This window comes from Burkholderia ambifaria AMMD, assembly GCF_000203915.1.
GTDB classification, from domain to species: domain Bacteria; phylum Pseudomonadota; class Gammaproteobacteria; order Burkholderiales; family Burkholderiaceae; genus Burkholderia; species Burkholderia ambifaria.
In genome coordinates, this window is sequence record NC_008391.1 from 1,430,942 (window position 1) to 1,488,612 (window position 57,671).

A 57,671-nucleotide genomic window follows, 5' to 3' on the forward strand; every position below is an offset into this window, starting at 1 on the left:
TGGCTGCTCGACGCATGCGCGTGCGCGTGACGGGCTGCCTCACCGCCCGTCACCCATCCCCCCACCGCCCCACCCGGCCGCGCTGGCGTGCCGATACCAGCCACACGGCGGGTTGGTTCTATCCGCGCCCAAATCGTCCTGATTTACTTGAGTCTCCCGCTACCCGCTAGCGTGGCGCCCGGTGCGCCGCCGCACGGGTTTGCGCCCCAAGACATCCGAGGAACCTCATGACCGCCGACTCACGCCCCGATCAATTCGTCCTGACGCTGTCGTGCCCGAGCGCGGCCGGCCAGGTCGCCGCCGTCGTCGGCTTTCTCGAGCGCCATCGCTGCTATGTCGATGCGTTGAACGTGTTCGACGACGATCTCAGCAACCACTTCTTCGTGCGCTGCGTGTTTCATCCGACGGATGAGACGCTGCAGATCGACGCGCTGCGCCAGGAGTTCGGGCCGATCGCGGCCGAGCTCGGCGGCCGCGACGGCGACACGCAGTGGGCGATCCACGACGTGAACGCACGCCCGAAGGTGCTGATCATGGTGTCGAAGCTCGAGCACTGCCTCGCGGACCTGCTGTTCCGCTGGCGGATGGGCGAGCTGAAGATGGACATCGTCGGCATCGTGTCGAACCATCCCGACTTCGAGCCGCTCGCCGCGCAGCACGGCCTGCCGTTCCGTCACTTTCCGATCACGCCCGACACCAAGGCGCAGCAGGAAGCGCAGTGGCTCGACTTCCTCGAGTCGAGCGGCGCCGAACTGGTGATCCTCGCGCGCTACATGCAGGTGCTGTCGCAGGAAACGAGCGCGAAGCTCGCGAACCGCGCGATCAACATTCACCACTCGTTCCTGCCCGGCTTCAAGGGCGCGAAACCGTATCACCAGGCGCATGCGCGCGGCGTGAAGCTGATCGGCGCGACCGCGCACTTCGTGACCGACGATCTCGACGAAGGCCCGATCATCGAGCAGGTGGTCGAACGTGTCGATCACGCGCTGCGCCCCGAGCAGTTGCTGGCGGTCGGTCGCGACGTCGAATCCATCACGCTCGCGCGCGCGGTGAAGGCGTTCATCGAACGCCGCGTGTTCCTGAACGGCGATCGGACGGTGGTGTTTCCGTAAGCGCGTCGCGGGCCTGGCGCCGTGTTCGTCGGGCGGCGAGCAAATAAAAAACGACCGGCACCTGCCGGTCGTTTTTTTTATCGCATGGCGTTGGACGCTTCGCGCGACGGCCCCGGTACGGTAGCCGAGTTCGTCGCGCGGGCGCGTGCCCGTCAGCCGCTTACTTCACCCACGCAATGTAATACGACAGCCAGATCGTGAGCCCCGCGCCGATCAGCGCCGCATACGGCATCAGGTTCAGCCACATCGCGCGCTTCGGCACTTCGAGTTCCATGTCCTGCTGCATTTGCGCGGGGAAGCGACCGCGATCCTGCCAGTAGTGGCGGAACAGGAACACCGGCACGATCAGCAGCATCGCGATCAGCCCGTTGCGCAGCGTGCCTTCGCCCTGCAGGTTCGCGCCCGCGCCGACATAGACGAGGTTCGCGTAGCCGCAAATCGAACCGGCGACGAGCAGCCAGGTCGGGCAGCGGAACGGCCGATCCCAGTTGCCGCGATCCATCCGGTGGATCCAGCCCGACTGAAGGTTCAGGAATACGAACAGCATGTAGCAGACGTTCGAGATCGACAGCACCGTCATGTAGTCCGACATCATCAGCAACACGAGGTTGAAGCCGAGATCGGTCCACATCGCGCGCGTGGGCGAGCCGTGCTCGTTCACGTGCGACAGGTACTTCGGCAGCCAGCCGTCGACCGATGCCTGGTACAGCGTGCGCGACGAGCCCATCATCGACGTCATCACGATCAGCAGGATCGACAGCATCAGCATCACGACGACCGCATTCGCGACCCATGCGCCACCGCCGACGATCCTCGCCATCGCGGCCGCGACACCGGTGCCGTCGCCGATCGCCGGATCGAGCATCGCCTGCGTGCCGAGCGCGCCTTGGAACGCCATCGGCACGAGCGTCATCACGACGAGACACAGCGCGCCCGACCAGAAGATCGCCTTCGCGGTGTCGCGACGCGGATCGCGGAATTCGCGCGTGTAGCAGACGGCCGTCTCGAAGCCGTACGACGCCCAGCCGGCCATGAACATCGCGCCGAGCGCCATCGTCACGCCCTGCCCGTTCCACGAGCCGAACGTCGCGGTCGTGAGGTTGCCGTGCGCGTCGTGACCGAGCGGCAGCAGCGGGAGCAGGTTCGACATCGGCACGTCGCCGGTGACGAACGGCACGATGCCGACGATCAGCAGCGGCGTGAGCGATGCAATGCCGAGAATGCGCTGCGTGCGCGCAGCCTTCGACGCGCCGCTGTGCTGAAGCTTGAACGTGATGAGAAGCAGAATCGTCGCGATGATGAACGTCGCGTTGATTCGCAGGGAAAGACCCGGCTTGATGAAACCGAGATCGGCGATCCTGAGCTGCCAGTGCAGCACCGCCGCATCGGCGGGAAAGAGACTCGTGAGCGCATAGCTCGCCGCGAGGCCGCAGCCGAGCGCGAGCATCGGCGACCACGCGAGCCAGTTGCACCACACGGAAACCGGGGCAATCAGCTTGCTGTAACGGACCCAGCCGATCGCGCCATACACGGACGCGCCGCCCGATTTATGGGGAAATAGCCCGGATATTTCCGCATAAGTCGCGCTTTGAATCAGCCCCATCGTGATCGCGGCGATCCAGATCGCCCACGCGGGCTGGCCGATCGTCGCGCATACGCCGCCGATCGTGAACAGGACGCCTGCCGGCACGCCGCTCGTTACCCAGAATGCGTCTTTCCAAGTCAGGCCACGATGCAGCGTGTGGCCCGTCGAATCATGTGAGATGGTTGTCTCAACGTCACTGGTGCGATTAGCACGCAGTCCTGCCTGACTCATCCATTGCCTCCTGAGATGACTCCGCACAAGGGCCGTAGTGTAACAACTTACGCCTTTTCTTGCAGAATCAGAAAAAGAAGTCCGGGATATGGCCGCATTGAATCACGATTATTTCGGATTCCTGCGTGCCATTCCCGGCGTATTTTTTATAGCGATGCGCGCGATGAAGCGTCGCGTGTTACTGGGCGCCTTCGGTCCACGAATTCACGCGGTCCGCATGGGCTGCGATCCACGCATCGGCGGCCGCTTCCGGCTTCGAACCGTTCTGGATCGCGAGCATCACGCTGTCGATCTCGCCCGGTTTCCACTGGAATTTCTTCAGGAACGCGACGACCGGCTTGGCCTTCGTTTCGAGCTGCGGGTTCACGACGCTGTCGACATGCTCCGCGCCGCCGAACACCTTCTTCGGATCCTCGAGGAAGCGCAGCTTCCACTTCGCGAACATCCAGTGCGGCGCCCAGCCGGTCACGATCACCGGCTTGTTCGCACTGACGGAGCGCGACAGCTCGGCCGTCATCGCGCTGCCCGAACTCGGCATCAGCGTGTAGCTCAGCCCGTAGTTCTTGATCGCTTCGTCGGTCTTGCGCATCACGCCCGCACCGGCATCGATGCCGACGATGCGGCCGCCGAAGCTGCTCTTCTCGGCGTTCAGATCCTCGATGCTCTTCGCCTTCACGTAATCCGGGACAATCAGGCCGATCTTCGCGTCGGGAAAGTTCGCGCCGACGTCGACGACCTTGCTCTTGTATTCGCTCCAGTACGAGCCGTGCGTGACCGGCAGCCAGGCCGACAGCGTCGCGTCGAGATCGCCGCGCGCCACGCCCTGCCACATGATCCCGGCAGCGACCGGCACGAGCTTCACTTCGTAGCCGAGCTTCTTCTCGATCACGCGTGCCGCGACGTTCGACGTCGCGACGCTGTCGTCCCAGCCTTCGACGTAGCCGATTTTCAGCGTCGGCTTCGTATCCGCAAGTGCTGACGCGCTCAGCGCCACCATGGCCGACACCGCGCCCGTCCACAACAGTTTTCCGAACAGCTTCATGGTCGATCTCCTTGATATGCGCTCACCGCGCGTTGCCTCTCTAGGTTCTTCAACCACAAATCCGCGGTATCGTTCTTTTCCGACGGATGCTTGTCCGGACGCGACGCGCCCGGACAGCCAATGGCTTGTTTGCTTATTTGTCGATCACGAGATCCGACAGCGGCTTGCTGCAGCACAGCAGCACCATCCCCTGGTCGATCTCGCGCTGGCGGATGCCGCCGTTGTGCTTCATCTCCACCTGCCCCGACACGAGCTTCACCTTGCAGGTGCCGCACATGCCCTGCGTGCACGACGCCGGAAGCCGCACGCCCGACTGGCGTGCCGCGTCGAGCACGTGCTGCCCGGAGCCGCAGGAAATTTCGCGGTTGCTCTTCGCGAAGCTGACCGTGTACTGCTTCGTCGCGACGTCGCCGCCGTCGGCCGCCGGCACGAGTTCGGCGAGCACCTCGTCGCTCGCGGTCTGCGCGAGCGTTTCGAACGAGAAGCTTTCCTCGTGATACTGCTTGCGGTCGAAGCCGGCTTCGTCGAGCAGGTCGCGCACGGCCTTCATGTACGGCGCGGGGCCGCACGTGAAGATCTCGCGCTCCATGAAGTCCGGAGCGATCAGCTTCAGCAGCGGCAACGTCAGGAAGCCCGTGACGCCCGGCCAGTTGGTGCGTGCGCCCACGCGCTCGACGACGAACGACGTGCGGAAGTTCGTATGATTCGACGCGATCAGATCGAGCTCGCGCGCGAAGATGATGTCGTCCGGCGTGCGTGCGCTGTGCACGAACAGGATGTCGCGATCCTCGGCGAGATCATGGTGCGCGCGGCTCATCGACATCAGCGGCGTGACGCCCGAGCCGGCCGACAGGAACAGGTACTTGCGCGCCGGATGCCGTGCGCACGTGAATTCGCCGGCCGGGCCGAGCACGCGAACCGACGCGCCCGGGCGCAGGTTGTCGTGGAGCCAGTTCGACACCTTGCCGCCCGGCACGCGCTTGACCGTGATCGAGATCGTGTGCGGACGCGCCGGCGACGACGAGATCGTATAGCAGCGGTTGATCGTCTCGCCTTCGATGTCGAGCTCGAGCGTGATGAACTGCCCCGGCTCGAACGAAAACGCACGGCCTTGCGGCGAACGGAAGAAGAAGCTCTTCACGTCATGGGTTTCCTGCCGAACCTGGCAGCACACCAGCGTTTCCTCGACGTCGCTCGTCCAGCGCTCCGGCAGCGCGGTCCAGAATGCCGGGTGCGTCACCCGGCTTTCCGCCGGCTCGAAATTGGCTGCATCTCGCATCATGCCAACCTCCGCCGGGCCGCCCCAAGGAGGTTGACCGCCCCCTCGGGGGGCAGCGAGCAAAGTGAGCGTTGGGGTTGTTTCATCATTGACTCCGCTTGCTGTCCGCTGACTACTACGCGCCGGTTTTTTCGGCGAGCCGGCCGATGTACCAGGCCGAGAATTTTTCGACGAGACCTTCCGTGAACGGCGAATACGGGCCCGGCTCGTACGCGCTGCTGGTCGCGCCACGCTGCGAGAATTCGACGAGCGCGCGATCCTGATCGTTGGTCGCGTTCCACACGGCCGTCAGGTTCTTCACGTCGTAGTCGATGCCTTCCTTCGCGTCCTTGTGCACGAGCCACTTGGTGCGCACGAGCGTCTTGCCGGCCGACAGCGGAATCACCGAGAACGTCACGATGTGATCGCTCATGAAGTGGTGCCACGAGTTCGGCTGCGTCCAGAACGACAGGCCGCCGAGGTCGGCCTGGTCGAACTTGCCGAGCAGCTTCTTCGACGCGACCTTCGCGTCGAGCGTCTGCGATTCGCCGTGGCGGTCGAGCGGCAGGCGCTGCGTGCGGAAGCCCGTCACGTCGCTCAGCTTTTCGATTTCGGCGGACGGCAGGCCCATCTCGGCCCACTCCTTGCCGCGGCGCACGCAGGTTTCGGCGAATGCGTCCATGCCTTCGGCGTTCGCGTCGGAGCGCTGGTAGCCGAAGCCGTATTCGTACAGCGAGATCGTCAGCTCCGGATGGTTCGCGACGCAGTGATAGCATTCGCGGTTGTTTTCCATCGTGAGCTTCCAGTTGCCTTCCTCGATGATGTCGACCTGAGCGGCGATCTTCGTGTTCGGCAGATCGTGCGGCAGCAGGTACGGCTCCATCTCGGCGCGCAACTGCGCGAAATCGACCGGCGGCTCCTCGGCGAGGCAGACGAAGATCAGCCCCGCGAGGTTCTGCACGTGCACCGACTTCAGGCTGTGCTTGCAGCGGTCGAACTTCTCGCCCATGTGCTCGGCGAACATCAGCTGGCCGGTCAGGTTGTAGGTCCAGCTGTGGTACGGGCACACGATGTTGCCGACCGAGCCTTTGTCCTCGTTGCACAGGCGCGCGCCGCGATGACGGCACACGTTGTGGAACGCGCGAATTTCCATGTCGTCGTCGCGCACGATCAGGATCGAGTCGCTGCCCAGTTCCACGGTCACGTAGTCGCCCGGCTCGGGGATGTCCGGTTCGACCGCTACCTGGATCCAGTGCTGGCGGAAAATCGCCTCCATGTCGAGGGCGAAGATTTCCTCGCTCGTATAGAACGGCGCCTCGAGGCTGTGGCCTTCCTTGCGTCGCGCGATCAGTGCACGAATGTCTGCCGATACTTTCATCGTTTGCTCCGGATTCCTTGCATCCCTGGGGTTCTTGCCGACAGGCACCAAATTCAGTAGTCGATGAGCTGATGCTCGCGCAAATACGCGAGTATCACTTGTGCTTTTTCGACTGAACTCCCTTCATTTACGACGTTGCCGCCGCGGCTTTCGGTCGTCGTCGCGGACAGCATCCGCGCATGCCCGGAGCGCTTCTCGGCGGCGACCAGTTTTACGGGTTTACGCTCGATCGCGCCGACCTTCCACGCGGCCGCATCGGCGTCCGCGCCGGTCGCCGTGAGCAGCGGGCGGATCGCGCCGGCCCGCAGCCGCGCATACGCGTAACGCGGCTCCACGTTGGCGAGCGGATGCACCGCGACGACGGCCGGCAGCGCCGCGTCCACGCGCCGCCGCAGCCCTTTCGGCAAGAATTGCCGGACCGCCGCGCGGCCGCCGTCGACCGTCACGTCGACGGCCGAGCCGACGAGCGGATAGCCGAGCGTCGCGGCGACGCGATACGGCAGCATGCCGGTGTCGTACGCGCCCTCCGCACGGGTGCCGGTCAGCACGAGGTCGTACCCTTCGACGCGGGCGGCCAGCGCATGCGCGGCATCGTCGCCGTCGCGGCAGGCGAGCACCTCGACCTGCCGCGCGCCGAGCGCGAGGTATTCGGCAAGCGCTTCATTGGCGGGGTCCCCCGCATGGATCACGTCGAGCTGGGCCCGATGTTTCTCGGCGAGCTGGCGGCCGACCTCGAGCGCGGCCGCGTCGTTGCGGCTGTAGCGCGCGGTGCCGCTGACCGGGTGCCGGCCCACGGACACGAGCACCGCGATGCGTTGCAACTGGCGAGGGGCGTTCATGCTGCGACTCCTTCGGATTCACGGGCGCCGACCGCGGTCGGCGATTGTCCGCGCGACGCACGCGCGGCCTGCACCTCGTCGATCAGCGCGGCGATCGTCGCCTGCGCGTCGCCCACCACCGTCAGGTTCGCGCGCTTGGCGATCGGCGCACTGCCGTCGAGGTTGACCGCGATCACGTGACGGCAGTCCTTGATCCCTTGCAAGTGCTGCACCGCGCCCGAGATGCCGAACGCGATGTACACGCTGGCCTCGACCGTCTTGCCGGTCGCGCCCACCTGCTTGTCGCGCGTGAAGTGGCCGTTGTCGACCGCGACGCGGCTCGCGCCGATCGCCGCGCCGAATGCGCCGGCGAGCCGCTCGAACGCGCCGATGTCGGATACGCCGTTACCGGCCGACACGATGAAGTCGGCTTCCTCCAGCGCGACCTGCGCGGCGTCGATTTCCTCGAGGCCGAGATCGCGATACGGCTGCGCCGCGTCGCCGGCCGGGCGGATGAAGTCCGCGGCCAGCCGATCGCCGGCGCCGACGAACGGCAGCTTCGCCTCGACCGCGTTCTGCGCGAGCAGGATCACGTCGGGCAAGCCGCGCGTCGCGAACGCACGGCCGGCCTGCGCATACGCGCCGACATGCTTCGCGTCGATCTCGACCACGTGGGTCGCGACGCTCGCGCCGGCGGCGGCCGCGTAACGCCGGCCGAGATCGCCGTCGCCGGTCGCGTTGTCGGGCACGAACACGTGCTTCGGCGCGAGCGCCGCGGCACAGGCCTGCAATGCTTGCAGTTCGCTTTCGGGCGCGAATGCGCGGCGGTCGAAGTCGGGCAGCTCGATCAGCTTGTCGACGCCGAGTTCCGCGGCGTCATCCTTCAGTTCGCCGAACGCCAGCAGCGCGACTTCCGTCTGCGCGTCGGCCAGCACCGCGGCGGCGGCGATCGCCTGGCGCGAATGGTCGTCGAGCGCGCCGCGCTCGGTGTGCGCCACCACCAGCATCACGTGCTTCGGGTCCTGCACCGCGCGGCGCGGCTTCGCGGCCGCGGCGCCATGACCGTGAGCGGACCACTGCGCGGCGCTCGCGTCGGCGCTGCCTTCCTGGCCGAGCGTGATGCGCTTCAAGCCCGCGGCCGTGATGATGAACGGCCGGCGCGGATCGATTCGTTTGATCGTGTTCATCGATTCACTCCAGCGAGGCGGCAACGAGTTCGGCCACGTCGAGCACGTCGGGGCGCGGGCCCACGACGCCCTCGAGCATCGCGGTGCAGTTCGGGCACCCGACCGCGACCACGTCCGCGCCGATGGCGCGCGCGTCGGCGATGCGGATGTCCGGAATACGCTGCTTGCCGGGGATGTCGGTCAGCGGCGCACCGCCGCCACCGCCGCAGCAGCGCCCGCGCATGCCGTTGCGCTCCATCTCGACGACCTGGATGCCGATCGTCTTCAGCAGCTTGCGCGGCGATTCCGTCTCGCCGTTGTAGCGGCCGAGGTAGCACGGGTCGTGATACGTGGTGCGCTTCTCGCGCAGCGCCTCGACGGCCTTCGGCGCGATCTTGCCGCTCTCGGCCAGCTCTGCGAGGTAGGTCGTGTGATGCTTGACCGTCACGCGCAGCCCGAGCGCGCGGTATTCGTTGCGCAGGCTGTGCATCACGTGCGGGTCGGCCGTCACGATCTGCTTGTACGACAGCGTGCCGAGCGTGCCGATCAGGCGCTTCGCCATCCGCTGGAACGTCGCTTCGTCGCCGAGGCGCCGTGCGACGTCGCCGGTATCGGTCTCGGTCCCGCCGAGCACCGCGTAGTCGACGCCTGCCTTGTTCAGCACCTTCACGAACGCGCGCAGCGTGCGCTGGTAACGCATGTCGAACGCGCCTTCACCCGCGACGAACAGCACGTCGACCGGCTTGCCGGGTTGCGCGACGGGTGCGCTCAGATCGACCGACCAGTCGTAGCGCGCGGCTGCGTCGTAACCGCCCATCGTGCCGGTCTCGCGCAGGTTCGCGAGCACTTCCTGGCCCTTGCCCGGCACCGTACCGTGCACCAGCGTGCGGTTGCGGCGCATGTCGACGATCGCGTCGACGTGCTCGATCAGCATCGGGCATTCCTGCACGCATGCGCGGCAGGTCGTGCACGACCACAGCGTCTGTTCCTCGATCAGGCCGGACACGATCGGGCCGTTCGGCTCGCCGCGATGCTGGCCGACCGCGAGGCCCGGCGTCGGGCTGCCCGCGTAGGCCGCATCGGTGCCGCCCGCCATCCCGACGACGAGATCCTGGATCAGCTTCTTCGGGTTCAGCGGCTGGCCCGCGGCGAACGCGGGGCACGCGGCCTCGCACTTGCCGCACTGCACGCACGCGTCGAAGCTCAGCAGCTGGTTCCAGCGGAATTCGACCGGCTTCGCGACGCCGTATTCCTCGTGCTCGATGTCCGGCAGCTTCAGCGCGGTCGGCGGCGTGGCCGTGCCGTTGCCCGTGAACGAGTCGCGGGTAGCCGCGAAACGCTCCTGGCGCGGGTGGAACGCGAGGTGCAGCAGGCCGGCGATCGCATGCTTCATCGGGCCGCCCTTCGCGGCGCCGATGGTCATCGTGAATGCGCCGGCGCCGATCAGCAGCGCGCAGAGCACCGCGAACGCTCCCGACATCGCGCCGGTCGGCACGACCATGAACAGCACCAGGCCGAGCGCGAACGAGCCGAGCAGCCAGGGCAGCGCGTTCCACGGGCCGCGCGACAGGCGGGCCGGCACGTTCTTCGCCGCGCGGCGGCGCCAGACGAACACCACGCCGACGAGCATCGCGAGCGCCGCGAGGAAGATCAGCTTGTCGAGCCACGGCGAGTAGATCGCGAGGCCGTAGTTGACGAACACCAGCGCGAGCGCACCGATCGCGCCGCCGGCGGTGGCGACGTGGGTCTTCGCGATGTACGGGTCGCGGGCGACCACGTGGTGCAGGTCGACGAAGTAGCGCTTCGGAATCGCGAACAGGTTCGCGACGCCGAACGAGCCGGGCGCCGTGGCCCGGCCGAGACGCCAGTAGGACGAGCGCTTCGCGACCGCGAACGCGAGCCCCGCCACCGACAGCCACAACAGTGCGGTAATGAGGAAGGACGGATTCATTTTCAGAAATCCTTCACGAGACGCAGCGAGTCATAGATCGCGCCGTGGACGTTGTGCATCGAGATGCAGTCGCCGACACGGAACAGCAGGAAGCGGCCGTTGCCGAGTTCTTCCGACAGGCACGGCTGCGGCTCGGCCGCGAACAGCGTGTGCGGATCGATCTGGCCGCGGTTCACCGACTCCGGCTTGAGCTTCCAGTACAGCTCGTCGTTCGGCGACGAACCGTTCTCGATCACCACCTGATCGACCGCGCGCTCTTCCAGTTCCTCGGTGTACTCGTTGCGCAGCACGGCGATCGTCTTGCCGTCCTCCTCGTACACGCGATCGAGCATGGTGTTCGGCGTCGGGATCACGCCGAGCGCATACAGGCGGCGATAGAAGATCGGGAACGTCGTGCCGCCGCAATCGTCAGCCACCTTCACGTCGGGCGTCACGACCTCGACCTTCGAGCCGCGGCTCGCCATGAAGTCGGCGACGCCCGCGCCCGCATGGGTGCTCACGCCGTCGAACAGCAGCACGTTCTGCTTCGGCTCGACCTTGCCGGTCAGGATGTCCCACGAGCTGACGGCCAGGCCTTCGGCCACGCCCCAGCCCGGCACCTGCCACGTGAAGCTCGAACCGCCCGTGGCGAGCACGACGATGTCCGGCTTCTCGGCCATGATCATCTTCTCGTCGGCGGCGACGCCGAGGCGGCGATCGACGCCCAGGCGCTTGGTTTCCATGTCGAACCAGCGGATGATCCCCGACATCTGTTCGCGCTGCGGCGCCTTCGCGGCGATCATCACCTGGCCGCCCACTTCGGTGTTCTTCTCGAACAGCACCACGTCGTGGCCGCGCAGCTTCGCGACGCGTGCGGCCTCGAGCCCCGCGGGGCCCGCGCCGACCACCACCACCTTGCGCTTCGGGCCGCGCGACTTCTCGATGATGTGCGGCATCGTCGCTTCGCGCGACGTCGCGGCGTTCTGGATGCACAGCACGTCGAGGCCGTTGTACTGGCGGTCGATGCAGTAGTTCGCGCCGACGCACTGCTTGATTTCATCTTCGCGGCCATCGCGGATCTTGATCACCATGTGCGGATCGGCGATCTGCGCGCGCGTCATGCCGACCAGGTCGATCATGCCGTTCGCGAGCAGGCGTTCGGCCTGGCCCGCGTCGCGGATGCTCTGCGCGTGCATCACGGGGATCTTCACCACCGACTTGATGCCGGCGGCGAGGTGCACGAACGGCTCCGGCGGCAGCGCCATCGGCGGCATGCAGTTGGCGATCGTGTTGTGCGTATCGCCGCCCGAGCCGACCACGCTCAGGTAGTCGATCAGGCCCGTCTCCGACATCGCCTGCGCGATTTCCTTCAGCGCTTCGTGATCGAGGCCGTCCTCGTGGAATTCGTCGCCGCACATCCGCAGGCCGACGCAGAAGTCCTTGCCCACCGCTTCGCGCACGGCCGTCAGCACTTCGATGCCGAAGCGCAGGCGGTTCTCGAGGCTGCCGCCCCATTCATCGGTGCGATGGTTCGAACGCTGGCTCCAGAACTGGTCGATCAGGTGCTGGTGCGCGGCGGAAATTTCGATGCCGTCCATGCCGGCCGCCTTCACGCGCTTGGCCGCCGCCGCGAAGTCGCCGATGATGCGGCGGATTTCCTCGATCTCGATGATCTTCGCGTTGCCGCGGTGCACCGGCTCGCGCACGCCCGACGGCGACATCAGGTGCGGCCAGTGCTCGCCGTGGAACGACGAGCGGCGGCCCATGTGCGTCGCCTGGATCATGATCTTCGCGCCATGCTTGTGCATGGTGTCGGCCAGGCGCGTGAGCGGGTCGATGATCTTGTCGTTCGACAGGTTCACCGACTTCCACCAGCCCTGCGGGCTGTCGATCGACACGGGGCTCGAGCCGCCGCAGATCGCGAGGCCGACGCCACCCTTCGCCTTCTCTTCGTAGTAGCGGATGTAGCGGTCGCCCGGCAGGCCGCCCGGCTCGGCATACACCTCCGCGTGGGCGGTGCTGACGATCCGGTTGCGCAGCGTCAACTGGTTCAGCTGCATGGGTTTGAACAGGTGGGGATAACGCATCGCAGGCGACCTCTGGCGTTCGAATGTCTCGTGTTGCGGGTGTTGTTGTGTTGCTGTGTCGGATCGTCAGCGCGTCAGTGCGCGAGCGGCGACACTTCGAAGACGCAGTGGTCGTGATGCTCGGCCGCACACTGCACTTCCTTCGACTGCGCACGCGGCGCGCCCTTGCCTTCCGGCGTCGTGTCGTTGACCCAGTCCATTGCGCCAGCGAACCAGCCCGCGAACATGTAGCAGAGCTTGCCTTCCTTGCCCGGCTGCTGGAGCACGAACGACGAGTGGCGCAGCTCGATCTTCGCGCGCGCGCTGGCCGGGTCGGCCTCGATGATCGAGAACAGGCCCCAGCCGCGTTGCGACAGGCGCTTCAGGTAGTGCTCGAACACAGCCATGCCGGTCAGCCCGTGCAGCTTCGCTTCCTTGTCGCACCAGTGGTATGCGGACTTGTAGCCGGCCTTGTAGAGGATCTCGGCATACGCGTCGACGCCGAGCGCTTCCTCGACGGCGACGTGATTGTTCGTGAAGAAGTGGCGCGGCACGTACAGCATCGGCAGCGCGTCGGTGGTCCAGACGCCGGTATCGGGATCGACGTTGATCGGCAGTTGCGGTTGCATCGTGGTGACTCCGTGAGGAAAATTGGCCGCGCGGCTCAGGCGCGACATCGTCCGCGTGCCCGCGCGAATTGCACGGGCACGTCCCGATTTTTCTTGTGTTGAATCGCGGGAGGCGGTTCGGGCGGGCAGGCGCTTACGCGCCCCACACGTCCTTGAACACGCGTACCCAGTTCTCGCCCATGATCTTGCGGATGCGCGACTCCTTCCAGCCGTGGCGTTCCATCGCCGCGGTCAGGTTCGGGAATTCGCCGATCGTGCGGATGCCGTCCGGGTTGATCACCTTGCCGAAGTTCGTCAGCTGGCGATAGCGGCCCTTGTCATGCGTCAGCATGTCGAAGAATTCCTTCGCGAAATCCTGCGTGAAGTCCGTGCCGATGCCGACCGCGTCTTCGCCGATCAGGTTCACGACGTAGTCGATCGCCTCGATGTAGTCGTCGATGTTCGCCTCGATCCCCCGCTTCAGGAACGGTGCGAACATCGTCACGCCGACGAAGCCGCCGGCGTCGGCGATTTCCTTCAGTTGCGCGTCGCTCTTGTTGCGCGGATGTTCCTTCAGGCCCGACGGCAGGCAGTGCGAATAGCACACCGGCTTCTTCGAGAACGCGATCGCTTCCGACGACGTGTTGCCGCCCACATGCGACAGGTCGACCATGATGCCGACGCGGTTCATCTCGGTGATCACTTCGCGGCCGAAGTCCGACAGGCCGCCGTCACGCTCGTAGCAGCCGGTGCCGACCAGGTTCTGCGTGTTGTAGCAAAGCTGCACGACGCGCACGCCCATGTCGGCGAACGCCTCGATGTAGCCAAGGTTGTCCTCGAACGCGTGCGCGTTCTGGAAGCCGAGAATGATCCCGGTCTTGCCTTCCTTCTTCGCGCGGAAGATGTCGTCCGTGGTACGCACGAGCGTCAGCAGCTCGCTGTTCTCGCGGATCTTCTGCTTCATCACGCCGATGTTGTCGACGGTCTTGGTGAAGTTCTCCCACACCGATACCGTGCAGTTCGCGGCCGTGATGCCGCCACGGCGCATGTCTTCGAACACCGGCTTCTCGAACTTCGAGATGTTCAGTCCGTCGATGATGATGCTGTCCTGATGCAGCGTGCTCATATCTGCCTCTCGCTCCAGTCTTGCTTTTGTGGGGGTCGTCGATCAGTAAATCGGGAAGCGCTCGCAAAGCGCGAAAATCTCGCGGCGCACGCGCTGTTCGGTCGCGGCGTCGCCTTCCGGGTTCGCGCGCAGCGCGTCGAACACTTCGAGAATCAGGCGGCCGACCTCGCGGAACTCCGCGACGCCGAAGCCGCGCGTCGTGCCGGCCGGCGTGCCGAGGCGGATGCCCGACGTGACGGTCGGCTTCTCGGTGTCGAACGGAATGCCGTTCTTGTTGCAGGTGATGCCCGCGCGCTCCAGCGCCTGCTCGACCGGCGCGCCCTTCAGGCCCTTCGGGCGCAGGTCGACCAGCAGCAGGTGGTTGTCGGTGCCGCCGGTGACGAGATCCACGCCGCCCGCCTTCAGCACTTCGCCGAGCGCCTGCGCGTTCGCGAGCACGTTATCGATGTAGGTCTTGAAGTCCGCGTGCAGCACTTCGCCGAACGCGACGGCCTTGCCGGCGATCACGTGCATCAGCGGGCCGCCCTGCAGGCCGGGGAACACGGCCGAGTTGATCTTCTTCGCGATGTCTTCGTCGTTGGTCAGCACGAAGCCGCCGCGCGGGCCGCGCAGCGTCTTGTGCGTGGTCGACGTGACGACGTGCGCGTGCTCGACCGGGTTCGCATGGCGGCCGGCGGCGATCACGCCCGCGATGTGCGCCATGTCGACCATCAGCTTCGCGCCGACGCTGTCGGCGATCGCGCGAAAGCGAGCGAAGTCCAGTGCGCGCGGATACGCCGAGAAGCCTGCGATGATCAGGTTCGGCTTGTGCTGGTGCGCGAGTTCTTCAACCTGGTCGTAGTCGATCCGCAGCGTGTCGCGGTTCACGCCGTACTGCACCGCGTTGAACCACTTGCCCGACAGCGCCGGCTTCGCGCCGTGCGTCAGGTGACCGCCGGCGTCCAGCGACATGCCGAGCACCGTGTCGCCCGGCTTCGCCAGCGCGAGCATCACCGAGCCGTTCGCCTGCGCGCCCGAGTGCGGCTGCACGTTCGCGTAGCCGGCGTTGAAGATCTGCTTCACGCGCTCGATCGCCAGCGCCTCGACTTCGTCCGCGAATTCGCAGCCGCCGTAGTAACGCTTGCCCGGATAGCCTTCCGCATACTTGTTGGTCAGCACCGAACCCTGCGCCTCCAGCACCGCACGCGACACGATGTTTTCCGACGCGATGAGCTCGACCTGCGACTGCTGGCGCTCGAGCTCCTTCAGGATGGCGCTGCGCACCGGCGCGTCGCGCTCGGCAAGGGGCTGCGAGAAGAAAGGCTGGGTGTTCGACATAGTGCGTCCGTGACGAAGAATAAAGGGCGTGAAACCGAAGCTCGAGGCCCGCCAAACCTGGGTTTCCAGCGCATCCAGTGCAAGGCTGCCGACGGCTCTATTCTTGTCGTTCGGATTTTCGGCGGATTGATGAATTTAGACGCGTTCTTGGCCTTTTCCGCCATGCGCGTCCGTTTTGTACAAGTGACCGGTCGTGCTTTTCCGCAAGGGCGATCACGCCGCCGTTTGCCGTTCGCTTTGCACAAGCACTTCGGCGGTGCCTGCGCTGTGCATCCGGGGTGCAGCGCGGCCCGCTTACGGTGCAGTGCAGCATGGACGTCAAGCCCATACAACGTATGGAGCTAGGGTTTAGCCGTATGGCACGCTTGTTGCGCTCGCTCACACAATACGGCAGCCCGATCCGTGCCCTTCGGGCGAAAAGCTATTAGAGATTCTAGGAACGCCCCCATGTCCCCCGACCGCACAGCGTCGCTGTCCCACTTCGCGTTCATGCCTTTGCCGAATTTCACGATGATCGCGTTCACCAATGCGATCGAGGTGCTTCGGATGGCGAACTACCTGAGCGGGCAACCGCTCTACCGCTGGTCGGTGATCAGCCCGGAAGGCGGACCGGTCACGGCGAGCAACGGACTCACGGTCGACACGGGGCCGGCCGAGTGCGTGGGGCAGCCGGACATCGTCTTCGTGTGCGGCGGCGTGGACGTGCAGCGCGCGACGACGTCCGCCCATCTGTCGACGCTGCGCCGCTTCGCGCGCATGGGGCTGCCGCTCGGCAGCCTGTGCACGGGCACCTATGCACTTGCGAAGTCGGGGCTGCTCGCGGGGTACGCGTGCGCGATCCATTGGGAAAACATGTCGGCGCTGAAGGAAGAGTTTCCGGACACGCGCTTCCTGAAGGAATTGTTCGTGGTCGACCGCGACCGCATCACGTGCACGGGCGGCGTCGCGCCGCTCGACATGATGCTGAACCTGATCGCCGCGCGCGTGGGCACCGCGCGCGTCACGCAGATCGCCGAACAGTTCATCGTCGAACACGTGCGTGACACGAGCGCGCAGCAGCGGATGCCGCTCGTCGCGCGGCTCGGCTCGGCGAACAAGTCGCTGTTCGAAGTGATCTCGCTGATGGAGAACAACATCGAGGAGCCGCTGTCGCGCGAGGAGCTCGCGCGGCTTGCGAACATGTCGCAGCGTCAGCTGCAGCGGCTGTTCCGCGAGCACCTCGGGATGACGCCCACCCACTATTACCTGACGCTGCGGCTGCGCCGCGCGCGCGAGCTGCTGCTGCAGACCGACATGTCGATCATGCACATCACGATGGCGTGCGGCTTCCAGTCGGCGTGCCACTTCAGCAAGAGCTATCGCGACGCGTTCGGCGTCGCGCCGACGCGTGAACGCCGCAAGCAGGTCGCGCCGCTCGCGGGGGTGACGGGCGGGGGGGCGGCGTTTCCGGCGCATCTGGTTCATATGTGAAGTGGGCGTGGCGCGAATAAAAAAAGCGGCCTTCAAGGCCGCTTTTCATTTGCACTTACGATCCCCACACCTGCATTTCATCGAGCGAATAACCCCACTGCGTTGCCCGCTTCGTACCGAGCATCCGCACGTAGCGTCCCTGCGCGTTGAGGTTCGGCAGCGTAACGTGACCGTACGACACGCCGTTGTTCGTCGAATAGACCGTCGTCCAGTTCGCGTTGTCGTTCGACGTCTGGATCTGGTAGACGAGCGCACCCGCATCCCAGTAGAGATCGACGCTGCTGACCTTCTTCACCGCACCGAGATCGACGGAGATCCATTCCGTACCGACGCCCGCGCCTTCCGGCGAATCCCAGCGCGTGCTCGTCGTGTTGCCGTCGAATGCCTTGTCCGGCGTCAGCGACGCGTTGTAGCTCGCCGATGCAGCGGCCGGACGTCCTTGCGACAGCAGCGTCGGTTGCGCGGCCGCCGGGCCGCCGTAGTAGCTCGCGCCGAGCTTCGCCTTCGTCGTATCCGCGTTCACGCCGAATTGCGACAGGCTCCAGCGCTGGCCGGTCGTCACGTCACCCACGTAGAGCTGGTAGCCGCCCGCCGTCGTCGACGAGAAGAACACGTAGTTCGTGCCGCTCACCGGTGCCGGGTCCGAGTTGTTGCTCATGCAGTCGTTGATCGGCAGCGCGCTCGGCGTCGACGCCGGATCGGCGGTCTTCGCGTAGATCTGGTCCGCGCCGCCGCTGTCCTTCCAGCGTGCGTAGAACACCATGCCATCGCGGCGCACGATCGGGTAGTAGGTCTGCAGCCCGGCCGGATGATCGAATACCGCCGTGGCGCCGGTCGCGATCGTGCGCTTCATCAGCCCCATGTTCGAGCCGGTGCCCGTCGCGTAGTACACGGCGCTCGCGTCCGGCGCGAGGAACGGCATCGAGTATTCGCTGCCGGCCGGCGCGTTCGTCAGGCTCACGACCGACGTGAACACTGGGCCCGCGCTCGTGTACGACAGCGTGCCCTGCTTCACGTCGCCGTTCTGCTTGAACACGAGCGTCTTGCCGTCGGCTGCGAACTTCGGATCCTCGTTGCGGGTCGCGCCGCTGCTGTTCGTCAGGTTGACGGGCGGCGTGCCGGCGCCGAGCTGCAGCATGAACACGTTCCACGCGCCATTGCTGATCCCCATGAACGCGAGCCACTTGCCGTCGGGGCTGAACACGCCGTTCATCGGATCGGTGATGCCCCAGCCGCTCTTGCTCAATTGCGTGAGCGTGCGGGCGGAAAAGTCGTACAAAAACAGTTGGCTCGTGCCGTCGCCGTACTTAACGTAGCTGTGATAGACGAGCTTGCCGGTCAGTGCACCGGGAAACGACGCATTGGACTGAGCCGGCGGATTGTTGACGCAGGCGGCCGCGGCGGCGCCGCTGAACAGGTCGAGGGCGATGCCGGCCACGAGGCCCGCGACGAGGAACTTCGATTTCACGCTGAATACTTCCGGGATAAGGGTGAGGACGCCGTAGACAAGGTCCCGCTCGCGGTGCGCGGGGGTCGCGGATTCGCCCTGCGGGCAGTGAACTCCGTATCGACCAGGCTTCGGGAACAAAGATTGCGCAGAATGCCTGCTCACAGATCTGAAGAAAAGGATCAGAGTCGGTCGAAAACGTGCGGATCAGCAATATGCGGATCGACGAGTGGGGCGGGATTGAACGCGGCGGATGACGTGCTACTCTTTTTTTCATCGACGGCCGCGGTCGGCCGGAGGGCGGGCATGAAGCGATATGCGGCGCTCGCGCAGACGATTGCGGACTCGATCAGGCGTGGCGACCTCGCGGCCGGCGCGCGGATCCCGACCGTGCGCTCGGCGTGCCGCGCCTATCGTGTGAGTCCTTCCACCGTGTTTCGCGCGTACTACACGCTCGAAAGCGAGGGCCTCATCGTCGCGCGCGCGCGTTCCGGGTATTTCGTCGCGGATCTCGACGACAAGCGAGTACGTACCAGCCAGGACACGCCACGCAAGCCGGGCGCGTCGCCGACTGGCGACGACACCCTGTTCCGCTTGATGGACTCGCTCAAGCGCGACGACATCGTGCCGCTAGGTTCGGCATTCGCCAGCTATTCACTGTTTCCGATGAGCAGCCTGTGGCGCTATGCGGCCACGGCGGCCCGCAACATGGACCGCGCGCAACTGCTGGCGGGACTGCCGCCGGGCCACGAAGCGCTGCGCCGCCAGATCGCCATGCGCTACCTGAACGCGGGCGCCGCATTGCCGATGGAAGAGATCGTCATCACGACCGGCGCGGCCGAAGCGCTGACGCTGAGCCTGCAGGCACTCACGCGCCCCGGCGACATCGTCGCGATCGAACGCCCGGCCTTCCCCGCGGTGTTGCAGGCCGTGCAGCGGCTGCATCTGAAGACCGTCGAGATCCCGGTCGACCCGCGCGCCGGCCTCGATCTCGACGCACTCGCCGATGCGCTGGACACGCATCCGGTGCGCGCGTGCTGGTTCATGACCTCGCTTCACAACCCGACCGGCGCGACGCTGTCCGACGAGCGCAAGCGCGCGCTGATCGACCTGCTCGCGTCGCACGAGGTGCCGCTGATCGAGGACGACGTGTTCGGCGAACTGCATTTCGGGCCGTTGCCCACGCGCCCCGCGAAACTGTACGACGATAGCGGGCTGGTGCTGCATTGTGGGTCGTTCTCGAAGTGCCTCGCTCCCGGTTTCCGGGTCGGCTGGGTCGCGGCCGGACGCTACGTGGAACAGATCAGCCACGTGAAGAACGAAAGCGCGCCGGCCGCCGACGTGCCCGCGCAGATGGCCGTATCGAGCTACCTGCGCGACGGCGCGTACGACCGCTTCCTGCGCCGGCTCCGGCGCAACCTGGCCGCGCACCAGGCGCAGATGCTGGCCGCCGTTCGCGCGTACTTTCCGCCCGACACGGAGGTGTACGCACCGCGCGGCGGGTATTTCCTGTGGATCGAATTGCCGCCGCACGTGGACGCGATGCAGTTGTTCGACGACGCGATGGACAACGGCGTCAGCCTCGCGCCCGGGCCGATCTTTTCCGTGACGGGCGCATTTCACCGTTATGTCCGGCTGAACTATGGCCGCCCCTGGACCCCTGCCGTCGAAGACGCGATGCGGACCATCGGGACGCTCGCCGGGCGGCAACGACAGACGAGGTAGCAACACCATGCAAGTCCTGCTCAACCGGAATGTGCGGACCCGCGACACGCTGCGCGGCGCACTGAACCTGCGTGCCGAGCCGCACGGTGCCGTCAGCCAGCGCTGCCGCGAATGCGGCTTCCTGGCGTTTCGCGCCAGCGAGCAGTGCCCCGTCTGCGGTGTGGGAGACTGGCCGTTCACGCCGCTGCGCGACCGGCGCGGCGACGCACATGCCGAGCAGGCCGCGCCCCCGCACGACACGCAGCGGCCTGTGCCGGCGTGGTCGTCGCGCGTCGCGGCCGCGGTGCGCAGCGCTGCGATCCGGCGGCCGCGCCCGTCCAGCGCGCCGCTGCTGAGCATCCTGACCGTCGTGCTGATGGTCGGCGGCTATGTGACGTTCGACCGGACATGCCGGGCGGACCCCGCCTGCCGCGGCCCGGCTACGCCCGGTGCGACGACGATCGATGCAGGCGTGCACGGCGCCGATGCGCCGACGTTGCCGGTCGTGCCCGTGCCCGTCTATGCGTTTCATCAGTCAGACGATAAGCCGGTCGCCGCACACGAGACGCCGGTCGCGGCCGACGACACGCGGATCGCGGCCGAGCAGCCGCGCGTGGCCCCGCGCGTGGCCGATACGAGCCGGCGCGCAACCTCACGCTCCACCGCACGCGCGACCACGACACTCGCGCGACATGCGCCACCGGTTCGCGAGCCACAACACGCGCGCAATGGCGTCCGCGTCGCCGACTGGAAAGGCGTCCCGGCCCGGCGCACGCATGCGATCCATCGCGTGAGTGTGCATACACGCCACGGGCGCCGCGCCGCGCCGACCGAAATCCAATTGGCCGGGGTCTATCGCGGACACTAAGCGCGCCGCACGCCCACAGCGACAACGGGCGGCACCGTCTCCGGTGCCGCCCGCTTCATGCGCTTCCTGGTTCGTGCGTCAGGCCGCCAGCAAACCGTGCGGATCGATCACGAATTTGCGCGGCGCGCCGCCGTCGAACTTCTTGTAGCCTTCCGGCGCCTGGTCGAGCGAGATCACCTCGACGTTGACGATCTTCGCGATCGGCAGACGGTCGAACAGGATTGCCTGCATCAGGTTGCGGTTGTACTTCAGCACCGGCGTCTGGCCCGTGAAGAACGAGTGCGACTTCGCCCAGCCGAGGCCGAAGCGGATGCTCAGGCTGCCATGCTGCGCGGCCTTGTCCTTCGCACCCGGATCGTCCGTCACGTACAGGCCCGGGATACCGATCGCGCCGGCCGGTCGCGTGATTTCCATCAGCGAGTTCAGCACCGTCGCGGGCGCTTCCTCGGAATGGCCCGACGAACCGTGGCCGTGCGCCTCGAAGCCGACGCAGTCGACCGCGCAGTCGATTTCCGGCACGCCGAGAATCTGCTCGATCTGCTCGCCGAGCGACGCGTCCTTCGACAGGTCGACCGTCTCGAAGCCCATCGCCCGCGCATGCGCGAGGCGTTCCTCGTTCATGTCGCCGACGATGGTCACCGCCGCGCCCAGCAGGCGCGCCGACGCGGCCGCCGCCATCCCGACCGGGCCCGCGCCCGCGATATAGACCGTCGAGCCCGGCTTCACGCCCGCGCTCACCGCGCCGTGATAACCGGTCGGCAGAATGTCGGACAGGCAGGTCAGGTCGCGAATCTTCGCCATTGCCTGATCGCGGTCGGGGAATTTCAGCAGGTTGAAGTCCGCGTACGGCACGAGCACGTACTCGGCCTGGCCGCCGATCCAGCCGCCCATGTCGACGTAGCCGTATGCGCCGCCGGCACGCGACGGGTTCACGTTCAGGCATACGCCCGTATGCGTGTCCTTGCACATCGCGCAGCGGCCGCACGCGACGTTGAACGGCACCGACACGAGATCGCCGAGCTTCAGCGTCTCGACGTCGCGGCCCACCTCGACCACTTCGCCGGTGATCTCGTGACCGAGCACGAGGCCGACCGGGGCGGTCGTGCGGCCGCGCACCATGTGCTGGTCGGAACCGCAGATGTTCGTGCTCACCACTTTCAGGATCACACCGTGGCCGATCGCTCGGCCGGTCGGATCGACCATTTTCGGATAATCGATCTTCTGTACTTCGACCTTGCCCGGGCCAAGATAGACGACACCTCGATTGCTGCTCATCGTATTGTCTCCATGTCTCGTTGGATGGCGCTGCGGCACGCCGGCGGGTGCGGCGCTTACGCAACGTGCTGTTCGAGAGTAGTCCCGGAGGCGGGGGCGCCGATGTCTCAAACCCGACATGCGTTTGATCGGTGCCGACATCGATGGCGCAAACGCGAAAGTCGGGCCGGAAAGCGGCCGGAAGGCAGTAACAAGGAAGACGCGGAGCGCGCGGGCCGCAGGGGCCGGCCGGTTCGAGCGATCGCGGCGGGCCGCCCCGCCGGCCGGGCGCGCGTTATCCGCCCTGGTTCTCGCGGATGATCGCGGTGGCAGCCGCTTGCGCGTCGCTCGCGACGCCGTCGTGCACGCGCGTGCTGACGGCCGGCGTCGGCGGCTCGCTGTCGAGCGCGTGGCCGTCGCGGTTGCGCGTATCGACGGTCGCGCGCATCGACAACCCGACCCTGAGCGGATGCGCGGCCAGGTCGCGGGGATCGATCGCGATCACGACCGGCACCCGCTGCACGACCTTGATCCAGTTGCCGGCCGCGTTCTGCGACGGCAGCATCGAGAACGCGCTGCCGGTGCCCGCCGAGAAGCCCTGCACGCGGCCGCGATAGACGACCCGCGAGCCGTACAGGTCCGACACCACGTCGACCGGCTGGCCGATGCGCATGTGGCGAATCTGCCCTTCCTTGAAGTTCGCTTCGATCCACAGCCGGTTCAGCTGCACGATCGACATCAGCGGCACGCCGGGCCCGACCTGCTGGCCAACCTGCACCGAACGCTGGCCGACCGTGCCGTCGACCGGCGCGACGATCGTCGTGCGCTTCAGGTTCCGGTACGCGAGCCGGAACTGCGCGGCCGCCTGCACGACGGCCGGGCTTTCGTCGACCGGCAGCTTGCTGCCGAGCGCCCGCGCCGCTTCGAGCTGCGCCTGCGCGGCCGCGAGGTTTGCCTGGGCGCCGGCGACCGCCGCGTGGGCGCGCGCCAGTTCCTCCGGCGCGACGATCTCGACCGATGCGCCCGAACGCGCGGCGAGCGCGCGCTGCGCGAGCGACAGGTCGGCCTGGCGCGCGTTCACGGCTTCCACGTACATCGTGTTCGAGATCTTCGCGTTCGCGACCTGCCGCACGGCCTGCACGAGCTGCGCCTTCGCCTGCGCGAAGGCGACGGACGCTTCGGTGTCGTCGAGCCGCACGAGCGGCTGCCCGGCGCGCACGGGCTGCGTATCGGCGACCAGCACGTCGGTCACCGCGCCCGGGATCTGCGCGGCGACCTGCACGATGCTGCCCGCAACGTATGCGTCGTCGGTGTCCTCGACATAGCGGTCGTGCAGCAGCCAGAACGCGATCCACACGAGCGCGGCCAGCAGCACGACCGCGAAGAACAGCGTGAAGCGCTTGCGGCGGGTCGCCCGGCGCGCGTCGAGTGCCGGGTCGTTCAGTGCGGCCGGCTGCGCGGCGGTATGAAGGTTGTCGTGGTGCATCAGTCGCTTTGCGTAACGATCAGGCGGTCATGCTGGAACTGGGGGATCGCGCTCACGCGCGGGTCGGACGAGACGATGCGTGCCGCGCTGCGCGTGCCGGTGCTCACGATCGCGCTATCGGCTGCCGCACTGCGTGGTGTCACGAGCGCCGCCGACGGGTCGATAGGCGCGGCGCCGTTGGCGGACGTGGCCGCGCGACGCGCTTCCGTGCCGGCGTTCGTCGCGTTGCGAGCGGCCGCGTTCGTCATCGCGCCGCGCTTCGACCGCGCGCCTTGCGCGGTACGTGTCGCGACCGGTGACGTCGACGTCGATGCCGACGCCATCGCCGCGCTCGCATCGAACCCGCCGCCGAGCGCGCCGACCAGCCCGACGCGCAGCGTCCGCTGCCGCCCGAGCAACGCGATCAGCTGCGCGCGCTCGTCGATCAGCGTGAGGTCCGCGACATCGACGTCCTTCTGCATCAGCACGCCGCGCCGATGGCGGTCGGCCGCGATCTGCACGATCTTCTGCGCGGCGGCGACGGCGTCCTGCTGCTGCGCGACGAGCGTCTGCGCGGTCTGCAGCGACGTGACGATCTGTGCGACCTGCCCGAGCGCGTCGTCGACGGTCTTGTTGTACAGGCCGATCGCGACGTCGGCCTGCGCGACGTCCGCACCGAGCTTCGCCTTCAACCGGCCGCGATCGAACACCGGCAGCGAGATCGCTGGGCCGACGGAGCCGGCGATCGCGTCACGCGAGAACAGCGACGCGGGCGTCAGCGCGAACACGCCGCCGAGCGCGACGAGATTCACGTCCGGATAGAACTGCGCGCGCGTCGAATCGGCATTCGCGAACGCGGCTTCGACACGCAGGCGCGCGGCGACGATGTCGGGCCGGCGGCCGAGCAGGTCGGCCGGCAGCCGCGCGGGCAACGCGCCGCCGGGGAACGCGCCGACGCGCGGCCGCTGCAGCGAGAGCCCACGCTCGGGCCCGCGACCGGACAGCACGCCGAGCTGCAATTGCGCGAGCTTGATCTGCTCGTCGTTCAGCGCCATCTGTTCGAGCAGGCGCGTGCGCTTGATCGACGCGTCGCTCGCGTCGTACGCGTTGTCGAGGCCGCGCGCGGTGCGCTCGCGCAGCACGGCCGTCACGCGCTGGCTGATCTTCAGCTTCTGCTGCAGCAGGTCTCGCACCGCGTACGCCTGGTCGAGCTGGCAATACACGGTGACGATCGCGACCGCGAGCGTGAGCCGAACCTGCTCGGCCTCGACGCCGGTCGCGTCGCGCAGCGACATCAGGCTCTTCGTCGCCGCGCGGTTCCTGCCCCACAGGTCGAGCTGGTAGGTCAGCCCGACGAATATCGACGACGGCGACACGACCGGATCGCCGAAGATCTCGACCGGCACACGATAGCCGCCGACGGACACGTCGGCGACGTCGCCCGGCTTCGGCATCCGCGCGCGGCTGACCGTCGCGCCGGCCGTGCCGGTCAGCCCCGTCAGCGAATCGAATTGCCGAAGCTGCGCCTGCGCGATCCGCAGCCGCGCTTGCGCGACCTGCAGGTCGGGATTGTTCCGCGACGCCTCCGCCACCAGTTCGTCGAGCTGCGGATCCTGCAGTTGCTTCACCCAGTCGGGTGCGGGCCACGCGCCGTCCACGCCGGGGCCCGCGGTGTGCGCGAGCGCGTCGCCAGCCGGTGCGCGCAGCGACAGCGACGGCAGGAACCCCGACGGCACGCAACCGCCCAGCGCCAGCAGCGCGGCCGCCGCGAGCATCGTCCAGCCGCCCTGCGCGCCGCGCGCCCGCGCCGGTCGCGGCGCTTTCATGATGCGTTCCATCGCTTCCCTCAACCCTGCTGGACGCGCTGCGCGCGTGCGGCCAGACGCGGCCGCGCACGCTCGAGCGGACCGAGCCGGCCGAGCAGGCCGTCCGCGATGCCGTACAGGATGCCGGCGAGCTTGGCGCGCTTGTCGCGCTCGACGAGCGCGATCTGCACGACCTGCCACGCGGTCAGCAGGTTCGGCACCATCGCCACCGGAAAGCGCAGCCCGTACTGCATCCCGAGCTGCACCGCATTGCGCGCGCTGTAGTAGCGCCGTTGCCACGAGTGATTCATCGACGTCATTTCGAAAGGGCCGAATGCATGCCGCTGCTTCGCGCCGATCCGGTGCTTCAGCACCAGCGACGGCACGACATAGAGCGGCACGTTGCGCGCGAGCGCGCGGAAGCTGTACTCGGTGTCGACGTGATCGATGAACAGCGTCTCGTCGAAGCGGCCGAGCAGGTCGAACGCGGCGCGCGACACGACGCAGCCCGACGAGATCAGGAACGCGCAGCGCTGCAGCGGCGCGTCGGGCGCGACGCGCAGCCGGCGCAGCGAGATCCCGTTCGTCGCGAGTTCGGGCAGGAAGCTGCGCGCGTTCTCGTCGAAGATGCGCGGGCCGGCGAGGAAGGCGCGCCCCGCGAGCGCCGAGCACACGTCGCGCATCGTCGCGAAGTAACCGGCCGGCACCGACGAATCCTGGTCGAACAGCGCAACGGCATCGACGTTCCGCCGAAACAGCGCCGCGAGCCCCGCGTTGTACGCGCCGGCGACGCCGCCGCAGTTGCCGTGATGCAGCAGCGCGATGCCGTCGCGCGCGCACAGCTCGCGGGCGCGCATATCGGACTGCGGCGTGTTGTCGACGACCAGCAGCGCGTCGCACGCGTGCCGCCACGCGTCGAGCGCCGCGAGCTGCGCGTCGGTCGGGTGATACAGGATCACGAGTGCGCCGAGTGTCGTCATGCCCCTCTCCTCAATGTCCGAGCGAAACCGCGGCGCCGCGCTTCGGCCGCGTCAGCCACATCATCGCGGCGAGCACGATGCAGGTCATGCTCGCCATCCAGAACATGTCGCCCGTCGCCATCATGTACGCCTGCTGCATCACGACCTGGTGCAGCGTGGATAGCTCGCGCACGCCATCCACGCCCATCCCGTTCAGCGTGTGCACGAAGCGCTGCGTGTTCGTCGATGCGTGCGTGACCGATTGCGACACGACGTCGTAGTGATAGGTCGCGCGGTTGTCCCACAGCGTCACGCTCATCGCGGTGCCGAACGCGGCGGACAGCGTGCGCAGGAAGTTCGACAGGCTCGACGCGGCCGCGAGCCGGTCGTCCGGAATGCGCGACAGCGTCGCGGCCGTCAGCGGAATGAAGAAGCACGGCAGCCCGATCCCCTGGATCAGCCCGGGCGCGGCGATCTGCGCGAATGTCATCTTCAGCGTGAAATGCGCGTCCCACGCGAGCACGGCCGCGAACACGAGGAAGCCGAACGTCGCGAGCACGCGTGCATCGAAGCGGTGCGCATGCAGGCCGACGAGAATCGAGAACACGAGCGCGAGCACGCCGAGCGAGGCGGTGGCGAGGCCCGCGTGAAACGCGTTGTAGCCCATCACCGCCTGCATCCACAGCGGAAACACGACGCCCACCACCGAGAAGCTGATCATCCCGAGCGAGATGATCAGCACACAGAACGAAAACGTGCGGTCGCGAAACAGGCTCAGGTCGACGACCGGATGCGCTTCGCCCGCCTCCCAGATCAGCAGCGACACGATCGCAAGCCCGGCAACCACCGCGAGCGTGACGATCAGCGGCGAATCGAACCAGCCCTTGTCGTGACCGAGATCCAGCATCGCCTGCAGCGAGCCGACGCCGATCACGAGCAGCACGATGCCCGGCACGTCGATCGGGCCGGCCGCGCCGCGCTGCGCGTCGGGGCGCAGCATCGCGGTGCACACGGCGAACGAGAACAGCCCGATCGGCAGATTGATCAGGAAGATCCACGGCCACGAGAAGCTGTCCACGATCCAGCCGCCGACCACCGGCCCGAAGATCGGCGCAAGCAGCACCGTCATCGCCCACAGCGCGAGCGCGACGGTGCGCTTGTCCGGCGGGAAGGTGCGCAGCAGGATCGTCTGCGACAGCGGCACCATCGGCCCCGAGCACAGCCCCTGCAATGCGCGGCAGACCACCAGCACGTGCAGGTCGCGTGCGAGCCCGCACAGCAGCGACGTCAGCGTGAACAGCAGCACCGCGCCGATGAACAGCCGCCGCTCGCCGACGCGGCGCGCGAGCCAGCCGGTCAGCGGCACCGCGATCGCGGCCGCGACCGAATACGAGCTGATCACCCACGTGCCCTGGCTGTTCGACACACCGAGACTGCCGGAGATTGCCGGCACCGCGACGTTCGTCACGGTCGAGTCGAGCACTTCGATGAAGGTCGCGAGCGACAGCGCGAACGTCAGGAGCGCGAGCCGGGCGCCACGCACCGGTGCCGCGGCAGGCGCCGCCGCGACCGCGTCGAAAGCGGCGGGCGCCGATGCATGCTGAATCGACGATGCCGTGCTCATGCGCCCGCCATCGCGACCGCGGCCGGCGAGATCGCGAGGCCGCGTTTCGGTGCCAGGCGCTCGATGAAATCGGCAGCCGTCTCGCAGCCGTCCGGCGCGGCGTTGATCAGCGCCCGCGCGCGCTCCGCATACACCGCGAATTCGGGCTCGTTCAGTACGCGCATGAGCGCCGCACCGAGCCGCGCGCCGTCGACCGGCGCGTCGATGCGTATGCCGGCACCGCTCGTCGCGACGCGCTGCGCATTGTCGAACTGGTCGTGCGCGAACGGCGTCACGACCTGCGGGATGCCGGCTTCGAACGCGAGCGCCGCGGTGCCGATCCCGCCGTGATGCACGAGTGCGCGGCAGCGCGGCAGCAACGTGCGCATCGGCACGAAGCGGCGCACCAGCAGCCGGTCGCCGTCCGGTGCCGCATCGTGCGGGCTTAGCAGGATGCCGCGCGCGCCGGTCGCGCGCATCGCATCGGCAACCGCACGCGCATACGCGGCGTGATCGACGAGCGTCGACCCGGCCGTAAACACCACGGGCGGCTCGCCGGCCGCGAGAAACGCGTCGAGTGCGGGATCGTCGTCGGGCGTCGCGACGTCGTTGAACAGCGGGAAGCCGCTTTGCAGAAGACGGGCCGGCCAGTCGCGCTGCGCCGACGCGAACCAGTCGGGAAACAGGCACAGCACGCCATCGGTCGAATGCAGCCAGCGGCCCAGCACGCGCCGCGCGGGCGCGAGCCCGAGGTCGCGACGCACCGCATCGAGCGCCGGCCCGCACACGCGATCGAGCACCTGCCGCTCGATCAGCGTCATCAGCGCCGCCTTCACCGGCAGCGGCCAGCGCGCGGGAATCGTCAGGCGCGGATGCGTCGGCGGCACGTGCGCGGACAGCAGCGTCGACGGCGACACCTGCACCGACACATACGGCGTGCCGTGCCGCTCCTGCATGAAGCGCGCGGAAAACGCCCACAGCGTGCCGACCAGCACGGTGTCGCGATCGGTCAGCGCGCGCAGCGCGTCGTAATGCGGGCGCAGCACGGGGGCGATCACCTGCCACAGCGTGCGAAACGACGTGCGCGGATCCCACAGCGCCGGGTTCGCCATCGCGGCCTCGTACTCGGCCGCGGTGCCGACCGGCACGAACGCGAACCCGCAGCGGCGCACGGTCGCCTCGAACGGCGGATGCGTGCAGAACACGACCTCGTGGCCGCGCATCGCGAGCGCGCGCGCGACGCCGAGCAGCGGATGCACGTCGCCCGCCGAGCCGATCGCGGTCACGATCATCTTCGCCATCGCGCGCCTCGCGGAAAGATCAGTAGAAACCCGGGATCAGCGCCGCGACTTCGCGACGGTACTGCGCGTACGCCGGCCCGAAATGACCGGTCAGCCAGCTCTCCTCGACGCGTACCTTGTACGCGAGCGACGCGAACACCAGCGCGACGCCGAATGCGCCGCGCCACTCGCCGCCGATCAGCGCGGCGCCCACCAGCGCGATCAGGCAGCCGGTGTAGATCGGATGACGCACGAGGCCATACGGGCCGGTGCGCACGAGCTCGTGGTTCTCCTTCAGCGTGACGGACACGCTCCAGTTCGTGCCGAGATGCAGCCGCGCCCACACCGAGAACAGCAGCCCCGCGATCAGCACCGCGAGCCCGCACTGGGCCTGCAGGCCGAAGCGGTGCCAGTCCGGCACCCACGCGCGCAGGGTCAGGTCGGGCAGGATGATCAGCGCGCCGCCGACGATCAGCGGAATCGACTGCAGCGTGCGCGAGCGCGACGCCTCCTTGCGCACGGTCGTCTTCACGGCCTGCGACGTCATGATCCAGTAGGCGAGCCATGCGGCCCACGGAACGACGATGGCGATGGTCTGAACGATATTCACGGCTGGCCTGCCTCGTGTGGATGAAAATTCGGATGCGCGCGGCGTGCCGCGTCACGACGACATGGCCGGCATCGGCGCGGACACGCACGGGTGAGCGGCGCCGAGCCCGACGCCCGCGGCAACGGGCGGCGCGTCGCAGAAGAAGCCGAGCAGCGCGGCACGCGTGGCCTCGCGCTGCGCGCGGCCTTCGATGTCGAGGAAATGACCGGCGTCGGGAATCGTCCCGAAGCGCGCACGCGGCACGTGCGCGGCGAGCTGGCGGACGTCGGCCGGCGTCGTGTATTCGTCGCGCTCGCCGTTCACGAACAGCAGTTCGGCGCCGATGTTCGAGAACTCGCTCAGGTAACGCTCCGGCTGCAGCGACAGGATCTGGTCGACGTGGAACGCGACCTGATCCTGCTCGTCGCGCGGCAGGCGCGTCAGGTAGCGGTAGTTGTACAGCTTCATGATGCGCGGCAGGTAGCGGCCGACCGTGTCGTTCAGCAGCTGCGCGGCCTTCAGGTTCTCGCCGGCCGCGATGTGGTCGCGGGCGCGCGTCACGTAGTCGACCATCGCGTCGTTCAGGAACGGCGAGAACGAACAGATCGCCGCGCGCCGCACGCTCGGGCACCCGCGCGCGAGCGCGAACAGCGACGCGACGCCGCCCCACGACACCGACACGAGGAACGCGGGCGCGAAGTGCTCGACCAGATGCTGGAGGATCGCGGCCTCGTCGTCCTTCGTCAGGATGAAGCAGCCGGGGTTGTGCTGGCGCGACTGCCCGGCGTACGGCAGGTCGAAGCAGATCGTGTTCATCCGCTCGCCGAGATACTGGACGGTCTGGCCGAACGACGCGGTCGTCGCGAGCGCGCCGTTGACGAGCATCGCCGTGTCGAATGACGGATCGAACACGTTCCGTTCGACGTAGACCTTCAGACCATTCGGCAGCGGGACCACGTGTTTTTCGGTCGGCATCGTCGTTCTCCGGTGGATGCGGCGTCTCGGCGTCGCGGCATGCTGCAGGTGCGCAATGGCTGGCGCCGACCGTGTTCCGGCCGTTGACCGCGCCCATTGCCGACGCACCGCGGAAAATACCCGCGGCGCCGATTCATTCCTTGTGATGCGGCGCCATCCTAATACGGGCAATATTGCTTACTCAAGTCACCCCAACGATTCCCTCTACTCCACCCGGGAATACAAGCGATTCAAATTTTTTCAGCATTTTTTATGGTAGGAGGAATCGGACGAAAGGATATCGCAATCGTTTGCGAGGGCGTCACCAGATGCGCCGCGCGACGAACAATATCCTTTACATTCAACTACATAAATCGTTTAAATCGCTTGATTTAAACGAATTTCCGGAAAGTGCGAGCCTCTTCGTCGGCAATTCAAATTTCCGAATCCAAAACCGTTCTCACATAGCTCGACATTCTTTCGACGTGTAATAAATCGGATTCGGAAACAGCCGAAACTATTGCATCAGCTTTTCCCGATCCGTTTTAAACAAACTTAAAGTTATTTAACCTTCTTTCAACTCGTTTTTCCGCATCCGCACAATCCCGGCGACGCCGTCGGTTTCCGGCCTCCGACACCCGATTCGCCGTCCGACCCCGCTTTTTTATTGATTGAACGATCAATAAAAAACCGCTAAGCTTTCGACTTCCAGGAACGGGCCCGTCCGGGCGAAAGGAGTGCGCGATGCCGAAAGTCGGAATGCGGGAGATACGCCGCGCACAGTTGATCGACGCCACGCTGCGCTCGATCGACGAAGCCGGCCTGCCCGGCACGACGCTCGCCTCGGTCGCGCAGCGCGCGAACATCTCGACGGGCATCGTCAGCCACTACTTCGGCGACAAGGACGGCCTGCTCGAAGCCACGATGCGGCACGTGCTGCGCGATCTGTGGGCGGCCACCACGCAACGTCGCGTCGCCGCACGCAAGGATCCGCGTTCGCGGCTGCGCGCGATCGTCGCCGCGAACTTCGACGACACGCAGGTCAGCGCGCCCGTGATGAAGACCTGGCTCGCATTCTGGTCGCAGAGCATGCACGACGCGATGCTCAAGCGCCTGCAGCACGTCAACACGCGGCGCCTCCATTCGAACCTGTGCGCGGAATTCGCGAAGGCGCTGCCGCGCGCGAAAGCACGGCAAGCCGCCAGCGGCCTCGCCGCGCTGATCGACGGCCTGTGGCTGCGCGGCGCCCTCGCCGGCGGCCCGATCGACACCCGGGCTGCATTGAAGCTCGCCCACGATTACATCGACCTGCTGCTCGCGTCCGACTGACGCGCAGGCAGTCGCCCTCAAGGAGATCCTCATGTCCGTATACGGTTTGCAGCGCCTCTACATCGGCGGCGGTTACGTCGACGCCACCAGCGGCAAGACTTTCGACACCTTCGATCCCGCCACCGGCGAACTGCTCGCGCAGGTGCAGCAGGCGAGCGCGGCCGACGTCGACCGCGCGGTCGCGTCGGCGCGGGAAGGCCAGCGCGAATGGGCCGCGATGACCGCGATGCAGCGCTCGCGGATCCTGCGCCGCGCGGTCGACCTGCTGCGCGAGCGCAACGACGAGCTCGCGGCCATCGAGACGCGCGACACCGGCAAGCCGATCGGCGAGACGCTCGCGGTCGACATCGTCACCGGCGCGGACGTGATCGAGTACTACGCGGGCCTCGCGACCGCGATCGAAGGGCTGCAGGTGCCGCTGCGCGCCGAGTCGTTCGTCTATACGCGCCGCGAGCCGCTCGGCGTGTGCGCGGGCATCGGCGCATGGAACTACCCGATCCAGATCGCATGCTGGAAGACGGCGCCCGCGCTCGCGGCCGGCAACGCGATGGTGTTCAAGCCCAGCGAGGTCACGCCGCTCACCGCGCTGAAGCTCGCGGAAATCTATACGGAAGCCGGCGTGCCGGCCGGCGTGTTCAATGTCGTGCAGGGCGACGGCTCGGTCGGCGCACTGCTCACCGGTCACCCGGACATCGCGAAGGTGTCGTTCACCGGCGGCGTCGAGACCGGCAAGAAGGTGATGTCGCTGGCCGGCGCGTCGTCGCTGAAGGAAGTGACGATGGAGCTCGGCGGCAAGTCGCCGCTGATCGTGTTCGAGGATGCCGATCTCGACCGCGCGGCCGACATCGCGGTGACCGCCAACTTCTTCAGCTCGGGCCAGGTCTGCACCAACGGCACGCGCGTGTTCGTGCACCGCTCGGTCAAGGACGCATTCACGCAGCGCGTGCTCGAACGCGTGAAGCGGATTCGCGTCGGCAAGCCGACCGATGCCGCCACCAACTTCGGCCCGCTCGTGTCGGCCGCGCAGCTCGACAAGGTGCTCGGCTTCATCGACAGCGGCAAGGCCGAAGGCGCGAAGCTGCTCGCCGGCGGCACGCGCCTGACCGACGGTCACTTCGCCAGCGGCCAGTACGTCGCGCCGACCGTGTTCGGCGACTGCCGCGACGACATGAAGATCGTGCGCGAAGAGATTTTCGGGCCGGTGATGAGCATCCTCGATTTCGAATCGGAGGACGAAGTGATCGCCCGCGCGAACGACACGCACTACGGCCTCGCGGCCGGCGTCGTGACCGAGAACCTGTCGCGCGCGCACCGCACGATCCATCGCCTCGAAGCCGGCATCTGCTGGATCAATACGTGGGGCGAATCGCCGGCCGAGATGCCGGTTGGCGGATACAAGCAATCCGGTGTCGGACGCGAGAACGGCATCACGACGCTCGAACACTACACTCGAATCAAGTCGGTACAGGTCGAGCTTGGCCGCTACAACCCGGTGTTTTGAGAACGATAGGAGATACCCCGTCATGACGACACGCGAATACGACTACATCATCTGCGGCGCCGGTTCCGCGGGCAACGTGCTCGCGACGCGCCTGACGGAAGATCCGAACGTCACGGTGCTGCTGCTCGAAGCGGGCGGCCCCGACTACCGCTTCGACTTCCGCACGCAGATGCCGGCGGCGCTCGCCTATCCGCTGCAGGGCCGTCGCTACAACTGGGCCTACGAGACCGACCCCGAGCCGCACATGGACAACCGCCGGATGGAATGCGGCCGCGGCAAGGGGCTCGGCGGCTCGTCGCTGATCAATGGGATGTGCTACATCCGCGGCAACGCGCTCGACTACGACAACTGGTCGACGCACAAGGGGCTCGAGAACTGGACCTATCTCGACTGCCTGCCGTACTTCAAGAAGGCCGAGACGCGCGACGTCGGCCCGAACGACTATCACGGCGGCAACGGCCCCGTGTCGGTCACGACCAGCAAGCCGGGCGCGAACCCGCTGTTCGAGGCGATGGTCGATGCGGGCGTGCAGGCCGGCTATCCGCGCACCGACGACCTGAACGGCTATCAGCAGGAAGGCTTCGGCCCGATGGACCGCACCGTCACGCCGAAGGGCCGCCGCGCCAGCACCGCGCGCGGCTACCTCGACCAGGCGAAGGGGCGGCCGAACCTCGAGATCGTCACGCACGCGCTCGCCGACCGCATCCTGTTCGACGGCAAGCGCGCGTCGGGCGTCACGTACCTGCGCGGCAGCGAGCGCGCGAGTGCGCACGCGCGCCGCGAGGTCCTCGTGTGCAGCGGCGCGATCGCGTCGCCGCAACTGCTGCAACGCTCGGGCGTCGGCCCCGGCGCATGGCTGAAGGAACTCGACATCCCGATCGTGCTCGACCTGCCCGGCGTCGGCCAGAACCTGCAGGATCACCTGGAGATGTACATCCAGTACGAGTGCAAGGAGCCGGTGTCGCTGTATCCGGCGCTCAAGTGGTGGAACCAGCCGAAGATCGGCCTCGAATGGATGCTGAACGGCACGGGCCTCGGCGCGAGCAACCACTTCGAGGCGGGCGGCTTCATCCGCACGCGCGACGACGATCCGTGGCCGAACATCCAGTATCACTTCCTGCCCGTTGCGATCAACTACAACGGCTCGAACGCGATCGAGATGCACGGCTTCCAGGCGCACGTCGGGTCGATGCGTTCGCCGAGCCGCGGCCGCGTGAAGCTGCGCTCGCGCGATCCGAACGCGCACCCGAGCATCCTGTTCAACTACATGGCCGAAGCGCTCGACTGGCGCGAGTTCCGCGATGCGATCCGCGCGACGCGCGAGATCATGCGGCAGCCCGCGCTCGACCGCTATCGCGGCCGCGAGCTGAACCCGGGCGCCGACTGCAAGTCCGACAAGGAGCTCGACACGTTCGTGCGGGCCCGCGCGGAAACCGCGTTCCATCCGTCGTGCTCGTGCAAGATGGGCTACGACGACATGGCCGTGGTCGACGAGGAAGGTCGCGTGCATGGGCTGGAAGGGCTGCGCGTCGTCGATGCGTCGATCATGCCGATCATCACGACCGGCAACCTGAACGCGCCGACGATCATGATCGCGGAGAAGATCGCCGACAAGATCCGTGGCCGCCAGCCGCTCGCGCGTGTCGACGTGCCTTACTTCGTCGCGAACGGAGCGATGGCGCGCAATGTCGCGAAGGCGGTGCGGCAGCCGGAAACGGTGTAATCGCACCAGCACCCCGCCCCGCGCACAGCGGTGGCGGCAGCAACATGCACGGCTCGCGGCGTTCTCGTCGCGAGCCGTTTTTCATTCGGCGCGCCCGGCGCCCGTCCTGAACCGCGTGATGGCCGCCCGCCTCGGCCGCACGCGTTTCGCGCGCACGATCGGATTCGCGCGCGACGTCAGGCTCATCGCGCCGCGCAAATGCTCGAACGCGACCTCCTCCTTCCGCCCGAAGCGGCCGACCGCCGGCCACGCCAGCGTTTCATCGAGCCACGCCTGCCACGCGTCGCCGTGAAAGCGACGCGCGAATTCGCGCACCGTGTCCGGCGCCGCGATCACGATGCCCGCCAGCAGGTAGTACGCCCAGAAGCTGCCCGCACCGACGAGCCAATCGAGCCGGCACGCGGACACCGCCGCGAGCAAACCGTCCACCGACGCAAGATCGCCGCGGCGTTCGCGAATCGCGCGCGCGACGAGATTGTGCTGACCGCCGTATGCGGCAAAGGAAATCCCCTTACCGGCGGCCAGCTCCGCGCAGAACAGCGCGAGCGCGGCCATCTCGTCGATGCACGCGGCATCGTCGCGCGGCCCGCACACGCGCAGCACGATCGCGTCGATGACGTCTCCCGGCCGGGCCGACGGCTCGACGCACGCCGCCGCGACGGCCGCGTGTCGTTCTCTCAGGTTCTTCGGGCTCGGCGCTTCGCCGTTCTCGGGTCGCGCTCGTGCGTCCTGCTCGTCGGCATCGTCGCTGCCTCGCTCGGCGCCACGGGCAATCCGCTCGAGCGCGGCCCAGCCGTCGCCGGGATCGTCGAAGGTCCACGCATCGACGAAGCCATGCGCGGCTTCGAATACCGCGCGCGATCCCGGGCAGCATCGCTCCGCGTACGCGAGCTGCCGCGCGTCGGGCACGTGCATGCATGCGCCGGGCGGATCGCTCGCCTCGCATGCGCAACCGCCGCCGTCCGTTGCCATCCACGGCGCGAGCGCATGCAGGACGGCGATCGCTTCGTGCGACAGGTTCAAGCCCGCACGCACGCGTGCCGGGGGCGACGACGGCGGAACGTCAGTCGCGCCGTCGTCGTCGGCCGCCGCCACGCAAGTCGCTTCGGACAGATGTTCGATCAGATACTGCAGCCACGCGGCCGTGCGCAGCCGGTCAGGCGTCGCACCGCGGGCAGCGCCATACTTCGCTGGGTCGGTGAGCATGTGGCGAATCGGAATGGTTGTGTTGATTCGGGTTCGGTCGAAGCAGGCGGCACGGTGCGTCGCACCGGCCCCTGATAAGGCCGCCCGCGTCGGATCGCGACGCAGGCAGCCAGCCGGTCGCCGCGCCGATACGCGCGACGACACGAACGCAACTCGAAACCGGAACGCCCGCCGCGCATCCTTGCACGGCCCTCGTCGATGGCGGGCGCCCGGCCTCGATCACGCGACGCTTACTGCACGTGGAACTTCGGCGACGTGACGACCGTGCCGCCGACCGTACAGTCCGGTGTCAGCACGGCATTGTTGAACGTCAGCGACGAGTTCGGATCGTTCCACGTCGTCACGACCTTGCTCGGCCCGCACGTGCCGAGCAGCGTGACGTTCACCTTCACGTTGTTGATCGACAGCTGCGTCGTACTGTCGGCCTGCCCGGTCCACGGCGACGCGCTGGTCGCGCTGCCGCTGATCAGGCCGCACGTCGCGCCGCCCGTGAACGTCGTCGACGTGATGTTGACGATGCCCGTCGACGAGATCGTGCCGTTGAACGTCGCGTTGCAGGTCGCGTTGATCGACCCCTTGGCCAGGGCCGTAAGGCCCGTCGCGGAGAACGGCTCCCCGTTGGGGTTCATGGCCTGACCGTCGGCGCGCGACACGGTGACGGCGAAAGCAGGCGCGGCCGAAACCGCGGTGAATGCCACTGCAGCAACAAGCGATACGATTTTGCGAATGCTCATTTGAACTGCCCCCTCTCTCTTCACAAATGGCGGCATGCCGCCAGGAACGCGACGTCCCGGCCGGATCGCTCCGGCCGCTCGGTCGCAGGAAGCCGCCGGCACGCGTGACGCGTGCCGCACGGCTCAGAACTTGTAGGAAATGCCGACGAACGTGATCAGCGGATCGGCCTTCAGCCGCGTGCGCGTGGTCGCGAGCGTCGATCCGTCGGCCGCCTTGATCACGAGCGACGAGTAGGTCTTCAGCGGCATGTAGGTCAGCGTCGCCGTGAGCCCCCAGTGCTTGTCGATCGCATAGCTCGCGCCGACGTTGTAGACCGGCGTGAACGACGATGACGCCTTGCCCTCCACCGACGTCGGCCCCGGCTTGCCGGCGCCGGCCGCGAGCACGCTGCCGAGGTTCTCGTTGATGTCCTTCGCGAAGTTGCCGTTCAGTTCGATGTTGCTGAACCAGCTGTAGGCCACACCGATCCCGACGAACGGACGGAACTTCGCGGTCGGTGCATTGAAGTAGTACTGCAGAATGATCGTCGGGCTCCACTGCCGCGCATTCTTCACGGCCGGCTGGTTCGACGTCTTGTCCATGTCGACGCTGCCGAGCGAGCCGGCCGGGCCGGGCGGCCGGATCACGCCGTGTCCGGTCAGCGTGAACTCGGGCGGCACGCCGAGCACCGACGTCACCGCGATGTGGTCGGTGAAGAAGTGCGTGAGCGTGAGGCCGACCGTATCGGCGTTGTTGACCGTCAGGCTCGTGCCCGGCGACGTGAATGAACCGGGCAGCCGCAGCGGCCCGTTGATCGGCATGTTCGCGAGATTCGTCGTCAGCCCGTTGGTCGAATCCTGCGGCATGATGTGCAGCCAGCCCAGCGTCGCGACGTTGTCGCCCGCCTGCTGGGCCGATGCGAGCGTCGACACGCCTGCGACGACACCCGCGACAATCAGCTTCTTCATGAAACCTTCCCCCTCGTTCTGTCCGGGCGCCGCGCATCCGCGCGCGGCGCCGCCGTGTCTCCATCCGCGCGTGGTCACTGCACGAACGCGCCGACCGTGAAGTACGGATTGCTCGTATCGGCCATGTCGAGGAACCCGAACACACCGCCGGTGAACACGAACTTGCCGGTCGCCGGCCCCGACGCCGCGTCGGCATGCACGGTCGTCACGACGCCCGGCACCTTCTGCGTGTAGTCGAGGTTCAGCGCGCGCGTGAGCGCCGCCTGCGACGCGTTGAACGGATCGAGCAGCGTCGCCTGCGCGCCGACGAGCGCGGTCGCGCGGTAGTTGAACGCACTGTCGACGCCCGTGTACTCGCCGTTCTGCGAGCCCGGCGCGACCGCCGCCTGGGGGCTCAGGAACGAGATGCCCGATTCGTCGTCCGCGCTCGGCGGGCCCTGCGTGAGGTCCGCGTTCGCGGCGCCGGTGCGGATGAACACCGGCACGAGCTGGTTGCGCAGCTTGCCGACGATCAGGATTCCCTTGCCGGCCTTCGCCGGATCGAGCGCGGCGAGCGTCGGCGGCACCTGCGGCTGGTAGTTCAGCGACTGGAATGCCGGCGCATCGGGGCGCAGCGTGAACGGCTGGTTCACGGTCGCGCTCGACGCGAACGGCTGCCCGCCGTTCTTCTTGCCGAAGTTGTCCGTTTCGACGTAGCTGCCGTCCGCGTGGATCGTCACCTGCTGGTCGAGCGCCACCGGCTGGAAGTTCTGCGACGGCACCTGGTGGTAGCCGAGCTGGTTGTATGTACCGGCGATCTTCGACAGATCGGTTTCGAGCGACGAGAAGCTGATGAACGGGTAGTACGGGAACGTCGTTTTCGTGATCTTGCCGACGCCGATCACGCCGTCGAACTGGATCGTCGCGCCCGGAATCGCGCCGCCCAGCACGCCCTCGCCGAGGAACAGGCGTGCCGGCCGGCTCGGGTCGAGGCTCGCGTTCTGCATCCGGAACGTGCACTGATTCAGCTTCACGGTCGGCAGGCCGGTCTCGTCGGCCAGCGTGCCGTCGACGACGTTGGCCGGCGCCGTGTCGCGCGTCGGCTGCACGGTCCCTGTGGTGGTCGGCACGGGCGACGCGAGGTAGGTCATCCGGTACGTCATCTTCGTCGTGTCGAGCTGCACCTTCACGAGTTCGCCCGAACCCGACCCGCCAATGAACACCGTGTTGTAGTCGATGGATTGCGGGCACAGCCGCACCACCGGTGCGGGCGGCGGGTCGCCGTCGCCGCCGCAGGCGGCCAGCACGGGCGCGAGCGACGCCGCGGCCATCCAATGCTTCACATTCATAGGAATCCTCTTGAATTTCGATTCGCCGGCGGCGACGCATGCGCCGCCGGTGTTCCGTGTTCAGTACGCCGTTACTGGACGAACGCGCCGACCGTGAAGAACGGGTTGATCTTGTTGTTGTTGACGACCATCGCGTAGACGTTCCCCGCCGTCACCAGCCAACCGGTGTCGCCCTTGCTGAAGATCGCCACGTTGCCGTTCGCACCCTTCGCGTTGAAGTCCTGCGACGCCGTGACCTTGATCTTGCCGGGCGTGGCCTGCGTGTAGTCGAGCGCGAACTGCGAACTCACGGACGACGTCTGCGGGTCGATGAATGCCGCGGTATTGCCCTGAAACAGCGTGGACGTGTAGTTGGCTGCGAGCGTCGATACAGCGCTGCCGTCCGTGCAGTTGCCGGCCTCGGGCATGAAGAACGTGCCGTTGAACGTGCCGGGCAGGTCCGGATGCGGCACGAGGCTGTCGAAGCTCGGTCCCGAAATCCCCGGTGCCCCATACACGCCGTTCGACGTCACGACGCCGCACGCGGACGCGCTCGTCGCCCCGATGAAACCGCCCTTCAGCACATTGGCCGCGACGACCTGCGCGGGCGACAGCATCGAGATGCCGACTTCCGCGTCGGCGACCGACGCCAGCAGGTTGCTCGCATCGGCGTGCGAGTAGCCGACGCGAATCACGATCGGTATCAGCGCGCCGTTCAGCTTGCCGACGATCATCACGCCATGCGCCTGGGTCGGCGACAGCAGCACGAGCGGCTGCTCCTGGCCGGCCGACGGATACGGCAAGCCCGGTTTCGCGCTGCTGACGAACACGTTGTCGGCACTGCCGTCCGTGTTCTTGCGCAGCGTCCACGGCGTACCGGTCGTCTGGCACGAGTAGTCGCTGCCCGGCGTGATCGTGCACGTGCCGTCCCCGCCGAGCGTCTGGTTCCAGTTCACGACATCCGGCTGCCAGCCTTGCGGGGTGGCGGTCTGGTAGCTGCTGCCCGTCGGCGACAGATGAATGCCGACTTCGTTGTACACGCCGGCCACCTTGGTGAAATCCGTCTCGGTGTCGGTAAAGCCGATGAACGGATAGAAATCGAACGTGCGCGACGGCACGGTGCCGATATAGAGACCCGGCGCGAGCGGAATGCCGTCGAATTGAATCGTCGCGCCCGGAATCCCGCCGCCGACCACCCCGTTCCCGACGAACAGCATCGGCGGATCCGTGCGCTTGATCGTCACCGAATACGCGCCGTCGCTCGTCGCGCCGCTGTCGAGCACGAACGCGCAGCGGTTCTGCTCGGCCGTCGGCAGGTTGGTCGGATGATGGAACGCGCCATTGATCGTGAGGCCCGCGCGCGTGTCGTTGACCTGCCCGGCCGACGTCGGCACCGACGATTCGATGAACTGCATCTGATAGGTGAGCCGGGTCGTGTCGAACTTCACCTTCACGTATTCGCCGCTGCCGGCGCCGCCCGTGTAGGTCGTCGTGTAGTCGAGCGAATCCGGACACAGCTTCGTCACGACGGGCGGTGTCGTTTCGGCGCCGCTCGGCCCGCATGCGCTGCCCGAGCACTGCGGCACGTTGATCGGGCCCGGATCGTCGCCGCCGCCGCAACCGGCGACGAACGGCAGCGCCAGCACGGCGCACGACAGGATCGCCTTCCGCCATTCAGGAATGCAAAGCATCAACCCCTCCTTTTCAGATACGACAGGTCTCGCACGGACGGGCTGCGTGGCCCGCCGGTTGGTATTGCGCCGCGAGCGTGCGCGGCGCATGACGATGCGCGCCATGCGCGCCGCGCGGCCGGATCGGCAGATGCGATCAGGACCGCCGCGGCAGGCAAGCGCTGTCCGGCGGCGCCGTCATGCGGCACGGCGCCGGCGGGACAATCGAAACGGAAATGTGGTGCGTCGCTACAGCGGCAACACGATGCGATGACGCGGGCACGCGACTCGCGTCGTGCCCGCATCCAGCGAAAAGCGCGGACATGGCAGTCCGGCCGGGCCCTCGGATAGGCGTCTCATGTATTGGTCTCCGTACGTACGCTTGATTCGTTATCGTGATGCGTCGTTGGACGAGACTATGATCGGACGATCCGCACAAGTAAATGGATGCAGAGTTCCAAACGTGCGCGAACCGCGCAATCCTAATGTGTTCAAGGTGCTTGACAGTTTTTCAAACGGCCTTCAATTTATTTGCTCAGACAAATACCGACCCGGTGTAACGCGCAGGGGAACGATGGTGGTCGACTCGCGCACCGGTCGAGCTAAAACGACGCGCATTGTTCGCCGGATTTAAATAAAGCCTCGCTTTATTGAATGACGCATGTGCAATTTCCGCAAATCCCGCACCGGCATCGCATGTTCTTTCCATCGAAATGCATTTCCATCTGCCGATTGCTAATATGGCGGTCCTGCGATCCCGCACCACAACGCCGTTCGACATGACGCCCGTTCGCCATGCCGCCCCCGACACCACCCGCCTCGCGGCGGCGCCGGGCACGTGCGGCGCGCGGCGTCGGACCGACCGGCCGTGCCATCCGTGAGCATGCAACCGATCCTTTCCGTCTCCGACCTTTCCAAGACCTACGCGTCCGGCTTCCAGGCGCTGAAGCACGTGACCCTCGACATCCGCCCGGGCGAGATCTTCGCGCTGCTCGGGCCGAACGGCGCGGGCAAGACCACGCTGATCGGCTCGATCTGCGGCATCGTCACGCCGACCGAGGGCCGCGTGACGGTCGGCGGCCACGACATCCGCGACGCGTATCGCGCGGCGCGCGAAATGATCGGCCTCGTGCCGCAGGAGCTGACGACCGACGCGTTCGAAACCGTGTGGGCGACCGTGTCGTTCAGCCGCGGCCTGTTCGGCAAGGCACCCGATCCCGCGCACATCGAGAAGACACTGAAGGCGCTGTCGCTGTGGGACAAGCGCGACAACAAGCTGATGACGCTGTCGGGCGGCATGAAGCGCCGCGTGATGATCGCGAAGGCGCTCGCGCACGAGCCGCGCATCCTGTTCCTCGACGAGCCGACGGCCGGCGTCGACGTCGAGCTGCGCCGCGACATGTGGAAGCTCGTCGATTCGCTGCGCGACAGCGGCGTGACGATCCTGCTGACCACGCACTACATCGAGGAAGCCGAGGAAATGGCCGACCGGATCGGCATCATCCTCGGCGGCGAACTCGTGCTCGTCGAAGAGAAGCGCGAGCTGATGCGCAAGCTCGGCAAGAAGCAGCTGACCGTGCAGCTCGAACACCCGCTTACGACCGTGCCGGCCGAACTCGCCACGTTCGGGCTCGAACGTGCGGACGACGGCGCCGCGCTCGTCTATACGTACGACTCGCAGCGCGACGACGCGAGCATCGCGAAGCTGATCAACGCGCTCGGCTCGGCCGGCATCGGCTTTCGCGACCTGCATACGACGCAGAGCTCGCTCGAGGATATTTTCGTCAGCCTGATCGACAACCGCCGCAACGGCGCACAAGGGGCGTAACGCACATGGCGAACTGGAATTTCCACGGCATCCGCGCGATCTATCGCGCCGAAATGGCCCGCACGCGCCGCACGCTGATGCAGAGCATCATCGCGCCGGTGATCTCGACGTCGCTGTACTTCGTCGTGTTCGGTTCGGCGATCGGCTCGCGCATCAGCGACGTGAACGGGATCGGCTACGGGTCGTTCATCGTGCCGGGCCTCGTGATGCTGTCGCTGCTGTCGCAGAGCATCTCGAACGCGTCGTTCGGCATCTACTTCCCGCGCTTCACGGGCACGATCTACGAGATATTGTCCGCACCCGTGTCGTACTGGGAGATCGTGATCGCGTATGTGGGCGCGGCCGCGTCGAAGTCGCTGCTGCTCGGGGTGATCATCCTCGCGACGGCCGGGCTGTTCGTGCCGCTGCACATCCTGCATCCGTTCTGGATGGTGCTGTTCCTCGTGCTGACGTCGATCACCTTCAGCCTGTTCGGCTTCGTGATCGGCATCTGGGCCGACAGCTTCGAGAAGCTGCAGCTCGTGCCGCTCCTGATCATCACGCCGCTCACGTTCCTCGGCGGCAGCTTCTATTCGGTCGACATGCTGCCGCCCGCGTGGCGCATCGTCACGCTGTTCAACCCGATCGTCTACCTGATCAGCGGCTTCCGCTGGTCGTTCTACGGGCTGGCCGACGTGCACGTGGGGATCAGCCTCGCGGCGACCACGCTGTTCCTCGCGATCCTGCTCGCGATCGTCGCGTGGATGTTCCGCACCGGCTACAAGCTGAAGAACTGACGCAGCGCGTGCTGCCGTGCACCCGGCACGGCCGCTGCGATCGCCGGTTCGCGCATCCGGGGCGGCGCTGCTAGACTGGATCGGAAGATCGACCGCTGCCGCCTGTGGCACCGCAACGAGCGGGGCACGGGCGGCGCGGCTCCGCCCCCTTCCCTGCGCGAGGACCCAATGAGCGCCTCCCGAATCGACGCCGTCCGCGACGGCCTGTTTCGCGCGACGACCTACGTCGACACGCTGAACCTGTGCTTCAGCCAGTTCTTCGTACGATCGCCGCACGGTGACGTGCTGTGCGTCGAAACGGGCACCCGGTCCAATTTCACGCAGCTGAGCGCGGCGCTCGACGGCGTCGGCATCGCGCCGTCGATGGTCAGCAGCGTGATCGTCCCGCACTTCGAGGCCGACGAAATGGGCGCGCTGCCCGATTTCCTCGCGGCCAACCCGGCGCTCGTCGCGTACGGACATCCGATGTGTACATGGGGGCTCGCCGACGTGTTCGGCGTGCGCGCGATTCCGCTGAAGGATGGGGAGCCGACGACGCTGTCGGGCACCGGCGTCGTGCCGGTGTTCACGACGCACGTGCATCAGTGGGATGCGCTCGTCGTGTATCTGCCGGCGTACAAGGCGCTGCTGTCGTCGGACATCCTGATGCGCTTCGGCCGGGAGGACGCCGACGATCCTCTGCCCGAGATCCTCGATGCAATCACGCGCTCCGACTACCTGCCGTCGCTCGCGCACCTGGCGCGCGCGCTGCGCCGCATCCAGGCGCTCGATCTCGACATCATCCTGCCGATGCACGGCCCGGCGATCACGCACGACATTCCGCGCGTGATCGCCGGTGTCATCGCCCACTGCGAGGCGGCCGCGGCGGCGTAGCGCGCACGCGCGGCGCCGTGCGGCCGGCCTTGGCTGGTCAGACGCCGGTCAGGCGCCGGTCACGACGAATTCGGCGGCCGCCTTGCTCTGGACCGCGGCCATCACCGCGAGCTCACGTTTGCTGTGCGGCTCGCCGGACGCGACGCCCGTCGCATGCCGGGCCTTCGCGCCGACCGGAAAGAACACGAACGACGCGCCGGCCGGCGCATCGGGCTCGGCCCGCAGGCGTTTGTTCAGGATCTTGAGGTATTTTTTCTTCGAGACTTCCTTCGTTGCCATGGCGCCCTCCACATGAACGTGATGCTGGTCAGCATACCAGTTTTGACAGGCGATTCCGGAGCCCCGCCGCGCGATCGATCTGCACTAGAATGAATCGGCTCACGCGACTCGCCGCGCAGGCCGCGGCCGTCATGTCATTAACGGAGCGTTTCCATGCATGCCGAATTATTCGCGCAGCATCATGATTGCCCGGGCTGGGAAGGCGAAATGGCCCGGCGCGTCGCTGCCTTCGACTGGTCGTCCACCGGCCTCGGCCCGCTCGACGGCTGGTCGGCGAGCCTCGTCGCTGCCGTGCGCACCGTGCTCGCGTCGCCGCTGCCGCTGGTGATGCTGTGGGGCCGGCCCGGCTACATGATCTACAACGACGCGTATGCCGGGTTCGCCGGCGGGCGCCACCCCTATCTGCTCGGCCAGCCGGTCGAGCTCGGCTGGCCCGAGGTCGCCGAGTTCAACCGGAACGTGATGAACACCTGCCTCGCCGGCGGCACGCTGTCGTATCGCGACAAGGAGCTCGTGCTGCTGCGCAGCGGGCGCCCCGAAGACGTATGGATGGATCTGCACTACAGCCCGCTGCCCGACGACGATGGCGCACCGGGCGGGGTGCTCGCCGTCGTGATCGAGACGACCGAACGCGTGCTCGCCACGCGTCATCGCGAACAGGCGGAAGCGGCGCTGCAGTCGTCCAACGATGCGCTGCGCCGCCTGACCGAAACGCTCGAGCAACGCGTGGCCGATGCGATCGCCGAGCGCGCGGCGGTCGAGGAGCAGTTGCGCCACTCGCAGAAGATGGAAGCGATCGGCAGCCTGACCGGCGGCATCGCGCACGACTTCAACAACGTGCTGCAGGTGATCAGCGGCAACCTGCAGATTCTGGCCGTCGAGCTCGGCGAGCGCGCGAGCGCGCAGCCGCGAATCGAAAGCGCGAACAACGCGGTGCGGCGCGGCGCGCAACTGGCGTCGCACCTGCTGGCCTTCGCGCGCCGCCAGCCGTTGTCGGCGACGGTGCTCAATCCGCATCAGTTGATCCACGGGATGAGCGAGATGCTGCACCGCGCGCTCGGCGAAACCGTGCGGATCGTCACCGCGCTGGCGCCCGACGTCGGCAACGTGCTCGCCGACCGGCACCAGCTCGAGAACGCGCTGCTCAATCTTGCGATCAATGCGCGCGACGCGATGAGCGGCGACGGCACGCTGACGATCGCCGCGTACAACGACGCGCATCCCACGCAGGCCGGCGGCGCACGGCGCTCGCCATTGCCGGCCGGCGAATACGTGACGTTCGAGATCAGCGATACGGGGGCCGGCATGACGGCCGACGTGCTCGAGCGCGTGTTCGAACCGTTCTTCACGACCAAGCCGGACGGCGAAGGCACCGGGCTCGGGCTGAGCATGGTGTTCGGTTTCGTCAAGCAAAGCGGCGGCCATACGTCGATCGAAAGCACGCCGGGCCAGGGCACGACCGTGCGGCTCACATTTCCGCGCTGTCACGACGACTGCGCGGAAGAGCCTGCCCGCGTGCCGCAGCACGATGCCGCGCGCGGCCGCGAAACCATCCTGGTCGTCGAGGACGACGCGGAGGTCCGGCTGACCGTGGTCGACATGCTTACGCAGCTCGGCTACAAGGTGCTGACCGCGTCCGACGGCGAAGCCGCGCTGCAGATACTCGACTGCGACGCGCATATCGACCTGCTGTTTACCGACGTGATCATGCCGGGCCGCATCAAGGGCGGCGAACTCGCGCGCCGCGCCGCGCAGCGCACGCCGCCGTTGCCGGTGCTGTTCACGTCCGGCTACACGCGCGACGAGATTTTCCACTCCGGGCGGCTCGACCCCGGCGTCATGCTGCTCGGCAAGCCGTACCGCCGCGACGAACTCGCGGCCCGGATCCGCGACATGCTCGACGCGCATCCAAAGGCGGCGTGAGCGGGTGACGTGTCGGCATGCGTGCGGCGGAGTCGGTCCTCGAGCCCCCGGACCTTTCCGGCACCCGTTGCCGCTCGGACGACGTCGGATACGCCGCGGCGCTTCACCGCTCACCGATCGCCGGTCGCCGAAATTTTTCCGTGCGCGATGTCGATTCGAGCGATCGTCGCGCGTCGTAGTGTCGTAACCGATCGATTTGCCGGCCCCCACGGCCGGCCGATAGCGGATTCTCCCTTTCACGTTCAAGGAGCAACGACAATGCGCGTCATGGTGATCGTCAAGGCAACGGCCTCTTCCGAAGCGGGCGCGATGCCCGATACCGAACTGCTGGCCGCGATGGGCAAGTACAACGAGGAACTCGTGAAGGCCGGCGTGATGCTTGCCGGCGAAGGCCTCCATCCGAGTTCGCGCGGCAAGCGCGTGCATTTCTCCGGCAAGGACCGAACCGTCATCGACGGCCCGTTCGCCGAGACCAAGGAACTGATCGCCGGCTACTGGCTGTGGCAGGTAAATTCGATGGAAGAAGCCGTCGAATGGGTCAAGCGCTGCCCGAATCCCATGCCGACCGAGTCGGACATCGAGATCCGGCCGATCTTCTCGCCCGAGGACTTCGGCGAAGCATTCACGCCGGAGCTTCAGGAACAGGAAGCGCGGCTGCGCGCGGAGATGGATCGCAAGCACGACGCGTGAGCCGGGCCGGGGGCCGGTGCGGTAGGGGCGCGGGTGCGCCAGCTGCGGGCACCTGATACCGGCCGAGCGGCCCGCCGCATTGCAGGAGACGCTCGCGCGCTGTTTCGGCTGACGTGCGCGGCTGCCCCCACCCACCTGACAACCCGTAGGTTTCGCCGAAATATGGTTGAAAGGCGCGGTTGCTAGAGTCGCCGTACAGGGTTTTCCCGATGCGAGGCACAATGAACCTGATACGCGCGTTGTGGCTAGTGCTGCTGCTCGCCGTCGCGGGCCCGGCCATCGCCTTTCAGGCGCGGGTCGTCGCGATTCCGAGTGCCGCGATGAACGAGACGCTGAAGGCGACCGTCGTGCTGCCCGACGACTACGCACGCCTGCGCCACGGCCCGGAACGCGGCGTCGAACGCTTTCCGGTCGTCTATCTGCTGCACGGCTCCGGCGGCGACCACACCGACTGGACCGCGAACACCCGCATCGCCGCGCTGGCCGATCGCTACCGCGTGATCCTCGTGATGCCCGACGGCGGCCACGAAAGCTGGTACATCGACAGCCCGTTCGACTCGGGCAGCCGCTACGAAACCTTCGTCGGCGACGAAGTCGTGTCCTATGTCGACATGCACTTCCGGACGATCGCGACCAAGCGCGCGCGCGCGATCACCGGGCTCAGCATGGGCGGCTTCGGCGCGCTGCGCATCGCGCTCGACCGGCCCGACACGTTCGGCGCGGTCGGCAGCATCAGCGGCGCGGTCGATCCGCGCTGCTGCGAGGACGAACCCGGCATCGATCACGTATTCGGCGACCCCGGCCGCCATGCATCGTTCTGGAACCGCAACGCGATCGTCGAAAGCGCGCGCGCGTTCGTCCGCGCGCATCTGGACCTGACGATCGACTGCGGCCGCGACGACGCATTGGTCAGCTCGAACCGCACGCTGCACGAACGCCTCGTCGCGCTCGGCGTGCCGCACGACTATGCGGAGCGTCCGGGCGGCCATACGTGGGACTACTGGGCGCATGCGATCGGCTACCAGATGCGGTTCTTCGCGACGTCGTTCCAGCACGGCGGCTATGCGTAGGATCCGCACACCCGCATCGCGAGCCATCCGGCGCGCATGACGCACGCCGGCTGACGCACGCGGCAGCGTTGCCGCGTTGCCGAGCCCTCGCGCCGGCGCATCGCGCGGCAGCCCGATGGTAGGATGCGCAGGCATCGACCACCCGACTTCCTCCATGCCGCGCGACAACTTTGCCGACCTGCTCGCCTTCATCGCCGTCGCGCGCGAGCGCAGCTTCACGCGCGCCGCCGCCCGGCTCGGCGTGTCGCAATCCGCACTCAGCCATACGATCCGCGCGCTCGAGACGCGTCTCGGCGTGCGGCTGCTCACACGCACGACACGCAGCGTGGCGCCGACCGAAGCCGGCGAGCGCCTGCTGCAGAATCTCGCGCCGCGCTTCGACGAAATCGAGGACGAACTGTCGGCGCTCGCCGAGCTGCGCGACAAGCCGGCCGGCACCGTGCGCATCAACGCGACCGACTACGTGATCCGCACGCTGCTGTGGCCGCGGCTGTCGCCGATCCTGCGCGACTACCGCGACCTGAAGGTCGAGTTCGTGACCGACTACGGGCTGTCCGACATCGTCGCGCAACGCTTCGACATCGGCGTGCGGCTCGGCGACCAGGTCGCAAAGGACATGATCGCGGTACGCATCTCGCCCGACCTCAAGATGGCGATCGTCGGCGCGCCCGCGTATTTCGCGGAACGCGAGCCGCCGGCGACGCCGCAGGATCTCGTCGCGCACGACTGCATCAACCTGCGCCTGCCGACGCACGGCGCGCTGTACGCGTGGGAACTCGCGCGCGGCGACGACACGCTGCAGGTGCGCGTCGACGGCCAGGTCACGTTCAACGGCACCTATGAAATGCTCGACGCCGCGCTCGCCGGCTACGGCCTCGCCTACGTGCCGGCCGAACTCGCCGCGCCGCACGTCGAAGCCGGCCGGCTCGTCAGCGTGCTCGACGACTGGTGTCCGACATTCCCCGGCCATCACCTGTACTACGCGAGCCGGCGGCAATCGTCTCGTGCATTCGCGCTGATCGTGGATGCACTGCGCCATCCCGGCCATTCATGAAGCGGTTCGATAAGTGCATGCACATCCCTGGGGATTATCGATAAGCACGTCGGTGGCTACCATCGTCGATGTCTAACCAACACGGGCGCTCGCCCGCATGGAGCCTCTTGCATGGATTACCGCTATCTCGGGCGCAGCGCGCTGAAGGTGTCGCCGCTGTGTCTCGGCACGATGATGTTCGGCGGCGAAACCGATGAAGCGACGTCGACGCGCATCATCGACAAGGCGTTCGACCAGGGCGTCAACTTCATCGACACGGCCGACGTCTATCACGCCGGACGCTCGGAAGAAATCGTCGGCCGTGCGATCGCGCGGCATCGCAACAGCTGGGTCGTCGCGACGAAGTTCGGCTATCCGGCCGCGCCGGATGCCGGGCCGAACCGTCAGGGCCAGTCGCGCAAATGGATCTACGAATCGGTCGACGCGAGCCTGAAGCGGCTCGGCACCGAGTACATCGACATCCTGTATTTCCATCGCACGCTGACCGATGCGCCGCTCGAAGAAGGGATGCGCGCGGTGGCCGACCTGATCCGCCAAGGCAAGGTGCGCTACGTCGGGCTGTCGAACTTCAAGGGCTGGCGCATCGCCGAAATCGTACGCATCGCCGACCAGCTCGGCATCGATCGTCCGGTGGCGAGCGAGCCGCTGTACAACCTGGTCGATCGCACGGCCGAAGTCGAACAGCTGCCGGCGGCCGCGCATTACGGCATCGGCGTCGTGCCGTACAGCCCGCTCGCGCGCGGCGTGCTGACCGGCAAATACGCGCCGGACGCGCCACCGCCCGCCGATTCGCGTGCGGGCCGCGGCGACCGGCGCATCCAGCAGACGGAATGGCGGCCCGAGTCGCTGCACATCGCGCAGCAGGTGGCCGCGCATGCGGCGGCGCGCGGCACGACGTCCGTCGCGTTCGCGCTCGCGTGGGTGATGAAGAACCGGATCGTCAGCTCGACGATCGCCGGGCCGCGCACCGACGCGCACTGGGACAGCTACATCGATGCGCTGACGCTCGAGCTGGGCCCCGACGACGAACGCTTCGTCGATTCGCTGGTGCCGCCGGGACATGCGTCGACGCACGGTTATACGGATCCTGGCTATCCGGTCGAAGGGCGAAAGGTGTGAGGTGCGGCTGCTGACGCGGTGGCGCGGTGACGCGTCGGCACGCCGGGCGTAGCGCGACGCGGCAAACAAACGAAAACGAAAAAACGACGGCGGTGAAAGCGAAAGCAGAAACCGCGGCTTCAGTTGCAGTGCGCCGCGTCGGCGTTCACCACGCGATCGAAGAATTCCTGCGCACGCGCCAGTTCGTCCAGCGCGCGATCGAGACGCGACATCGCGCGTGCATATTCGCCGGACGAGATGTCGTCATCGCTTTCGCCGCGCACCGCGCGAAACGCCTGATCGACGTTGCGCGTCGCTTCGACGAAGCGTTGTGCAGCCCGTGCTTCCCGCGAACAGATGTGGGTCGACATCGACACTTCTCCCTCAGGTTGCTGTGTGAAGCAAGCCGACGCTCAGTGTGCGTGTTGCGCATGTCGGCGACGTGAACGACGGCAGGCAGCCTGCCGACGCACAGCCACCATGCGGCGTGCTTCCGTGGCGATTGTCGCGCGACGCTCGCCGATCCGCTATGGCGAGATTGCAACAAATTCTTGCGCGCGCCGAAATGGCGGCGACACCGGCATGTGTCGTTGCGCGCACATCAGCTTGCTACCCTGCAATCCACGCCGCGCATGAGCGGCGCGAACATCACGCGCGCCCGATGCGCGGATGCGCGATACCGCCAAACGCGGCCGCTTCAGACGACAGATCGAACAGATCGCCGGTGAGCTCGCGCGGGTGCTCGACCGCCGGCCGGCTGCGCAGCCGCCCGGCATGCGTGGGCGCGACGTAGGCGGCGGCCGTTTCGATCGGCGGCACGTCGAACAGGTCGCGCGTGACGCCGCGCACGGCATCCGTCGGCGATCGGCCGCGCAAGCGCGCGACCAGTTCGACGAAGCGATCGAAATCGCCGGCCCGCGTCGCCTTGTTCACGTCGGCGAGATCGCGCGCCTTCAGCACGCACGGCTGCGCGAGCCGCACGAAATACGGTGCTTCGAGTTCGACCGACAGCGCGAGCGGATAGCTCTTGCCGGTTTGCTCCTTCGCGCGCCCGACGCAGTCGACCACGGCCGCGCCCTGCGCGACGCCGAGCGGCTTGCCCGTGCTCACGCTGCGCAGGTGATCGGGGAACACGCGCAATTGCGTGCCGACCGTCAGCGCGGTGGACGATACGCAGACGAGCGCGTAGTGCTGTTCGCGGCGCCGGCCCGACGGCAGCGTCGAGCGGCTCGCGATGAACGTGTGCGGCGGCAGCGGCCGCACCTGGCCGCTCGCATCGACCCATGCATTCCACAGCAGCGCGTCCTCGCGCCTGCGCTCGCCTGACCGCGTGCGCGCCGCGACCGGCGAAAACAGCGCGAGCAGCGAGCCCGTGCGATGCGCGGCGACTTGCGCGCTGCTGCCGAGCGGCTGGTTGATGCCCCACAGAAAACGCCCGCCCCCGAGCCGGCGCTCCCATTCCTTGCGGAGCACGATGGTCGGCAGTTCCTCGCCGGACTCGGTACCGATCTTCGTCCAGCAGAACGTGGGAGGGAGATGTTTCAGTGTCATCGACTTTCTCGGGATACAGCCTCGCTGGTGACAGCAAGCCCATTCAACAACCGTAACTGTATATGTATAATGCATCGCATGGAAGCCCCGGACCACGATTTTCCTGTACAAGACCTGTTACGCCGTCTGATGGCGGACACGCGCTCGTCCAGCGAAATCGCGCGACTTTCCGGGGTCAGCCAGCCCACCGTCTCGCGCCTGCGGCTGTCGAACGGGCATCGGTTGCGGCGCAGCGGGCCATTCAACAAGCTATGCAGTTTCTACGGCGTCGATACCGGCCCCGCGCGCCGCCGTTACAACGATCTGCTGCGCGACGCGATCGTCGACGCCTGGGACGGCTCCGACGAGCACGGCCGCGCGCTGCTGGTCGTGATTCAGGGATTGAAGGATCTGCAGGCGAAAGCCGACGACAGGTGACGGCGCGCATGCGTTGATGACTACGTGACTGGAAGGAAGGCTGACGGCAAGTAACCGGCGGGCGGTGGCGAATACGATTCGTCATCGCCCGTTTTGCTTCGTGCGATGCGATACGGCGCAAGCGCAAGCACGTCGCCGCACATGCGCATCGCAATCGCAATCGCGCCACACGCCCGCATCGGCAACGCGCTGAAACTTTATTTACCGGCGGTTAAAAAAGTTTGACACGACGATTTCACTGAGATAAGTTTTGCGCAAGCTTCCGGAAAGCAAACGCGAACCGGCAAGCCATCACGATGCGCGTCGCGGCCGAAACCGCCGATCCGTTTCATTCCGTCGCCGCACGCGCGTCGCGTCGTGTTTCCGCAGCGCAGCACCGCAGCTCGCAACATCCCCGTTTCATCGAATGATGTCGTTCCGTTTCAGCTGGAAGGACGCGCAGCCGGCTCCGTGCATTTGATTCGCAGTCCTGCGTGACGCGCATGCGTGGCGCCGCCGCTTTCCCGACGGTGCAGTTTCCTCTTCGTTGCAGGCAGTAATCGGCCCGGCCCGCAGGGGGTGTATCGCGGACCGGTCGTCCACACACAATCACAAGAACGAGGTCGGCAATGCAATTTCATTTCAGAGGATCGCGTCGCGCATGGCTTCCCGCGCTCGTCGCAGCGGCGACGCTCGCCGCGTGCGGCGGTGACGACGGCGGCAGCGTGGCGGGCGTGTCCGCACTCGCGCAGGGTCAAGGTCAGGATCAACAAGGCGACAGCGCCGCATCGGCGGACAACGCATCGGGGCGCGTGTCGCCGTCCGGCGTCCCGTATGCGAATCCGGCCAGCGGCGGACGCTACCGGCCGGTGATCAGCAACGGCCAGGTACAGCCGTCCCTTTCCGGCGGCACGATCGAGGAGAACGCGTGGGTCGACACGCCGGTCGATTCCGACGGCGACGGTACGCGCGACCGCATTCACGTGCGCATCGTGCGTCCGTCCGAAACGGCCAACGGCGCGCGCACGCCGGTCATCGTGCTCGCGAGCCCGTACTACGCCGGGCTCGCCGACAGCCCCAACCACGACGTCGACGTCGAACTCGACGGCACGCCGCATCCCGCCGCGGCGGCAGCCGCGCCCGGCGGCGCGTCCGCGCGGGTCATGGCTGCCGCGCCGCAAGTGCGGATGCTGCAGCAGCTCGAAGCGGCCGCGGCCGGCCGTTCATGGATCGAAGGTTATTTCGTGCAGCGCGGCTTCACGATCGTCTATGCCGATTCGCTCGGCACCGCCGGTTCCGACGGTTGCCCGACGATCCTCACGCGCGACGAATCCGTCGCGATGGCGTCGGTGATCCGCTGGCTCGGCCGCGACGCGACCGCGAAGGATGCGAACGGCAAGCCGGTCGTCGCGAACTGGTCGACGGGCCACGTCGGCATGTACGGCGTGTCGTACGACGGCACGCTGCCGAAGATGGTCGCGAGCCTGCGCACGCGCGGGCTCGACGCGATCGTGCCGGTCGCCGGGCTGTCGAACATGTACGGCTACTACCGCTCGGGCGGGCTCGTGCGCGCGCCGGAGGGCTATCAGGGCGAGGACGTCGACGTCTATATCAAGGCGCTGCTGACGAATGCGCATCCGGAGCGCTGCACGCACCTGATCGACGAGGCGCTGCAGCAGGAAGACCGCAAGACGGGCAACTACTCTCCGTTCTGGGCCGCGCGCGACATTCCGACCGCGTACGCGGTCGCGCCGGCGCTCGTCGCGCAAGGGCTGACCGACGACAACGTGCGCACCGACCAGTCGACGTCGTGGTATCTCGCGATGCGGCGTCAGGGCGTGCCGACGCAGCTGTGGCTGCATCGGCTGAAGCATACCGACCCGACCCGCGTGCCGGCGATGGCCGAAGCATGGACCGCGGAGGTGAACCGCTGGTTCACGCGCTACCTGATCGGCGTCGACAACGGCGTGGATCGCGATCCGCGCGCGGTGGTCGAGCAGGCCGACGGCACGTTGCTGAAAGAAGCGGACTGGGCCGCGCGGCACGCTACGCCGGTCGCGTATTTCGCGGGCGGCGACGGCGCCGGCACCGGCACGCTGCTGCGGATGCCGAGCGGCGGCCCGCTCGCGCGCTTCACCGACGATGCGTCGATCCCGGCGCTCACGCTGGCGAACGCCACGACCGGCGAGCATCGCGGCCGCTTCGAGACGGCCCCGTTCACGGCCGCGACGCGCCTGTCCGGCACCGCGACCGCACGCGTGCGGCTGACCTTCACCGGCGTCGCGAACGTGACGGCGCTGCTGGTCGACCGCGCGCCGGACGGCACGGCGACGATCGTCACGCGGGCATGGACCGATCCGCGCAATCGCTTGTCGGACTGGTTCTCGGAGCCCGTGCTGCCGGGGATGCCGTATGACCTGAAGCTGACGTTCATGCCGCGCGACTACAAGCTCGAAGCGGGTCACAAGCTCGGCCTCGTCGTGCTGTCGAGTGACAACGAGGCGACGCTGCGGCCCACACCGGGCACGGGGCTCGCGCTCGATCCGGCGGGCACGTCGGTCACGGTGCCGCTGGTGTCGTCCTGACGCTGTAATGTGGCCGCGCACCCCGTGCTTCGCTCGCGCGTTGCCCGGTGGTGCGCGGTTCATCGGTTGAGCCGTGCAACGCGTTGTTGCTCCGTCGCCGTGACGGCGTGCCGTTCCTGACAGGCGAACATGATCTGCTCATTCGGCGATCCCTATTGTTCGTGCAGGTTCCTGTTTTCGTACTGAACCCGCGCGGTGAGGTCGAGATGCCGGCCGCGCCCGAGCGACTGCGCGACGAACATGCTGCAGTGGTGGTCGCGTTCCGCAAACTCGTGCACGCGCCGATAGCGTATGTCCGAATACGCGACGCCGATGCGCGTCGCCAGCGGATTCACATGGCCGCTTGCCGCCGTTCTGCAAAGCTGCGATCAACCGCGGCCTGACCACAGAACGGCACGCTCACAACGGTGTCAGCACCGCCTGCCCGGCAAAATGCCGGGCGGCATTGTCGAGAAACTGCTGGACCGACCGGTCGAGCGCCTCGGGCGACCAGCCGCCCATATGCGGCGTCAGCACGATGTTGTCGAGACCGGTCAACGCGCGCGGCGGTTCGGGCTCGCCTTCGTACACGTCGAGCCCTGCGCCCGCGATGCGTTTCTCGCGCAGCGCGTCCGCCAGAGCAGCGGTATCGACAACGCTGCCGCGCGACACGTTGACGAGAAAGCCGCCCGGGCCAAGCGCGTCGAGCACCGCGCGATCGATCAGATGCCGGGTGCCCGCGCCGCCCGGCGTCGCGACGATCAGGAAATCGGCCCACTGCGCGAGCGCGTCGAGCCGGTCGAAATAGCGGTATGGCGCGGCGTCCTTCGGCGAACGGCTGTGATAGCCGACCTCGATGTCGAAGCCGGCCGCACGGCGCGCGCACTTCTCGCCGATCTTCCCGAGCCCGACGATGCCAAGCTTCTTGCCCGATACGTTCGGCGGCATCGGCAGCCCTTCACGCCACACGCCTGCGCGGGTTTTCGCATCGAGCCTCACGACATCGCGCACCGTCGCGAGCAACAGCGCGAACGCGTGGTCGGCGACGCAATCGTCGTTGGTGCCGGCGCCCGTGACGACCGTGATGCCGCGCGCCTTCGCGTGCGCGACGTCGATATGCTCGTAACCCGCGCCGAGCGCGCTGACGAACGTGAGCTGCGGAAGGCGGTCGATGTCGGCAGCCGCCAGGCCCGTGCTGCCGTTGGTCAGTACCGCGCGAATCGTCCCGCCGTGTTCGGCGATCGCGCGTTCGCGTTCGTCGGCGGTCGGGGCATGGCGCACGTCGAACGACGCGGCGATCTCGCGATGCGCTTCGCCGCGCAATGCGATGAGGACCAGCAGTTCTGGCTTCATGTCAGCAAGTGTCCGCAGGCGGGAACGGATTTCAGTGTAACAAGCCCGCGTGACGGATGCGGGTAATCCCCACACAGGCTGTGGACACGCCGCCGCACGCGGTTTGCCAAAGCCGGCTCAGTCAAGTAACTTTCGGCGTACGCCCCCGTCCTGGAGATTGGCCTCGATGAAACTCGCCCTGCCCGCCCGGATCCTGGGCCTCGCACTCGCCGCCGCCGTCGCGCCCGGTGCGCGTGCCGACACGCCCGTCGTGGTGTCGTCGAAGATCGATACCGAAGGCAACCTGCTCGGCAACGTCATCGCGCAGGTGCTGAAGGCCCACGGCATCCCCGTCACCGAAAAGATCGCACTCGGCACGACGCCGATCGTACGCAAGGCGCTGACCAGCGGCGAGATCGACATCTACCCCGAATACACGGGCAACGCCGCGTTCTTCTTCAACAAGGCCGACGATCCCGCGTGGAAGAACGCAAGCCAGGGCTACGACACCGCGAAGAAGCTCGACTACGCGGCGAACCATCTCGTCTGGCTCACGCCGGCGCCCGCGAACAATACGTGGGGCGTCGCCGTGCTCGCGCCCGTCGCGCAATCGCAGCACCTGAAGACCCTCTCCGATTTCGGCAAGTGGACCGTGGGCGGCGGCAAGGTGAAGCTTGCCGCGTCGGCCGAGTTCGTGAACAGCCCATCCGCGCTGCCGTCGTTCGAGAAGGCATACGGCTTCAAGCTGAAACCCGACCAGCTCGTCGTGCTGTCCGGCGGCGAC

49 protein-coding genes (2 of these 49 running past the window's edge) are annotated in these 57,671 nt (G+C 67.2%); 20 read left to right on the forward strand and 29 right to left on the reverse strand.

Annotated features, from left to right (window positions below):
• Together BAMB_RS22435 and purU are read left to right on the forward strand one after the other, a co-directional pair.
• Positions 1-30: the 3' end of a choline sulfate utilization transcriptional regulator gene (locus tag BAMB_RS22435; protein ID WP_011659459.1), read on the forward strand. The gene continues 897 nt to the left of window position 1, outside the view; 30 of the gene's 927 nt are visible here — the last part of the coding sequence; the start codon falls outside the window, past its left edge; the stop codon is at positions 28-30.
• A gap of 197 nt (positions 31-227) precedes the next feature.
• Positions 228-1,112, forward strand: a complete 885-nt coding sequence (purU, locus tag BAMB_RS22440; RefSeq protein ID WP_006749539.1) for a formyltetrahydrofolate deformylase — start codon at positions 228-230, stop codon at positions 1,110-1,112.
• Between the two features lie 160 nt (positions 1,113-1,272).
• Here purU and BAMB_RS22445 read toward each other — a convergent pair whose 3' ends face one another.
• The 11 genes from BAMB_RS22445 to BAMB_RS22495 form a co-directional block, all read right to left on the reverse strand.
• The gene (locus BAMB_RS22445; protein ID WP_011659460.1) at positions 1,273-2,928 is read right to left on the reverse strand and encodes a trimethylamine N-oxide permease; all 1,656 of its coding nucleotides are present in this window, start codon (positions 2,926-2,928) and stop codon (positions 1,273-1,275) included.
• 178 nt (positions 2,929-3,106) lie between these two features.
• Complete coding sequence (locus BAMB_RS22450) at positions 3,107-3,970, reverse strand: glycine betaine ABC transporter substrate-binding protein (protein WP_011659461.1); 864 nt, start codon at positions 3,968-3,970, stop codon at positions 3,107-3,109.
• Positions 3,971-4,103: 133 nt separating this feature from the next.
• Positions 4,104-5,252, reverse strand: a complete 1,149-nt coding sequence (locus tag BAMB_RS22455; protein WP_011659462.1) for an FAD-binding oxidoreductase — start codon at positions 5,250-5,252, stop codon at positions 4,104-4,106.
• 112 nt (positions 5,253-5,364) lie between these two features.
• A complete protein-coding gene (locus BAMB_RS22460; RefSeq protein ID WP_011659463.1) occupies positions 5,365-6,606 on the reverse strand; it encodes an aromatic ring-hydroxylating oxygenase subunit alpha in 1,242 nt (413 codons plus the stop codon).
• Positions 6,607-6,659: 53 nt separating this feature from the next.
• Entirely contained in the window at positions 6,660-7,445 is a 786-nt protein-coding gene (locus tag BAMB_RS22465; protein WP_011659464.1) for an electron transfer flavoprotein subunit beta/FixA family protein, read from the reverse strand.
• Positions 7,442-8,611 carry an electron transfer flavoprotein subunit alpha/FixB family protein gene (locus BAMB_RS22470; RefSeq protein ID WP_011659465.1) on the reverse strand — a complete coding sequence of 390 codons (1,170 nt, stop codon included), beginning with the start codon at positions 8,609-8,611 and terminating at the stop codon, positions 7,442-7,444. The genes BAMB_RS22465 and BAMB_RS22470 overlap by 4 nt, the downstream gene beginning before the upstream one ends.
• Positions 8,612-8,615: 4 nt before the next feature.
• Positions 8,616-10,541, reverse strand: coding sequence for a (Fe-S)-binding protein (locus BAMB_RS22475; protein ID WP_011659466.1), 1,926 nt, complete (start codon positions 10,539-10,541; stop codon positions 8,616-8,618).
• 2 nt (positions 10,542-10,543) lie between these two features.
• A complete protein-coding gene (locus tag BAMB_RS22480; protein WP_011659467.1) occupies positions 10,544-12,607 on the reverse strand; it encodes an NADH:flavin oxidoreductase in 2,064 nt (687 codons plus the stop codon).
• Positions 12,608-12,681: 74 nt separating this feature from the next.
• The gene (locus BAMB_RS22485) at positions 12,682-13,215 is read right to left on the reverse strand and encodes a DUF5943 domain-containing protein (protein WP_011659468.1); all 534 of its coding nucleotides are present in this window, start codon (positions 13,213-13,215) and stop codon (positions 12,682-12,684) included.
• A gap of 133 nt (positions 13,216-13,348) precedes the next feature.
• Positions 13,349-14,320: a dipeptidase gene (locus BAMB_RS22490; protein ID WP_006749549.1), complete on the reverse strand. Its 972-nt coding sequence runs from the start codon at positions 14,318-14,320 to the stop codon at positions 13,349-13,351.
• A 42-nt stretch (positions 14,321-14,362) separates the two neighbouring features.
• Positions 14,363-15,637 carry a serine hydroxymethyltransferase gene (locus tag BAMB_RS22495; RefSeq protein WP_011659469.1) on the reverse strand — a complete coding sequence of 425 codons (1,275 nt, stop codon included), beginning with the start codon at positions 15,635-15,637 and terminating at the stop codon, positions 14,363-14,365.
• Between the two features lie 447 nt (positions 15,638-16,084).
• Between BAMB_RS22495 and BAMB_RS22500 the strand changes: the two genes are divergently transcribed.
• Complete coding sequence (locus BAMB_RS22500) at positions 16,085-17,107, forward strand: GlxA family transcriptional regulator (RefSeq protein ID WP_011659470.1); 1,023 nt, start codon at positions 16,085-16,087, stop codon at positions 17,105-17,107.
• Positions 17,108-17,162: 55 nt separating this feature from the next.
• Here the strand turns inward: BAMB_RS22500 and BAMB_RS22505 are convergent, their stop codons facing one another.
• A complete protein-coding gene (locus BAMB_RS22505) occupies positions 17,163-18,575 on the reverse strand; it encodes a discoidin domain-containing protein (protein ID WP_011659471.1) in 1,413 nt (470 codons plus the stop codon).
• 285 nt (positions 18,576-18,860) lie between these two features.
• Here BAMB_RS22505 and BAMB_RS22510 point away from each other — a divergent pair, with 285 nt between their 5' ends.
• Together BAMB_RS22510 and BAMB_RS22515 are read left to right on the forward strand one after the other, a co-directional pair.
• Entirely contained in the window at positions 18,861-20,279 is a 1,419-nt protein-coding gene (locus BAMB_RS22510) for an aminotransferase-like domain-containing protein (RefSeq protein ID WP_011659472.1), read from the forward strand.
• Between the two features lie 7 nt (positions 20,280-20,286).
• Positions 20,287-21,126: a hypothetical protein gene (locus tag BAMB_RS22515; protein WP_011659473.1), complete on the forward strand. Its 840-nt coding sequence runs from the start codon at positions 20,287-20,289 to the stop codon at positions 21,124-21,126.
• A 78-nt stretch (positions 21,127-21,204) separates the two neighbouring features.
• On the opposite strand, the gene fdhA is transcribed toward BAMB_RS22515, so the two are convergent.
• The 8 genes from fdhA to BAMB_RS22555 form a co-directional block, all read right to left on the reverse strand.
• Positions 21,205-22,401, reverse strand: coding sequence for a formaldehyde dehydrogenase, glutathione-independent (fdhA, locus tag BAMB_RS22520; RefSeq protein WP_006755768.1), 1,197 nt, complete (start codon positions 22,399-22,401; stop codon positions 21,205-21,207).
• A gap of 274 nt (positions 22,402-22,675) precedes the next feature.
• Positions 22,676-23,866, reverse strand: a complete 1,191-nt coding sequence (locus tag BAMB_RS22525) for an HlyD/EmrA/EmrK family protein (RefSeq protein WP_011659474.1) — start codon at positions 23,864-23,866, stop codon at positions 22,676-22,678.
• Entirely contained in the window at positions 23,866-25,671 is a 1,806-nt protein-coding gene (locus BAMB_RS22530) for an efflux transporter outer membrane subunit (protein ID WP_041491685.1), read from the reverse strand. Before BAMB_RS22530 ends, BAMB_RS22525 begins: the two co-directional genes overlap by 1 nt.
• 20 nt (positions 25,672-25,691) lie before the next feature.
• Positions 25,692-26,630, reverse strand: coding sequence for a glycosyltransferase family 2 protein (locus BAMB_RS22535; RefSeq protein ID WP_011659476.1), 939 nt, complete (start codon positions 26,628-26,630; stop codon positions 25,692-25,694).
• A gap of 10 nt (positions 26,631-26,640) precedes the next feature.
• Entirely contained in the window at positions 26,641-28,233 is a 1,593-nt protein-coding gene (locus BAMB_RS22540) for a DHA2 family efflux MFS transporter permease subunit (protein WP_011659477.1), read from the reverse strand.
• Entirely contained in the window at positions 28,230-29,513 is a 1,284-nt protein-coding gene (locus BAMB_RS22545) for a glycosyltransferase (protein ID WP_011659478.1), read from the reverse strand. Before BAMB_RS22545 ends, BAMB_RS22540 begins: the two co-directional genes overlap by 4 nt.
• Positions 29,514-29,532: 19 nt before the next feature.
• Positions 29,533-30,102 carry a methyltransferase family protein gene (locus BAMB_RS22550; protein ID WP_011659479.1) on the reverse strand — a complete coding sequence of 190 codons (570 nt, stop codon included), beginning with the start codon at positions 30,100-30,102 and terminating at the stop codon, positions 29,533-29,535.
• Positions 30,103-30,153: 51 nt separating this feature from the next.
• On the reverse strand, positions 30,154-31,056 hold the full coding sequence (locus BAMB_RS22555; RefSeq protein ID WP_011659480.1) for an alpha/beta fold hydrolase: 903 nt from the start codon (positions 31,054-31,056) through the stop codon (positions 30,154-30,156).
• Between the two features lie 723 nt (positions 31,057-31,779).
• Between BAMB_RS22555 and betI the strand changes: the two genes are divergently transcribed.
• From betI to betA, 3 genes are read left to right on the forward strand one after another with little or no spacing between them, the layout of a single operon-like run.
• Positions 31,780-32,364, forward strand: a complete 585-nt coding sequence (gene betI, locus BAMB_RS22560) for a transcriptional regulator BetI (RefSeq protein ID WP_011659481.1) — start codon at positions 31,780-31,782, stop codon at positions 32,362-32,364.
• 31 nt (positions 32,365-32,395) lie between these two features.
• Positions 32,396-33,865: a betaine-aldehyde dehydrogenase gene (gene betB / locus BAMB_RS22565; RefSeq protein ID WP_011659482.1), complete on the forward strand. Its 1,470-nt coding sequence runs from the start codon at positions 32,396-32,398 to the stop codon at positions 33,863-33,865.
• A gap of 22 nt (positions 33,866-33,887) precedes the next feature.
• The gene (gene betA, locus BAMB_RS22570) at positions 33,888-35,588 is read left to right on the forward strand and encodes a choline dehydrogenase (protein WP_011659483.1); all 1,701 of its coding nucleotides are present in this window, start codon (positions 33,888-33,890) and stop codon (positions 35,586-35,588) included.
• 81 nt (positions 35,589-35,669) lie between these two features.
• Here the strand turns inward: betA and BAMB_RS22575 are convergent, their stop codons facing one another.
• From BAMB_RS22575 to BAMB_RS22595, 5 genes are all read right to left on the reverse strand, one after another.
• Entirely contained in the window at positions 35,670-36,794 is a 1,125-nt protein-coding gene (locus BAMB_RS22575; protein ID WP_011659484.1) for a hypothetical protein, read from the reverse strand.
• A gap of 230 nt (positions 36,795-37,024) precedes the next feature.
• A complete protein-coding gene (locus BAMB_RS22580; RefSeq protein ID WP_011659485.1) occupies positions 37,025-37,528 on the reverse strand; it encodes a hypothetical protein in 504 nt (167 codons plus the stop codon).
• A 123-nt stretch (positions 37,529-37,651) separates the two neighbouring features.
• A complete protein-coding gene (locus BAMB_RS22585) occupies positions 37,652-38,476 on the reverse strand; it encodes an OmpW/AlkL family protein (RefSeq protein WP_011659486.1) in 825 nt (274 codons plus the stop codon).
• Between the two features lie 74 nt (positions 38,477-38,550).
• Positions 38,551-39,804 carry a DUF2957 domain-containing protein gene (locus tag BAMB_RS22590; protein WP_011659487.1) on the reverse strand — a complete coding sequence of 418 codons (1,254 nt, stop codon included), beginning with the start codon at positions 39,802-39,804 and terminating at the stop codon, positions 38,551-38,553.
• Positions 39,805-39,875: 71 nt separating this feature from the next.
• Positions 39,876-41,474 carry a DUF2957 domain-containing protein gene (locus BAMB_RS22595; protein ID WP_011659488.1) on the reverse strand — a complete coding sequence of 533 codons (1,599 nt, stop codon included), beginning with the start codon at positions 41,472-41,474 and terminating at the stop codon, positions 39,876-39,878.
• Between the two features lie 862 nt (positions 41,475-42,336).
• Between BAMB_RS22595 and BAMB_RS22600 the strand changes: the two genes are divergently transcribed.
• The 3 genes from BAMB_RS22600 to BAMB_RS22610 all read left to right on the forward strand — a co-directional run bounded on the left by BAMB_RS22600 (position 42,337) and on the right by BAMB_RS22610 (position 44,930).
• Entirely contained in the window at positions 42,337-43,281 is a 945-nt protein-coding gene (locus BAMB_RS22600) for an ABC transporter ATP-binding protein (protein WP_011659491.1), read from the forward strand.
• A gap of 5 nt (positions 43,282-43,286) precedes the next feature.
• The gene (locus tag BAMB_RS22605) at positions 43,287-44,057 is read left to right on the forward strand and encodes an ABC transporter permease (protein WP_006752704.1); all 771 of its coding nucleotides are present in this window, start codon (positions 43,287-43,289) and stop codon (positions 44,055-44,057) included.
• A gap of 168 nt (positions 44,058-44,225) precedes the next feature.
• Entirely contained in the window at positions 44,226-44,930 is a 705-nt protein-coding gene (locus BAMB_RS22610; protein WP_011659492.1) for an oxygen-binding di-iron domain-containing protein, read from the forward strand.
• A gap of 48 nt (positions 44,931-44,978) precedes the next feature.
• Here BAMB_RS22610 and BAMB_RS22615 read toward each other — a convergent pair whose 3' ends face one another.
• Positions 44,979-45,209 carry a hypothetical protein gene (locus tag BAMB_RS22615; RefSeq protein WP_006752702.1) on the reverse strand — a complete coding sequence of 77 codons (231 nt, stop codon included), beginning with the start codon at positions 45,207-45,209 and terminating at the stop codon, positions 44,979-44,981.
• Between the two features lie 153 nt (positions 45,210-45,362).
• On the opposite strand from BAMB_RS22615, the gene BAMB_RS22620 reads away from it, so the two are divergent.
• The 5 genes from BAMB_RS22620 (at position 45,363) to BAMB_RS22640 (ending at position 51,065) form a co-directional block, all read left to right on the forward strand.
• Positions 45,363-47,132 (forward strand): ATP-binding protein, encoded by a 1,770-nt coding sequence (locus BAMB_RS22620; RefSeq protein ID WP_011659493.1) that lies wholly within the window; start codon positions 45,363-45,365, stop codon positions 47,130-47,132.
• Positions 47,133-47,390: 258 nt separating this feature from the next.
• Positions 47,391-47,822: a YciI family protein gene (locus BAMB_RS22625; protein ID WP_011659494.1), complete on the forward strand. Its 432-nt coding sequence runs from the start codon at positions 47,391-47,393 to the stop codon at positions 47,820-47,822.
• 221 nt (positions 47,823-48,043) lie between these two features.
• Positions 48,044-48,892: an alpha/beta hydrolase gene (locus tag BAMB_RS22630; RefSeq protein WP_012366757.1), complete on the forward strand. Its 849-nt coding sequence runs from the start codon at positions 48,044-48,046 to the stop codon at positions 48,890-48,892.
• A 154-nt stretch (positions 48,893-49,046) separates the two neighbouring features.
• Positions 49,047-49,946, forward strand: a complete 900-nt coding sequence (locus BAMB_RS22635) for a LysR family transcriptional regulator (protein WP_012366758.1) — start codon at positions 49,047-49,049, stop codon at positions 49,944-49,946.
• Between the two features lie 111 nt (positions 49,947-50,057).
• Positions 50,058-51,065 (forward strand): aldo/keto reductase, encoded by a 1,008-nt coding sequence (locus tag BAMB_RS22640; RefSeq protein ID WP_011659497.1) that lies wholly within the window; start codon positions 50,058-50,060, stop codon positions 51,063-51,065.
• A 119-nt stretch (positions 51,066-51,184) separates the two neighbouring features.
• On the opposite strand, the gene BAMB_RS22645 is transcribed toward BAMB_RS22640, so the two are convergent.
• Positions 51,185-51,415 carry a hypothetical protein gene (locus BAMB_RS22645; protein WP_011659498.1) on the reverse strand — a complete coding sequence of 77 codons (231 nt, stop codon included), beginning with the start codon at positions 51,413-51,415 and terminating at the stop codon, positions 51,185-51,187.
• Positions 51,416-51,692: 277 nt separating this feature from the next.
• Positions 51,693-52,595 (reverse strand): hypothetical protein, encoded by a 903-nt coding sequence (locus tag BAMB_RS22650; protein WP_011659499.1) that lies wholly within the window; start codon positions 52,593-52,595, stop codon positions 51,693-51,695.
• 78 nt (positions 52,596-52,673) lie between these two features.
• On the opposite strand from BAMB_RS22650, the gene BAMB_RS35465 reads away from it, so the two are divergent.
• The 3 genes from BAMB_RS35465 to BAMB_RS35470 all read left to right on the forward strand — a co-directional run bounded on the left by BAMB_RS35465 (position 52,674) and on the right by BAMB_RS35470 (position 55,959).
• Positions 52,674-53,012, forward strand: coding sequence for a helix-turn-helix domain-containing protein (locus tag BAMB_RS35465; RefSeq protein ID WP_041491522.1), 339 nt, complete (start codon positions 52,674-52,676; stop codon positions 53,010-53,012).
• 608 nt (positions 53,013-53,620) lie between these two features.
• Positions 53,621-55,576: a Xaa-Pro dipeptidyl-peptidase gene (locus tag BAMB_RS22660; RefSeq protein ID WP_011659501.1), complete on the forward strand. Its 1,956-nt coding sequence runs from the start codon at positions 53,621-53,623 to the stop codon at positions 55,574-55,576.
• Between the two features lie 107 nt (positions 55,577-55,683).
• The gene (locus tag BAMB_RS35470) at positions 55,684-55,959 is read left to right on the forward strand and encodes a hypothetical protein (protein ID WP_127456194.1); all 276 of its coding nucleotides are present in this window, start codon (positions 55,684-55,686) and stop codon (positions 55,957-55,959) included.
• A 16-nt stretch (positions 55,960-55,975) separates the two neighbouring features.
• Here BAMB_RS35470 and BAMB_RS22670 read toward each other — a convergent pair whose 3' ends face one another.
• Positions 55,976-56,908, reverse strand: coding sequence for a 2-hydroxyacid dehydrogenase (locus BAMB_RS22670; RefSeq protein ID WP_011659503.1), 933 nt, complete (start codon positions 56,906-56,908; stop codon positions 55,976-55,978).
• Positions 56,909-57,074: 166 nt separating this feature from the next.
• Between BAMB_RS22670 and osmF the strand changes: the two genes are divergently transcribed.
• Positions 57,075-57,671: the 5' portion of a glycine betaine ABC transporter substrate-binding protein OsmF gene (gene osmF, locus BAMB_RS22675; protein ID WP_011659504.1), read on the forward strand. 324 nt of this gene lie beyond the right edge of the window; only the first 597 of its 921 coding nucleotides appear in the window; it begins with the start codon at positions 57,075-57,077; its stop codon lies off the right edge, out of view.

Coding starts and splice junctions, on each gene's coding strand:
- purU (WP_006749539.1), top strand. CDS start 228: ATGACCGCCGACTCACGCCCCGATCAATTCGTCCTGACGCTGTCGTGC.
- BAMB_RS22445 (WP_011659460.1), bottom strand. CDS start 2,928: ATGAGTCAGGCAGGACTGCGTGCTAATCGCACCAGTGACGTTGAGACA.
- BAMB_RS22450 (WP_011659461.1), bottom strand. CDS start 3,970: ATGAAGCTGTTCGGAAAACTGTTGTGGACGGGCGCGGTGTCGGCCATG.
- BAMB_RS22455 (WP_011659462.1), bottom strand. CDS start 5,252: ATGATGCGAGATGCAGCCAATTTCGAGCCGGCGGAAAGCCGGGTGACG.
- BAMB_RS22460 (WP_011659463.1), bottom strand. CDS start 6,606: ATGAAAGTATCGGCAGACATTCGTGCACTGATCGCGCGACGCAAGGAA.
- BAMB_RS22465 (WP_011659464.1), bottom strand. CDS start 7,445: ATGAACGCCCCTCGCCAGTTGCAACGCATCGCGGTGCTCGTGTCCGTG.
- BAMB_RS22470 (WP_011659465.1), bottom strand. CDS start 8,611: ATGAACACGATCAAACGAATCGATCCGCGCCGGCCGTTCATCATCACG.
- BAMB_RS22475 (WP_011659466.1), bottom strand. CDS start 10,541: ATGAATCCGTCCTTCCTCATTACCGCACTGTTGTGGCTGTCGGTGGCG.
- BAMB_RS22480 (WP_011659467.1), bottom strand. CDS start 12,607: ATGCGTTATCCCCACCTGTTCAAACCCATGCAGCTGAACCAGTTGACG.
- BAMB_RS22485 (WP_011659468.1), bottom strand. CDS start 13,215: ATGCAACCGCAACTGCCGATCAACGTCGATCCCGATACCGGCGTCTGG.
- BAMB_RS22490 (WP_006749549.1), bottom strand. CDS start 14,320: ATGAGCACGCTGCATCAGGACAGCATCATCATCGACGGACTGAACATC.
- BAMB_RS22495 (WP_011659469.1), bottom strand. CDS start 15,637: ATGTCGAACACCCAGCCTTTCTTCTCGCAGCCCCTTGCCGAGCGCGAC.
- BAMB_RS22500 (WP_011659470.1), top strand. CDS start 16,085: ATGTCCCCCGACCGCACAGCGTCGCTGTCCCACTTCGCGTTCATGCCT.
- BAMB_RS22510 (WP_011659472.1), top strand. CDS start 18,861: ATGAAGCGATATGCGGCGCTCGCGCAGACGATTGCGGACTCGATCAGG.
- BAMB_RS22515 (WP_011659473.1), top strand. CDS start 20,287: ATGCAAGTCCTGCTCAACCGGAATGTGCGGACCCGCGACACGCTGCGC.
- fdhA (WP_006755768.1), bottom strand. CDS start 22,401: ATGAGCAGCAATCGAGGTGTCGTCTATCTTGGCCCGGGCAAGGTCGAA.
- BAMB_RS22525 (WP_011659474.1), bottom strand. CDS start 23,866: ATGCACCACGACAACCTTCATACCGCCGCGCAGCCGGCCGCACTGAAC.
- BAMB_RS22530 (WP_041491685.1), bottom strand. CDS start 25,671: ATGAAAGCGCCGCGACCGGCGCGGGCGCGCGGCGCGCAGGGCGGCTGG.
- BAMB_RS22535 (WP_011659476.1), bottom strand. CDS start 26,630: ATGACGACACTCGGCGCACTCGTGATCCTGTATCACCCGACCGACGCG.
- BAMB_RS22540 (WP_011659477.1), bottom strand. CDS start 28,233: ATGAGCACGGCATCGTCGATTCAGCATGCATCGGCGCCCGCCGCTTTC.
- BAMB_RS22545 (WP_011659478.1), bottom strand. CDS start 29,513: ATGGCGAAGATGATCGTGACCGCGATCGGCTCGGCGGGCGACGTGCAT.
- BAMB_RS22555 (WP_011659480.1), bottom strand. CDS start 31,056: ATGCCGACCGAAAAACACGTGGTCCCGCTGCCGAATGGTCTGAAGGTC.
- betI (WP_011659481.1), top strand. CDS start 31,780: ATGCCGAAAGTCGGAATGCGGGAGATACGCCGCGCACAGTTGATCGAC.
- betB (WP_011659482.1), top strand. CDS start 32,396: ATGTCCGTATACGGTTTGCAGCGCCTCTACATCGGCGGCGGTTACGTC.
- betA (WP_011659483.1), top strand. CDS start 33,888: ATGACGACACGCGAATACGACTACATCATCTGCGGCGCCGGTTCCGCG.
- BAMB_RS22575 (WP_011659484.1), bottom strand. CDS start 36,794: ATGCTCACCGACCCAGCGAAGTATGGCGCTGCCCGCGGTGCGACGCCT.
- BAMB_RS22580 (WP_011659485.1), bottom strand. CDS start 37,528: ATGAGCATTCGCAAAATCGTATCGCTTGTTGCTGCAGTGGCATTCACC.
- BAMB_RS22585 (WP_011659486.1), bottom strand. CDS start 38,476: ATGAAGAAGCTGATTGTCGCGGGTGTCGTCGCAGGCGTGTCGACGCTC.
- BAMB_RS22590 (WP_011659487.1), bottom strand. CDS start 39,804: ATGAATGTGAAGCATTGGATGGCCGCGGCGTCGCTCGCGCCCGTGCTG.
- BAMB_RS22595 (WP_011659488.1), bottom strand. CDS start 41,474: ATGCTTTGCATTCCTGAATGGCGGAAGGCGATCCTGTCGTGCGCCGTG.
- BAMB_RS22600 (WP_011659491.1), top strand. CDS start 42,337: ATGCAACCGATCCTTTCCGTCTCCGACCTTTCCAAGACCTACGCGTCC.
- BAMB_RS22605 (WP_006752704.1), top strand. CDS start 43,287: ATGGCGAACTGGAATTTCCACGGCATCCGCGCGATCTATCGCGCCGAA.
- BAMB_RS22610 (WP_011659492.1), top strand. CDS start 44,226: ATGAGCGCCTCCCGAATCGACGCCGTCCGCGACGGCCTGTTTCGCGCG.
- BAMB_RS22615 (WP_006752702.1), bottom strand. CDS start 45,209: ATGGCAACGAAGGAAGTCTCGAAGAAAAAATACCTCAAGATCCTGAAC.
- BAMB_RS22620 (WP_011659493.1), top strand. CDS start 45,363: ATGCATGCCGAATTATTCGCGCAGCATCATGATTGCCCGGGCTGGGAA.
- BAMB_RS22625 (WP_011659494.1), top strand. CDS start 47,391: ATGCGCGTCATGGTGATCGTCAAGGCAACGGCCTCTTCCGAAGCGGGC.
- BAMB_RS22630 (WP_012366757.1), top strand. CDS start 48,044: ATGAACCTGATACGCGCGTTGTGGCTAGTGCTGCTGCTCGCCGTCGCG.
- BAMB_RS22635 (WP_012366758.1), top strand. CDS start 49,047: ATGCCGCGCGACAACTTTGCCGACCTGCTCGCCTTCATCGCCGTCGCG.
- BAMB_RS22640 (WP_011659497.1), top strand. CDS start 50,058: ATGGATTACCGCTATCTCGGGCGCAGCGCGCTGAAGGTGTCGCCGCTG.
- BAMB_RS22645 (WP_011659498.1), bottom strand. CDS start 51,415: ATGTCGACCCACATCTGTTCGCGGGAAGCACGGGCTGCACAACGCTTC.
- BAMB_RS22650 (WP_011659499.1), bottom strand. CDS start 52,595: ATGACACTGAAACATCTCCCTCCCACGTTCTGCTGGACGAAGATCGGT.
- BAMB_RS35465 (WP_041491522.1), top strand. CDS start 52,674: ATGGAAGCCCCGGACCACGATTTTCCTGTACAAGACCTGTTACGCCGT.
- BAMB_RS22660 (WP_011659501.1), top strand. CDS start 53,621: ATGCAATTTCATTTCAGAGGATCGCGTCGCGCATGGCTTCCCGCGCTC.
- BAMB_RS22670 (WP_011659503.1), bottom strand. CDS start 56,908: ATGAAGCCAGAACTGCTGGTCCTCATCGCATTGCGCGGCGAAGCGCAT.